Here is a 57,671-nt window from a genome sequence, read left to right on the forward strand (position 1 = left end):
ACTCCCTCCAGATCCACAATTGAAAAGCCATCTTGCATGTACTGGAAAGACAGTTGTCTCAAATCATGCTTTGAAATGTTGTGCTCCTCCGTCCCATCCTGCGGTGGAAACTGACTGCCCTTGACAATGCAAGGGTCACAGACGGTTGCTCGTTTATCGCCATTATCTTCCCGGCAGGCGACAAAATCCATGAGGTGTGGCAATCCATCCTTTTCTATTGTATACCTTAAAACATCACGCAAAAGTGGTATTTTTGGTGGGCTGGCCGATACCGATAGACCGCTTTATCGCGATAATCCAGCTATATCTCGTCGCAGTCCCTGTCATCAGGCTTCTCAGCGCCCGGCGGCGGACGCAACTGTTGTGGAGGTACGGCGGGACAGCGTACATTGCCGTAAACATGTTTTTGAAATTGACTGAAAGTCCCGGAGAAGATCATGCCCTACAAACGAATTTCGATTGACGAAGCGAAAGTACTGATGGACTCAGGTACAGTTACCATTGCCGATGTGCGGGCAGCGGATGCTTACAGTGCGGGATGCATAGAGAGCGCCATACACATCCAGCAGGATACGCTGGAGGCGTTTGTGGCCGACACAGACAAAGATACGCCGCTGATTCTCTATTGTTACCACGGTAATTCCAGCCAGAGTGCGGCGGATTACTTTTCCGAGCAGGGGTTTATGGACGTGTACAGCGTCGATGGCGGTTACGAGGCCTGGCGACAGAAATACTGAAACCCGGTGGCCATTCGGGGCTCCACTGTCAGTGGCTACCCCGGTTTGCCGTCCACTCTGGAGCGCACCAGTACAGGCGTATAACGCACCATGAAGAGCGTAAACGCGATAATCCACAGTACTGCAGACAGCTGCCATGCTTGTAGCGTTAGCGCGATATCCAGCAACGGCAGTGTCGCGCGTATCACGGCGGCGAGAAACACCAGCGCGAATGCAAATGCAAGATACGTCGGCACTTTCAGTGGCCGGCCCGTATGCCCCAGTGACACCCGCGACATCATCGCCAGGATCATTCCGCCAATACTGCCGATGGCCAGCAGGTGCATGACACTTTTACTCGCGACGGCTTGTGCGCCGACCAGCGCCAGCCCGAACATCGCCAGCGGGATACACAGGTAGCTCAGATGCATGGACCACAGCAGGGGTACGCCCAGCGTTTTCCAACCCTGCCAGTGTGCCAGCCGAATCATGTGGATAATGCCCGCCCCGAGGCAGAAAATCGCCAGCATTGGACTTCCCTGCTGCAGCGGCGAAAACACCATCATCAGTGCTATCAGCGCAGTGCTGCCGATAGCCAGGCTTTCGAACCATACTGGCAGCGGTGAAATCTTCAACCCCAACCGGTTGCCGGTGAACAGCGGCGTAACCCGGCCGCCAATTATCACGATCAGTACAGTGATCATCCACACTGCGCCGTAGTGCAGGCGCACACTGAGCAGTGGGTCGTCCGCGCTCCAGTAACTGGCGCTGCTCAGTACTGCCAGCGCCAACAGTACGGGCGTAAACAGTATATTGCGCCACTGCCTGCGGGCCCATACACGGCTGGTCAGCTCATAGGTCAACAGCCCGATAAAAAGCATCTCTGCCAGCCACGCTAGCAGCAGCTGCTGCGGTAGTAGCCACAGCACCGCGCGAGCGAGAAGCCACAAGCCAAACAGTAATTGCAGGCGCCAACCTTTGGTGCCGGGAATGCCGGTCCAGGTCGCCACCGCTGATAGTAGAAAACCGGCGACCACCGGCATCGCAAAACCGAACACCATCTCGTGCGCGTGCCACCAGCCGGGAAACAAGCTGAAATCCCAGCTCTGGGGTTGCCACATCCAGTACAGCCAGCGCGACATCGCGAGTACGGCGAAGGCGCCTGCCAGCAGGAAGCCGGCACGAAATGCCAGTTGCCACAGCGGCATGGCCGCAGGCGTTGTATCGGGCGTACTGTGCTTCATATGACGGTCGACCGATTTGATAGGGTGTGCCGAGAGTACATCATGTCGCCATTTGCTAACAACTGTCGGCGGACGCTGCTCGTGAGTGATAGCAGGCTGTCACCGTTGCCCAACTCGATGGCGCACTTGCGCATGCACTCAAGGGCACTCTCCATTAGTATGGATGCCCGAAAATCATGCACCGTTGCGAGAACAAGCTATGGCACTGGACTTTGACAGCGCACGTCTTCCTAACCCCAATCTGCGCGAAGAGCATCACGAGTGGCGCAGGCAACTGCGCAAGTTTATCGATGCGGAAATCATGCCCTACGCCGATGACTGGGATGAAGACTGCCATATCCCCATTGAACTGTGGCCCAAGGCAGCCGCTGTCGGTTTGCTTGGTCTGGGCTATCCGGAGGAGTTTGGCGGTATCAGCGAGGGTATTGATTCCTGGCATATGTGGGTTGCCAATGAGGAGTTGGCGCGCATTGGTGCCGGGGGTATACCCGCCAGCCTGATGGTGCACGGTATTGGTCTGCCACCGGTTCTAAACTGGGGTTCACAGGCGCTAAAAGAGATGGTGGCGCCGCCGGTTCTGGCCGGCACCAAACACATCGCGTTGGGTATCACCGAGCCCGGGGGCGGTTCGGATGTGGCGCAATTGGCCACCACAGCCGTGCGCGACGGCGATCACTACATCGTCAATGGCTCCAAGACGTATATCACCGGCGGCATGCGCGCCAACTGGGTGTCCACGGCGGTACGCACCGGCGGGGAAGGTGCCAGAGGGGTTTCGATGTTGTTGATTCCCACCGATGCCGAGGGTTTCAGCCGCACGCAGCTGGATAAAAAGCAGGGTTGGTGGGCGTCTGATACAGCCACACTGTATTTTGATAATGTGCGTGTGCCGGTAAGCAATCTGATCGGCGAGGAAAACCAGGGCTTTCTCGTGATCATGACGAACTTCAATGCCGAGCGCATGGCGATGGCTGCGGGCATGGAGGCGCTGGGCCGGGTTTGCCTGGAAGAGGCCGTCGATTGGGCGCGAGAGCGCAAGACCTTCGGCAAGCGGCTCGCCGACCACCAGGTGATCCGCCACAAAATCGCGCAGATGAAGCAAAAACTGAATGCCACCCAGGCCTATATCCGTATATGCTTTGAAGCCATTGAAGCGGGCACTGCAAACCCGGGAGACATTGCGCTGCTCAAAGTGCAGGCCAGCGAGACGATGGAATTTTGCGCGCGCGAGGCGATGCAGATACTGGGCGGCATCGGCTATATGCGCGGCAGCAGGGTGGAGCGGATATATCGTGAGGTGCGGGTCAACGCGATCGGCGGCGGCTCGGAGGAAATCATGCGTGATCTGGCCGCGCGCCAGTACGGGGTATAGAGATGAAATTATGGCATTGCAACAGCGCGCGCTCACTTCGGCCGCTGTGGGCGCTTGAGGAAATGGAACTGGATTACGAGGTGGAGATCCTACCGTTCCCGCCGCGCCTGTTCCAACGCGAGTATCTGGATGTTAATAGTCTCGGTACCGTGCCCTATTTTGTCGATGGTGATACCCATATGACGGAATCGGTAGGCATCTGCCAGTATCTGGTGGATCGCTACCAGCGCTATGACTTTGGCCTGGAACCGTCTCACCCGGAGTATGGCGCTTACCTTAACTGGCTGCACCATGCTGATGCGACACTGACGTTTCCGCAAACCATTTCCATGCGTTACTACTATCTCGAGCCGACACCCGAGAAACAGGCCGTCGCTGACGATTACGCCAAGTGGTATATCTCGCGCCTGCGGCGTCTGGATGCCCACCTCGAATCAAACGACTACCTCGTCGACAACCGTTTCACGATTGCGGATATTGCGGTGAGTTATGCGCTCTACCTCGGCCGGCAGATACAGTTGGATAAGCGCTATAAACCGCAGACAGCGGCCTACCTCGATCGCCTGATGGAGCGACCCGCGTTTAAACGTGCCAATGAACAGGGTGAGCCCATGGCGCTCCCCAGCAGGGATTAACGAATATGACGACCAGTGAAAAAGAACTACAGGAGTTCCGGGCAGAGGTTGGCGCCTGGATGAAAGAGAACAACCCGCCCGATCCCGGGTTTCTGTTGCCGCAGACATTTATGGAAGTCGGTGATGAGCGGCAACTGGAGTTTCTGCGCGAGTGGCAGCACAAAGTGTGGGCAGCGGGTTACCTGGGCATGGCGTGGCCGAAGGAGTACGGCGGTGGCGGGGTGGACCCGGCTTTCCAGAGCATTGCCGACCAGGAGATGCGTCGCAACCGTGTGCCGATCTGCTTCAACGTGATCGGTTTGGGTTGGGCCGGACCGCTGATCAACGATATCGGTACCGAGCAGGAGAAGGCCAGGTACCTCAAGGGGATCCTCACCGCAGAAGATGTCTGGTGCCAGGGCTTTTCCGAGCCGGAGCACGGTTCGGATCTGGGTAATGCGCAGACGCGCGCAGTGCGCGATGGTGATGAGTACATTATCAACGGCCAGAAAATCTGGACTACGATGGGTAACTTCGCCAAGTATATGATCCTGCTGGCGCGCACCAATCCGGATGCCCCGCGCAAATACGATGGCCTCTCCTTCTTCCTGTCACCCATGCAGTTACCCGGCATTGAGACGCGCCCCATTCGAAAGATCACCGGCGAATTTGGCTTTACCGAAACGTTCTTCACCGATGCGCGCATACCCGCGGATTGCCTGATGGGTGAAGAGGGGCAGGGCTGGAAAATTGCGATGCAGACGCTGCAGTATGAGCGCGGTGCAGCTGCTGGCGCCGCTGGTGGACAAGCCATGGTGCGGGTGACGGTAGATGACATGATCGACCAGCTCGACGGCGTAAACCGTGATGGTGAACCGGTTCTGAAGGACCCTGTGGTACGCGACCAGTTAGTGCAGGCCATCATGGAGGAAAAAGCGATGATACTCGGTGACAGGCGCGCGCGTATTGCTGCTCTTACCACCGACTATCCCGGTTCACTACCGCTGTCGAACAAGCTCAGGCTCACCGAGTTGACGCGGCGTATGCGTCAGTTGGCTATTAATCTGCAGGGCGCTGAAGGTGCCCTGTATGTGGGTGATGATGAGGCGCGCCAGGGCGGATTCTGGCAGCGCGCGTACTTCAATAGTTTTTCCGCGACCATAGGCGGCGGCACGAGTCAGGTGCAGGCCAATATTGTTGCCGAGCACATTCTCGGTTTGCCGAAGTAGGGAGTCATTATGTCTGTTGTGGGAAATACTGCACTGCAGTTCAGTGAAGAGCAGGCCATGCTGCTGGATGTGGCGCGGCAGTTTTGTCAGGATAAATCGCCGATCGCCAGTGTGCGTGCGCAGTTGGATACCGAAACCGGGTTCGATGCGGCCCTGTGGGATGAGATGGTGTCATTGGGTTGGGCCGGTATCGCACTGCCCGAATCCTGTGGCGGCTCGGCAATGGGTGTTGCGACACTGGTGCCGGTGGTCGAGGCGATGGGGCGCGCGATGCTGGGTACGCCGCTGATCAGCACGTCACTCGCCGCACAGTTGCTGTTACGCAGTGGCAACACGGAACAGAAAGAGCGGCTGTTGCCGGCCATTGCAGCGGGTGAGCCTGCGACCCTGGCGTTGCTGGAAGATGGCGACTGGGGGAATGAGGCGGTTGCGCTGACGCTGGATGACACGGGCGTGTTGCAGGGGAGCAAGAAGTACGTGCCCGATGCCACCGTTGCCAGCCTGTTTGTTGTTTCTGTGCTGTACAAGGGGGAGGGGGCACTGGCGGTCGTGCGTGCAGATCAATTGCCGGCGGGCGCGCTGCGAGCCAATACCCTGATAGACCAGACCAAGCGTTCTGCCAATGTGGATTTCAGCGGTGTTCAGGTCGATGAGAACAATATCATTGCCGGTGTAGGGGTGGCCGCTGCGCTGCGCGACGTTCGCTTGCTGGGCGCGCTGCTGGTGGCGGCCGAGGCGACAGGCTCAGCCGCCGCATGTCTGGATACCATTGTTGAGTATCTTAAAACCCGCAAACAGTTCGGTAAGTTGATCGGCTCCTATCAGGCCTTGAAGCACCCGACAGTGGATATCCTGACAGACACGGATTCTGCGCGCTCGTTTGTTTACCACGCAGCTACGCTGGTAGGTGATGGCGCGCTGGACACCGATACTGAAATCGCCTGTCGTATGGCCAAGGCGCAGGCCTGTCAGACGCTGTTGTATGCTGGTGACCGAGCTGTGCAGTTCCACGGCGGTATGGGGTTTACCTACGAGTGTGATGCGCAACTGTATGTCCGCCGTGCGCAGTGGAGCCAGCAACAGTTTGGCGACGCTCAGCATCACCGCAAGCGCCTGGCTCGCCTGCTGTTGGACTAAACGTCTTGTTCGGTGCCAGTGGCGAGAAATCTTGATTTCCCTCGCTGCCGATGCACTCTGCAATCGTATATAATGCCGACATACTTTCTCTCATAGCAGAAAAGCATCGTCCATGGCAAAAAAACACAGGGGCTTGAAAAACAGCGCTCTGCCCCGCACCCTCGCCGTCTCGCTTGCCGGGTTGCGCGCAGGCAGTGCGCTGGCCGTGGATGGTGTCGTCCAGCGCGTCATGGGGCGCGGCCCAGAGGAGGACGACTCCGAATTCGCGCGCCGAGAAGCGCGACGATTTGTCCAGGAACTGGGCAAACTCAAGGGCACCTATATCAAGATTGGCCAGATGCTGGCGCTGTTCGGCGCGCAGTTTCTGCCTCGAGTGTTGGTCACTGCGCTGCGCGATCTGTCTGACCAGACCGAGCCACTGCATTGGGACGCGCTTGAATCTTCAGTGCGGGACAGCCTGGGCGAGCGCTATGACGAGCTGGATATCGACCCGCAGGCGATAGCCGCTGCATCACTGGCGCAGGTCCATCTCGCCAGGATTCGCTCGACCGGAGAATGGATCTGCCTGAAGTTGCAGTATCCTGGGCTGGCACAGGTGATCGATTCGGACTTTGACGCTGTCGTGCGTATGTTGCTGCTGGCGCGCTGGGTGAAAGCGGGGCGTGAGCTGGATGACTGGCTGGAGTCCATGCGTGCCCACCTGCACCATGAAATCGATTATCGTCGGGAAGCATCCAACACCCTGAAGATGAGTGGACTGGTCGATAAAGTGCAGGACACAAGCGTCCGCTACCACGTGCCACAGTTATATCCGCAATACAGCACCGACTCTGTACTCGCGATGGAATACATCGAGGGTTTCTCTGTGGCTGACCCGGACATGGCGAGGTTGTCGTTGGATAGGCGCAATGCGCTGGCCAAGGGCATGCTGGAACTGTTCTTTTACGAGTTGTACGACTGGGGCCTGTTGCAGACAGATCCCAATTTCGGCAACTATCTGCTGCGCGTGGACGATCGGCGCAAGAAGGTCGCACAGGATGAGCTGGTGTTGCTGGATTTTGGCTCCGTGCTGGAATGCCCGGAGGATTTCCTCTACCACCTGCGCAGTACGATCGATGCCGGTCAGCGCAGGAACAAGCCGGAAATGGTAGAAGGCCTGATCGGGCTGGGATGTCTGCAGCCGGATGCCAGTGACGAGGGGCGGAAACTGTTTGCACAGTTCTGCCAGCATCTGCTCGAACCACTGCGCTCACCGGAGCGATTGCCTGAGCAATACCTCAACGACAAGGGCGAGTACTGCTGGGGCAAGTCGCAATTGATGCGAAGGGCGGCCGCACTGGCGGCGCAGTCAACAGTGAGTCGTCACTTTACCACCCCTTCCCGCGATTTTGCGCTGATCGCCAGAAAACTGACAGGTGTGTTCAATTTTATCGTGGCACTGGATGCAGAATTCAACGCCTATGATATTGTCCAGCCTCATATTCTTCGTTGGCGGGAAAGAGAAAAGCGTGGCGCGAAAAAATAAGGATAAAGACGACGACTCCAAAGCCATTCCCACTTCCCGGGCCAGCCGTTTTGCGCGCATGGCTCGCATGGCCGGTGGTGTCGCAGGCGGTATGCTGGCGGAGGGCTCCCGACAGTTGCGGTCGGGTAAGCTGCCCAGTGCAAAGGATATGCTGCTGACACCAGGCAATGCTCGCCGCGTGGCAGAGCAACTGGCGACTATGCGCGGCGCCGCGATGAAGGTCGGGCAGATTCTTTCGATGGATACCGGTGAATTCCTGCCGCGAGAGCTGGCCGATATTCTGGCGCGTCTGCGCGATGATGCCCGTTATATGCCAGTGGACCAGTTGCACGCGGCAATGCGCGAGGCCTATGGCACGAACTGGGAAGAACTGTTTTACGATTTTGACACCAAGCCGCTGGCGGCGGCCTCTATCGGTCAGGTGCACAGAACGATCTCGCCCGACGGCCGCGATATTGTGCTGAAAGTACAGTACCCGGGCGTCGCTGACAGTATCGATAGCGATGTAGACAATATCGCCGGTCTGCTGCGCCTGTCGGGACTGTTGCCGGAGGGCCTGGATATTCAGCCCTTGCTGGACGATGCCAAGAGCCAGCTCAAGGACGAGGCGGACTATCTCAAAGAGGCGAGGTTCCTCCAGTCGTTCGGGGAGCTGCTGGTCGACGACGAGCGTTTCCTGCTGCCCGAAGTCCTGCCGGAGCTAACCCATCGCAATGTGCTGGCGATGACATACGTCGCGGGCAGCCCTATAGACTCCATCATCGATTTGCCGCAGTCCGAGCGTGACAGGGTAATGAGCGCCCTGATCGAACTGATGCTGTTCGAGCTGTTTGAGTTGCGAATGGTGCAAACTGACCCGAACTTTGCCAATTACCAGTACCGCCGCCAATCCGGTGAGATCGTACTGCTGGATTTCGGTGCTACGCGCCGCTTTAAGGCGGGGTTTGTAAACAATTACAAAAAGCTTGCACGCGCAGCGATTGCCGGCGATAAAGCCAAAGTTGCAACTGCGGCTGAGCGGCTCGGGTTTTCCATGGGCGAGCCCGGTACACAGTACCGCGAGTTGGTGCTGGATGTGCTGATGCTGGTGCTGGAGCCTCTGCGCAGCGATGTCGATTACGATTTCGCGCGCTCAACGATGGCACGGGATTTATCGGCGCTGGCAGAAGATGTGCGTGGTTACCGCGATTTCTGGCGGGCCCCCCCCATAGATGCCGTCTATTTTCACCGCAAGGTGGCCGGTATGTATCTTCTGGCCACGCGACTAAAAACCCGCGTTAATGTGCACCAACTGGTACAACGCTGGCTGGGTTGAACAGGCCCCTGGTGTTATCAGGCCCGTGATTTTCTGCTGGTTTTTTTGCCGGGCAAGGTGGCGTCGCGTAATTCTTCAAACGATGCCTGCAGGCAGTCGGCGTAGAATGCCGGGTCCGGCAACATATCGCGACATGCCGTGAACGACAGCGTAACGGTGCCTTTTTTATCCTGCACAGAACTATAGACAATATGGAACAGCCCGACGTTGGGCAACAGTGGCCCCAGGCTGATTGAGTCGATCAACTCGGCGCCGCACATATACAGCTGAAATGGCGCGCCCGGGACATTGGTGACAATGGTGTTGAATACGGTGCTCGCCTCTGCCAGACCGGTAGCGCTGGCAGTGCGGATGGCCAGAGAAAGTACATTCCCAGGCATCACATCTGTAAGGTCTACCGCAAATCGTGGCCCCAGCGCTTCAGCATAGGCCTTGGAGGATAGGGACTCCTCGTGTACTGCAGCCAGCCGTTCGCAGGGGTCGACAATATCCGTGCGTAAGCCCACGTTCATAAAGCCCACCATATTGCCGCCGGCAGCGCGTTCCTCGGGGGTGCGCACATCAATCGGGCAGCCTGTCACCAGCGACTTCTCCGGTAGTTCGCCCTTGCTGTACAGGTATTTACGCATGCCGCCGCCGACGATGGTGAGCATCACATCGTTCACGGTGGTGCCCGGCTGGGTGTTCTTGATGGCGCGAATTGTCTCGAAATCAAATTTGCGCGCCTCAACCACACGGTGCCGTGAAATGCGGCCCTGAAAGCGGGTCTTCGGTTTATCCTCCAGATTATGAAACTGCTTGGCCTGCTTGCCGCGGCGCAATCGCATAAACGTGGGGCCGGAATCCTTGAGCATGTCAACCACCTGACCAGGTTTGCGCCACGCATCCATATAGGCCTTGCCCAGCATTCGGGGTGTGGAAAGCCTCTCCACAATCCACGGTGGCGCCTCACCAACGTCGCGGGTTTCCGGTGTCAGGTCGTGCACAATATTCATAAACTGTGTGCCCGTGGCACCGTCCATTGCGCAGTGGTGAACTTTCATCAGCAAGGCGAAACAACCGGGTGGATAGCCTTCAATATTGTTGAGGCCCTCTATCACATAGATTTCCCACAACGGCTTGTCGCGGCGCAATGGCTGCGAGTGAATACGTGCAGTTAAAATGCACAGCTGCCGCCAGTCGCCTGGTTTGGGGAGAGCGATATGACGCACATGGTATTCCATGTCAAAGTCAGGATCTTCTACCCAGTAGGGGCGGCCCAGGTTAAAGGGCACAAACGCCAGTTTGCGGCGGAAGATCGGTGAGAGGTGGGCACGGCTTTGCAGCATTTCGAGGATTTGCTTGAAGCGCACCTTACCACCGGGAACCGTGGACTGGTCGTAGACGCTGACGCCGCCAATATGCTGCGGCAGTGCATCCAGTTCGGCGTGCAAGAACATGGCATCCTGGCCAGATAACTGTTGCATCCACTAACCTCACTATAATCGTTATTGTTACCGCCAGCATACTGCGATCATTTCTGGCGTCAACTGGTCAGCCAGGTGTCAGGTCATTTAGTGGCAAGTTGGGTGTTTGCGATACAGCAGGGGGCTGTGCGCCACATTCGAATGTCGCTACTCGTTCAGCTGCTTGAGGTACTCGGTATAGGTAGCGGCGGAGAATGGTCTGCCGAGAAAATCCTCCACCAGTTGCGCGGCGGGTTTGCTGCCGCCTGCCTCCAGCACTTTCTCGCGGTATGCGTGGGCCGTAGCTGTATCGCGTAAACCCTCGCGCTGAAAGCGGCTGAAAAGATCTCTGGATATCGCCTGTGACCACTGGTAGGTGTAATAGTTGGAGGAGTAGCCGTTGAGGTGGCGGAAGTTGTTGTAAAAATGTGTGTCCTGCACATAGGGCAGGGGAGAGTAGAGTGTTTGAAGCTCTATCAATAGCGGAAGCAGCTCGAACTCGTCGGGGTCGCGGTTGTGGTAGTTCAGAGCGAGATTGGCATAGAAGATCTGCGCTGCGGTATTTGTTGCCTCGCCGAACTGCCGCGCGGCGTTCATTTTTTCCACCTGTTCGGGGGGGAGGGTTCGACCCTTTTCATCGATGGCAAATTCCCGCAATGTCTCGTAGTTCCACGCCCATTCCTCCAGCATCTGCGAAGGCGCCTCGACGAAGTCCCGCTCCATGGACATGCCTGAGATGTCAAACCAATGTTGACTGCCAGAAAACATATTGTGCAGCAGGTGCCCGAATTCATGTAGAAAGGACTCAAGCTGTTTGTGCTCCATCAAGCCTTTGGAAAAATTGGTGGCCAGGCCGGATAGCGGGACCTGCCTGTCCTTGAGTCCCCGGCGCAGGGTCCAGTGTGCGGCGTGTCCGTACTTGTTGTCGCGGGGGTGCATGTCGAGGTAGAAGCGCCCAATGACTTTGCCCTGTTCGCGAATTTCCCAGGCGGTGACGTCCGCATGCCAGGTCGAGGTGCGCCACGGCACGATCTCAACGCCAAACAGATTCTCTGTCAGCAAAAATATACCTGCCTGCACCTTCTCGAAGTGGAAGTAGTTGCGTATCTCGCGCACATCCAGATCGAACGTTTCCTGCTGGACGAGGTGCTCCAGCCAGTCGATCTGCCATGCCTGTACCTGCTCCGCGAGAGGGTACTCCTGTCGGAGTCGCGCCAGCAGATCTGCCATATCCCTAGCAGCAGGTTTTTTCACGGCATCGTTTAATTGTGAAAGAAAACGTTCAACGGTGTCCGGCCCGCTGGCCATAAGTCCATCCATGGCCAGCTCAGCGTAGTTCTCGTAGCCCAGCAGCAGGGCTAACTCGTGCCTGTGTGCGATGAGCGATTTCAGGGTATAGCTGTTGGCAGGGCTGGCGATATTCTTGGCAGCCTTGAACATTTGATACCGCAGCGTGTCATCTACCGCGTATTTCATGACGGGTAGGTAGTCGGGGTAATCTGTCGACAGGATTACAACACCCTGTTCGTCAGCCGGATGTGAATCGAGATAATCCTGTGGCAATCCCTCCAGCTCCGCTGTTGTTGTCTTTACATAGCGTTTATCCAGGCGAATCGCTTTCTCGAATGCACTGCCCAGTCGGGTGATTTTCGTTATCAGGGTGCGCACTTTGTCGCGCGTTGCAGTATCGCGATCCACTCCTGCCTGTCGAAAGGCTTTGAGTTTTTTCTCGACCATGAAGCGCTCCGATGCGCTGGCCTGTATCAGGTCGATATGTGCTATGCGCTGATAGAAAGCAGGGGAGAGACTCACGGCAGTCATAAAGTCGGTGTAGCGCGCGACACAGGACTCGGCAGCGCTTTGCACCTCAGGGTCGGGGTGAACCGCTTTCATATACCAGACATGTTCGATGGCCTGCAGGTCGATCATCATGGCATCGTACGCGCCAAAGACACTTTGCAGAGAGGCGGGACCTTCCGCGTGTTCGATTGCAGTGAAAGCCACCGTGGCATTCGCCAGCACCTCGTCGCACTGCGCGGTGAACTGAGCGGCTGATACATTGAAATCCCAGCCATCAGCTGCGTTGGAATAGTTGCCTGCGGCAATTGCGGTTTTATCAACGGCAAGGCAGAGGATGAGTATCAAGTGCGGCCCGTATCTGAGTACTGCCAATGCGTTGCCCCCGTTAAAAAAAATTATCACACGGCACCGTTAACAGGTGGCGGGTCGCGCGACTGTAACAATGCTCCTATCGAGCATTCTACCTGAATAAAAAAGCACTGCCGCACCCCGAGGAAGGGGGCGACAGTGCTGCAGAGTCCCCGCGTCAGGCTGCGGGAACGACCTGGGGATTATCGTCGGCAGCCTCGCGGCGTATGCGTGCGATCAGCGGAAACAGCACCACTGCCATAATCGGCGCAAAAACGGCCAGCAGGATCCACAGTGTTGAGGTCACGCCAAACCTGTCCAGCGCGTAACCCAGCAGCGGTCCAGTGCCGATGAAAACGGCCCTCACCGCGAGGCTGACCAGTGAGTTGACCGTGGCGCGATAGCTGCCTGGCACGCGTCGATTCAGTGCTTCGTAAAACAGGCTCATACTGAGTCCGCGGCTGATCTGCAGTGCAAAGCCGAACATCACACCGATCCAGCCTGTGCCCAGTGCCATACCGAGCAACCCCAGAACTGGCAGTGCACCGATCAGGCACAGCACCCCGGGAGTGCCCAGGCGTCGCTCCAGCGCACCGGCAAAATTGGCAGACAGGCTCACGGTGAGTGCAAAAGCCGCCCAGATATAGCCGTTCCACGCGATAGGCACGCCCTGGAATTCCCAATACTTCTGGTAAATCCAAAACACATAGACTGCCAGCAAGCCGAACGCGGCGATCGCAAAGGCTGTCCACAACACCACTGGCTTGCCGAACAGCAGCAACCCCATAATGGACTTGGCATTGTTGCGATGGTTGACATCCAGAACAGGCCTGGGAACTTCTACCAGTGTCAGCGCCAATAACAGCGGCATGAGACCGATAATTGCCTGTGCGATGACGACGGCATCGAGAGACCACAGCAGCAGTACGCTGGCTGAGATACCCGCGATACCGGATGCGGCCGCTTCAATAGAAATCAATCGGCTGAGTGATTTACTGGCGCCGGCACCGGCTGTCTCCCCCTGCTCGTGCAGGTATACTTCCGTGTCATACAGCAATGCCAGATCCGCACCCGAGACGAGGCTGACGCCCACACCCAGCACGACTTCAAAAATCAGGAAGTCGACAAAGCTGTCCGCGCGCAGCAGGCACAGGAAACCGATGGCAAAAAACACGCCGCCCAGCACAATAGCGCGGCGCCTTCCCCACATATCGGCGATATACCCGGACGGAACCTCAAACAACGCGATAGTCAGTGCGAACAACGCTTGTGTCTGCAGTACCTGGTTCATGGACAGCTCGTGTCCTTGCAACAGCGGCACGATCACAGGATTGATTACCGTGAAGCTGTTGAAGAAGCCCAGCAGGTAGATGTTTCGAATATTGTTGTGCAGTGACCTTTTCACTTTCCTTGTCCCTTTCTATTCCGGGGACCCTGAAGGTGGAGGCAATTCTTGCAGAAATAAAAAAAGGCCTCCGGAATCAGGGTTCTCGGAGGCCTTTTTTTAAAGAGTAGTTACTTCAAGTGCTTCCAAAAACCTCGCGCTCTGCCCACAGACAGGCCGCCGGCATCACGACAATCGAGTCGTGGCGCTTACGAGTGCTTGTATGTGTGTAAGAGGTGCTCATGAAGTTCACTTCAACGTTAAAAAATAGTCAGTGCCAAATGGCAGGGGGCGTATAATGCGCCTGCTCACTAACCACGTCAATTAAAGAATGTCAAACAGGGAAAAGTTCACAATTCAAGAGGGGCTCCCCAACTGACTCTGTTCGCGGTATTCTCTGGTGGACGATATTAAGGAGAAGCCTCATGTTGAAGAATTTTTGCGGTTCGGTTTTATTGGGTTTTGCTGTGTGTATTCCTGCAGTGCACGCAGATGAGCTTGGCGATGCGGCCGAAGCATTGTGCGAGAAGGTAAAATCGTGTGCGCTGGCCCAGATGGAAGGGCAGAATATCCCGGCTGAAACGCGTCAGATGATGCAACCTATGTTAGACAATATGTGCACGCAGGTCCGTGGCAGGATTGGCGAAGTGCCCACTGGACATCCGCTATACCAGCCCGCCGTGGCCTGTATGGAAAGTATGAATTCACTCACCTGCGAGGCCATGCAGGACGGCGGCGACATGGCAACGCCCGAGTGCGAAGAGTATGAAAAACTGGCGCGCGAAGCCGGCGAGTAACTTTTGAGAAATCCTGTGGTCCAACAGGACAACAGGAATAATTTCCTGAAACTGAACTCTCTTCAGCTACCAGCAGCTGAAAGGGAGTTTTTGTATACGTTTGTCAACCTAATAAACCGAACAATAATGGTATGAGTATGCGACATGTAATTGCTACATTGATTTGCTCCGGAATATTTGCGGTGTCAATGACCGGCTGCAGCAACAGCAGCGATAGCGACAACAATTCCACCACCACTACTCCGGTAGCCGTTCCGCCGGATGAAAACTCGGTGTTTGAGGTGGCCAATGGTTGTTATGCCGTTTCACCGGACGGCGGGGAGAGCTTTCTCTCGGCACTCGATTTCAGCGTAGGTACACCGGGCGCAGGCTGGCAGTCAGATATCGATGCTGTATTGGATGCCACGCCCGGTGACAGTCGCTTTTTATTCAGGCCCTCCGATCTGGGTAAATACCTGTTGTACGATCACCGCAAACTCTATCTGACATCGGACGGCCAACGCTTGTTGTCGCAAGCCTTTTTGGCGCCGGACATCAGCGAGGTGGATGGTGAAGTCGTGGTTGAAGATCGGAAGCAATCCGAGGGTGAGTGGCAACTGATCGCCGCACCGGATGGCCAGTTCATGATGCAACATATTCTCACAGGCACTTATATAGGTACTGAAGGTGAGATGGTGGCAGAGACTGATGCGGCCATGTTGTCACTTGAGATGCAGACAGATTGCGCCGAATTTCCCGAGCTGTCCGTTGACGCCACCGGTGAGGTGGCTATGACGGAGTTCGAAGACGGTTCCCTGTTTGGTTTTGTTGAAACGCACTCTCATATGTTCACCAATCTTGGCTTTGGCGGCGGTGGTGTATTTCATGGCGCACCTTATCACCCGCTGGGCGTGGAGCATGCACTGCCCAGTTGTGAGTTGAATCACGGTGTAGATGGGCGCAGGGATTTCATGGGCGCTACCTTCAATGAAGGCGTAGGTGATTTCAATGACCTGCTGCCGGCAGTCGCAGTAGGCCAACTGCCGCAGAAAGATCACGATACCGACGGCTACCCAACGTTTACCTCATGGCCGGCTGCACCGCACAGTGCAACCCATCAGGTACAGTATTACAAATGGCTGGAACGCGCGTATCTGTCTGGCCTGCGCCTGTTGGTACAACACGCAACAACCAATCAGGTATTGTGCCAATTGGTCACCGGTATCGGGGCCAACCCCAAGCGCTACGATTGTAATGACATGATTGCTGTGGACAGAATCATCGAGGCGACCTACGCGCTTGAGCGCTATATCGATGCACTGGCAGGTGGCCCCGGCAAAGGCTGGTTCCGCATTGTGTTCAGCCCGGCAGAGGCCCGCGAGCAGATCAAGGCGGGCAATCTCGCGGTGGTCCTCGGTATCGAGACCTCCGATTTGTTTGATTGCTATCTGGTGCCGTTCGGTGATTTCAGCAAGTGCACGGAGGAAGACGTCTTGGCCAAGCTGGATGACTACCACGCCAGAGGCGTACGTGTGATCTTCCCGGTACACAAATTCGACAATGCATTTTCCGCCGGCGATGGTGACAGGCGTGTAAGCGATGTGGGTAACTTCGGGCACACCGGGCACTATTCGAACTTCGTGGAATGTCCGGAGGAGCTGCTGACCTTTCCCGGTGGTTTCGACAAGGGCGGGCTAAACTTTGCCAATCTCAATCAGCCGCGTGACGTGTACGATTCGCCGCCGCCATTTGATGTGAGTGCGTTCGATACCAACCCCGTAGGCGTATTGCTGCCCAGGCTCGATCTGCTCGCTGGCGGACCGTTGGTTGGCGAGTACTGCCAGAATCATGGATTTACCGACCTGGGTGAATTCCTGATGACGCAGCTAATGAACCGGGGCATGATCATCGAAGTCGACCACTTGCCGAGAAAGAGCTACAAACGTGCATATGAGATTCTCGAAGAGAACGATTATCCCGCTGTTGGCAGCCACGGGCGCCATAACAATGGGCGGCTGTACGCATTGGGCGGTATGTCAAAGTTCAATTTCGGTCGCTGTCGCTCCGCCGATACACCGGCGACCATGGACGACGGTCTGCAACAACGCGTGGCGTTAATGCGCGATGCAGGTGCCTTTGAAGCAGAGGGTTTTGGCTTTGACCTCAACGGCTTTGCGGGTGCACCCGGGCCCCGATTCGGTGAAAAAAGCGGCTGTTCTGATCCGCAGTCGGACCCTGTCACTTACCCCTTTAAATCCTATGCCGGCGATGTGACGCTTGAACAACCGGTGGTGGGCAACCGCACGCTGGATTTTAATACCGAGGGTATGGTTCACCTGGGTCTGGTCGCTGAGCTGATTGAAGATGTGCGCCGCGATGGTGTGACCGACGAGGAACTGGAGCCGTTGTTCAAATCGGCCGAAGGCTATATACGGCTGTGGGAAAAGTCGGAGCGCCGCGCTGCAGAAATGGGGCTGTAGCTTCTAGAGGTGCCCCCTGCGTTGGCTAATTTAATCTAGTGTCGGGTATGATGCCCGCTGCTAATCAGCGGGTGATTTCCCGCATTCGCCCGATAAATAATAGTGGTATAACTATGCGAACTCTTTTGTCCAGATTTACCTGTCTAACACTTCTGGCACTGCCGATGATCGGTTGCAGCAATGGCAGCAATAACAATAACGGCGCGCAGGGAGATACGGTGGAGCCCGTCGCGCCCAATGAGCAATCGGTTTTCGCAGCCGCCAACGGGTGTTTTGCAATCTCCACGGATGGCGGCGAGACTTTTCTGGCAGCGTCACCTGAAGGAGGTTCGACAGTCGCTGATGGTGAGGTTGTGGTTGTTGGTACATTCAGTCCCGATGCGACCTCAGCCACTGATGCCGCGCGTTTCCTGCTGCGTCCGTCCGATCTGGGAAAATACCTGCTGTTTGACGCTGGCGAACGCTACATGGTGTCCGACGGTCAGTCTCTGCAGCGGCAGAGCGCGCTGATGTCCGATGTGACCGAGGTCGACGGCAAGGTCGTGATAGACAGTGATATGCAGTCCGAGGGCGAGTGGCAATTACTCGCCGCACCCGATGCGCGTTTTATGCTACAGCACATAAAGTCGGGCAATTATATCGGCGCAGCTGGCACCATGGTCGCTGAGGCGGAAGCGGCCGACCTGATGCTGGTGGAAGTGGAGGCGTGTGCCGAGTTTCCCGAGCTATCGCTCGATGCAACCGGCGAAATAGCCGTCACCGAATTTGATGATGGCTCGGTGTTCGGCTTTGTAGAGACACACTCCCATCTGTTCACCAACCTCGCATTTGGGGGCGGCGGAGTGTTTCACGGCGCACCCTTCCACCCACTCGGCGTGGAGCACGCCCTGCACGACTGCGATATTACACACGGTATCGATGGTCGCAAGGATGTGATGGGAGCGGGCTTCTCAGATGGTGATATCGAAGCGCTACTACCGGCGGTCTTTACCGGTCAACTACCTGAGAAAAACCACAACACAGAAGGCTACCCTGTATTTCGGGACTGGCCGAATGCGCCCTCCAGTTCCACCCACCAAACTCAGTACTACAGATGGCTGGAACGGGCCTACCTTTCCGGTCTGCGTTTGCTGGTGCAGCACGCAACCACCAATGAATTTTTGTGCAAACTGACGGCTGGTATCGGCTCTCAGGTTAAGCGCCATGATTGCAATGACATGGTCAACGTCGATGCCATTCTGGATGCCACGTTCGCGATGGAGCGATATATAGATGCACTGTCGGGAGGTCCCGGTGAGGGCTGGTTCCGCATTGTGTACAGCCCGGAGGAGGCGCGCGAGGAGATCATTGCCGGTAATCTGGCCGTTGTTCTCGGAATAGAGACGTCTATCCTGTTCGATTGCTATCTGGTCCCGCCCGAGGGGTTCAGCAGATGTACCGAAGCAGATGTGATCGCCAAACTGGATGAATACCATGACAAGGGGGTGCGTGTACTGTTCCCGGTCCACAAGTACGACAACGGGTTTTCCGCCGGCGATGGCCATCGTGGAATTATCGATATAGGCAATTTTGGCCACACAGGGCATTTCAACAACTACATTGAATGCCCTGCTGAACTCCTTACATTCCCCGGTGGCTTCGACAATGGCGGTCTGGCATTCGCTGACCTCAATCAACCGCGAGAGGTGTATGACTCCACACCGCCTGTCGACACCAGCGGTTTTGAGGAAAATGTTGTTGGAACGCTGCTCCCCCATCTGGACAAGATTACCAGTGGTCCCCTGGCCGGGGAGTACTGCCAGAATCACGGCCTGACTGATCTCGGTGAGTTTCTGATGGCGGAAATGATGAAGCGCGGCATGATAATCGAAGTCGACCACATGCCGAGGAAAAGCTACAAGCGCGCCTACGAAATTCTCGAGGAAAACGACTACCCTGCGATGGGTACACATGGTCGCCACAATAATGGCAGGTTGTACAAGTTAGGCGGGATGTCGAAATTCAACTTCGGCCGCTGCCGCTCGGCCGACGAAACTGCCACCATGGATGATGGCTTCCAGGAACGCATCCAACTGATGCGTGATATGGGCACCTTCCCTGCCGAAGGGTTTGGTTTCGATTTCAATGGTTTCGCTGGAGCGCCCCGGGCCCGGTTTGGAGACAATGCAAGGTGCTCCAGTCCGCAGACCGATGAGGGTATTTCGTATCCCTTTAAGTCCTATGCGGGAGACGTGACACTGCAACAGCCTGTAGTGGGTGAGCGTACGCTGGATTTCAATACCGAGGGCATGGTGCACCTGGGCCTGGTAGCGGAACTCATCGAGGATGTACGGCGCGATGGCGTGACCGATGAGGAACTGGAGCCGCTGTTCAAGTCGGCTGAAGGGTATATCAGGGTGTGGGAGAAATCCGAGCGCCGTGCAGCAGAGATAGGCCAACAATCGCCCTAGGCGAACGGATGGTATGGGTCGGCGCATTGTCTGCGTCGGCCTTTATTGAATGCGGCCATATGGCCCGAGCCATCGCAGCTACTGTTTATCGCGTAGATCACCTACACTTCCAGATCTATGAGCGATAAAACCCCGAATCATCACCTCAGCCCCATGGCCTGTCCCAGGCAGTTGGCCGATGTCGATTTGTTTGGTGCCGGTGCACAGGAACACTGGTACGAGGCCTATCCGATATTGCATAAGGAAGCTCCCGTACAAGTACTTTCGGGCGCAGGTCCGGACGGCGCCAGCGATGTGTTCGTATTGAGCCGCTATGAAGATATTGAACGCGTGGTCAAGGATCCGCAGCGCTTCACGCCCGTGATGAGCCAACTGGTTGAGGGTTTGCAGGCTACACTCGACCGTGGCGAGGAGCCGCCGCCGGATGCCTCGCGCTTTGATCTTGCGCTGGATTCCGTGCGCACACTGCGCCCGACCCTAGAGTTGTGGCGCGCGCACCGACAGGAGCTGACCGATCCCTGGGTTGGTCCGGGCGCCAAGCGCCACGCGCAGATGATTACCGAAGTCACCGACACTTTGATCGACCGCTGGATCGACCGAGACAGGGAAACCGGTGAGGGCACAGTCGAATTTATTGACGAGTTCGCCCGGCCGCTGCCACAAATTGTGATGGCCAGAGTGTTGGGCTTTCCTGTTGAAGATGTGCCGCAACTCGCGCAGTGGGGTGCGGCGCAGGTCATGCAATACGTCTACGGCCAGGGCCCTCTCAACCAGCTGAGTGAAGAGCAAAGCACATTGCAGGCGCAGCGCCTCGAGGGTTTTGCGGAGTATCTCGCCGACCAGGTGGCCAGCAAACGCCGCCGGCCACAGGACGATATGATCAGTGCGTTGACACAAACGCATTATCGGGCACTGGATCGCAAACTGACCGACGAGGAAGTCTACGGTATCGTTTACTTTATGGTGCTCGGCGGGCTTGAAACCACTCAGTACGCACTGGAGGAAGAGGCTCAGCTACTGTGCGAGAACCTCACCCTGTTTGCTACGCTCAAGGCGTCGCCGGATAAGATCCGTGCGTTCACCGAAGAGGCCATGCGCCTGCGCGCGCCCACGCAGGGGTTGTCCACCCGTGTCACGACGCGAGAGGAAGAGTTTCAGGGGGTTCGTATCCCCGCCGGTTCGATTCTTCATATACGCTTCGGTGCCGGCAATGTCGATCCACAGCAGTATGCCTGTCCCTACCAGCTCGATCTGCAGCGTAAATCATTGGGCAACCATCTGACTTTCTCCCAGGGGCCGCGCACCTGTCCGGGGGCGGGGATCTCCCGTCTTGAGCAGGTCATCGCCTGGGAGCGGTTGTGTAAGCGGCTCGGCCGCCTGGAGTATGCGCCGGGAAACACTTTCGAACACCAACCCGGTGTTATGCTCGGTACAGTGTCCCTTAAACTGCGTTTTGCCCGCGCGCTCAGGTGAAGGGTTTAGAGCGCGCCCAGACATGTGCGCCCTCGCTGCTTACCCAGCGTACAGCATTGCACACCATTTTTTGAAAAAACGGGTTGCCCATGGCGCTGGCATCATCGCCGCCCTGCAGATAAACAATTGGACTATTGCCCCAACTTTTTACCCAGCCGACAAGGTTACTCCCCGGTGGGTGTGACCAGCCCTTGCGTGAGTTCATCTGCCCGGCTACGGCACTGGCCGCCGAATAGAAATGCTGTTGCTCAAAGGTGTAATCGCTGCGCAGCAGCGGGATAACATCCTCTTCAAATACCGGGCACAGGTAGAGTTCATCGGTGATCTCGAAGTGCTGCGGAAGACCTTCAAGTATCGGGTGTGAACCGACGGTACTCACCCGATGTGTAACCTGGTGACAGTAGCCGGAATCAGGCCATTGCTGTCCGCGCAGTGTCGCCGGGCGATAGTGAAAACGTCCGCCCACAACTTCCGCGTACTCTGGCCACGCCGGCCAGGCGGCAAGCGCGTGATGCATAAACACCATGCCGACACCGGCGTCTAGCATCGCGAGGTAGTCACGTACAAAACCGGGGTTGGGTGGTATCAGCTGCGGTGGTTGGGCCGCAGTGAAATCCACGCCTGGCATGTCATAGCACAGGATGGCATCGAAATTATCAGCCGCGCCTGGTCCCAGGTGTTGCTGAGCCAACGGTTGCTCAACGTGGCAGGTATCGAACTCATCCAGCGGGCTGACCAGTGCGGCGAAGGCCTCACGATCATAGGGATGGCCGCGGGCGATGGTGAGCAGTCTGCGCTGGGCGCTGTAGTTGATGATGCTCATGCTCTCGCCTCAGGCCCGCGAAATGTCGTGGGCCGGACATGATGCGGTTGATCGCAAGGTATTAGCCTACTGCTCAAAGGTATCGGTATCTACACGAAAGAACTCGAAGGGCAACTGCAGTGGCAGCATGAGCACAAAATTCACTACTTCGCTCTTGATGACGTAGAGTTGGGATTCGGCAACAGTCGCTGTCGATAGGCCGCTGATCTGCGGCATGTTTACGACCTCTGCTGAAGTGAAATCCGCATTGGGGCGCGCACGACTCACGGTGTTGTCGGAGACGCTGTAGAGGTCACCCTGCAGTACTGCAAGACCATCCGGTGCGGGCAGGGCGTCACCGCTGAGTGTCACGGTATCGATGGATTCGGCACTGGGCAGGCTAACGCGAAACAGTGTCGCCGGTGCAAATTTGGCAACGATTAGCGCGTTGCCATCGGGGCTGATTGCGATCCCGTTCAGGCCGAGGTCAAAACCGGTAATATCGGCAAATCGCGGATCCGTGGCAAATATCGCACCGCTGCCGGTGCCGGCATCAAGCCGGTAGATATTTGGGTTGGCGGGATCGGTGACGTAAGCGATGCCCTCGTCGTCAAGTACCAAATCATTGCAGGATCCGTTGGGCGAAATGGCGCCGAGGAAGAACTCCATTGTCATTTCGGCGGTAGCGAGATCAAACACCCACACCCGGTTGTCACCGCCATCCATCTGCTGCGCACACGCCCATAGCAGTCTGCGCTCGGCGTCGACTTTTGTACCCCCCACCTCTGCCCGGTTGTCCGCCGGGTAAAACACGGATTCCGCACCCCCAGCATCAATGCGCGTGATGCCTCCACCCTGCAAGCTGGTTGTGTAAAACATGCGTTCCACGGGGTCGAACGCAATGCCCTCCGGTACGCTGTCCGGACTGCTGAGTTCATAGCGTTCGGCCAGCGGTGTCGCCGGGCTGTCGGACGGTTTGGAGTCGTTGGAATCGCTGCAGGCCGCCGTGAGCGCCAACGAGCAGGCGAGAAGAAGAAAGTGTCTTTGCATATCGAGGCGTTCCTGTTTCTAATTGTTCGGTGTGGAACAGCATTACAGTTTGTCAGAGGCTACCAAGCTTTCTCTGCCAGCACAAAGGCGGCGCGCTCACATTGCTCGCCCGGCGGCTTGTGCAGTTTATGTATTCGCGGCATCTTCCGCCATAAGATCATAGCCCCATGCCTGAATGGTCGCCTCGTGCTGTGTAAATACTGCGTTCATCGTGGCGATGTCGGTGGCGCTGAGTGCGGCGATTTTTTTGCCGTTTAAATCGGTGATAGGTCGGTTGAGCGTGCCGTCGATGGAGTGAATCTCAAAGCTTGCCTGTGGATTTATATCGCCAAGTTCAGGTGCGAAGCTTGCCAATTCACCACAAGCCCGCGCCGGATACTGCACCAGCGATTCATAGGTCATCACCAGTGCATCGTCCAGTTCCCGCGCATTGGCAAGTTGTGTACGCAGACACATTGCGGCGAAGTTTGCAGCGCGCTTTGCTGTCCAATTGTTGTGTCGCATCAGCCCCTCCGCCTGCGCATAAGGGTTTCTTACCATGACAATGAATCGCACCGGCTCGAAGTGTTGCAGAATCTGAGCCGTTCGAATCATGTTGGGTGGACTCTTCTCCAGCAGCAGTGGTTTAGTGTTATCCCAGTATGTTTCCCAGACGCGTTTTATCTCATCCCAGGGCAGCGGGGCCTCGGCTTTCCAGGGGCTCGCCCGCATTATGTCCTTGAGTTCGGGAAGGAATTGGCCCTCATGTGGTAGTGAAGACACATTAGCGGAGGTAGACAGCAGCTTCCACAGAAGCGTAGAACCGGAGTAGGGTGGACAAAGCAGGAATAAGTAGGACGACATGGACGTGTGGTGCCATCGGTGATTTGAGCACAAACTTGCTGTAGGCTGCACACTAGCAGAGCATGGCAGCATGTTCCAGAGCCCGATGTATTCGGGTTTTCAACTAGGGAGAAGGTTATGGTAGGCGGATTCGGTATAGGCGCGATTTCATTTCTGGCACTGGCAATTATTACCGTACTGGCGGGGGCCAAAATGGTTCCGCAGGGTGCGGCCTGGACGGTCGAGCGGTTTGGCCGATATACCAAAACCCTGAAACCGGGGTTGAATATTATCGTGCCCTATATCGACAGGGTCGGGCACAAGGTCAATATGATGGAGACAGTGCTGGATATTATCCCGCAGGATGTGATCTCCAGTGACAATGCCATGGTCACCACCGATGCCGTGTGTTTCTACCAGGTGCAGTATGCAGAAAAGGCCGCCTATGAGGTCAACGATCGCGATCGTGCGATGCAGAATCTGGTGATGACCAATATCCGCGCGGTGATCGGCTCGATGGAACTGGATGCCATGTTATCCAACCGCGACCAGATCAATGCGCAATTGCTATCCAAGGTGGACGAGGCCACAACGCCCTGGGGTATCAAAGTCACACGCATCGAGATCAAGGATATTGCGCCGCAACAGGATCTGGTGGAATCCATGGCCCGGCAAATGAAAGCGGAGCGTGAGAAGCGCGCTACTATTCTGGAAGCCGAGGGTCAGCGCCAGGCGGCTATCCAGGTGGCGGAGGGACGCAAGCAAGCACAGATTCTGGCCGCCGAGGGCGAGCTTGAGGCCGCTATGCGCGAGGCAGAAGGGCGGGAGCGACTGGCAGAGGCCGAGGCGAAGGCGACCCAGATGGTGAGTACCGCGATTGACGAGGGCAATGGACAGGCGATCAACTACTTTATTGCGACTAAATATACCGAGGCGCTGGGGCAACTGGCGGCCTCATCCAACAATAAAGTGATGATGATTCCGCTGGAAGCGTCCAGCCTGATAGGGTCTCTGGGTGGTATTGCAGAGTTGGTCAAGCAGACCAGTACCACGGATGAAACAGCGGCCTGAGTGAGGGTATTACGTGGAACTTTTTGATCAGATTCACGCCTGGCACTGGTTTGTACTGGCGGTTATTTTGGTCGTACTTGAGCTGACTACCACCACGGGCTTTTTGCTCGGAATCGCTTTTGCGGCGTTGGCACTGTCGGGTATCCTGCTGATAGTAACCGGCCTGTCCTGGGATTGGCAGTTCCTGATCTTTGGCGTGCTCTCTGTGGCGTTGACTTTGTGCTACCGGGCCTATTTCAGGCCAGACAACGATGCCAGCGACAACCCACTGTTAAACGATCGCGCGGCGCAGATGCTGGGGAAATCCTTCGTACTGGGCATTGATCTGGACGGCAGTGGCGCCGATATGATCGGTGACACTCGCTGGGCGTTGCGTACTGCCGGTAGGATAGAGCGAGGTACCCGAGTGCGGGTTGTCAGTGTCGAAGGTATGGTGCTCAGCGTAGAGGAGCAATAGTACTGCGCTTTTCACGCGCGTAATAACTTCCGCGTCAAAAGGTGGTTGGTAGGGCAGTGCCTTCGGCATGGCGTATTCCAATACAGGTGCGATCTCGCCGAGTGCACATTACACTATCGAGAATAGAGGCAGGTGCATCTCGCGATGCTATGCCTGTAAGACGGGCTCATCATTGAGTGCTACTGTGTGACCATCGTTAACCGGCATTACAACTACATTTTCATTCATGTACCAAAGGCCGCAGGTAAAAGTGTCAAGCAACACCTTACCCGGCACACCTATGGCTTCGCTGATCGCCATCGAGTGAATTTGGGTTTTGCGTTCGACGCCGTTGGTTCCTATGCAGCCCAACGCCCGAGTATCAGTCGTTTAATGCCGCGCTTTGCCGGAATTGGTTCAGACGCGCGGCTACGCGCTTACTGCCTGCAGCACAAGCTTCCCTCTGGTGCTCATTTGAGTGCGCAGCAAGTGTGTGAGCTGTTGGGCGATGAGGGGTTCGCGGAGATGTTTTCATTTGGCGTTGTACGCAATCCCTGGGACCGCTGTCTCTCGGCGTACTATTATTTGCGCGACAAACCGCTTCACCCGTTGCACAAGATTGCGGTATCGCTGTCATTTGAGTCATTTATGGAGGCGATGGAGAGCGGGCAAATACCGCACATAGGACAGCAGGCGCTGTGGTTGTGTGACAAGCAAGGCAAGCTGCAGGTGAACTTTTGTGCGCGCGTCGAGAGCATCAATCGGGATATGGCGCATGTGAACGATGCAATCGGGCTGCATGATTGTCCGTTTCAGGCACATACCAATGTCAGTGAGAAACGCGATCGCAGTTACCGCAACCACTATACTGAGAAAGCCGCCAGTATAGTTTCCAACATCATGCAGCTGGATATTGAACTATTTGACTATGAATATTGATACCGGGCCCAAGAGGTGAGAATAAACAGCCGGTAGTCAGGTACACCCAACTCCATCGGAATCCAATGGAGTTGGGTACTGACAGTACTCAGAAAGCTCGCCTATAAAGAGGCGCCGGCATTGTGCATTCAGGCTTAATCGGGGTCTCGCTGAATTCCCTGATCGATCCAGTGCCCTATTGCCTGGCACTCCTCCAGTGTGGCATCGGTGGGATGCGCACTGCCGAAATCAATGTCAGTGCTGTATTGGCCGTCTGTTCTACCGTCCATGCGCTCTCCCATACACTTCCAGTACAGCAGTGAATTAAGCGCGAGTTTCCCCACCCATTTACTGGTGTAGGGGCGAGGCAGGTTATAAGTGCCATTACCGACGGGTTGTCTGTCCATCCACGCCCAGTCAATCTGCTCGTAGTCCCAGGCAAGGCGCGAGTCCAGTAAGCCGTCATCGTTCTTCATATCGGTGTGGCAGCTGCTACATCGCCGTTCGAAGATGGGTTCAATGTCAGCCCATGTTGTGCGAAAGCCATTGTCTGGCGCAGGCTTGGTGCTTGCCGCGGCCTGGGTCCATGCAAAGCGTGCTTCAGGAGATTCACCAAGTTCAGCCGCGCGCTCCTCCGAGTGACCATCGTGGCAGCCATGACAGGTACGTGTTTCTCCCCTGCGCAGAGAGTGCACCTTGTCATCGTGGGCGAGCGTCATCTTGTTCTCGTCCTGGCCGAGAATCTGTATCGGTGTTTCACAGGGCACTTCCATACGTACAGAACCATCGTCCTCAATCTCTTGGTAACCCCACGTGGACACGCTTTTGAAACCGTGGTTGTTAGTGGTTTTACCGAAGGTGTCCTGATTACCATTTGAGTAGGTGACATCCCACATTTCAACTTCGTAAACGGTGAGGTACTTCAACTGGTCGGCGAGGAAGGACGGCTCCTCACTGTTCACAGCACACCCTTGAGAGGAGCACTGCTTGGACAGCGTGGTGTTCCAGTCGTAGGGGCTGACCGGTTGTAGCTCCGCCGCTCTGGCATCCACCACCTGCAAGAAACAGCTATTGCCCTGCAACCTTGTCGTCCGGGTGGGTATGGGTTGATCCCACAGTGACTGGTAGTTGGTGATGGCATCTGCATCGTAGATCTGCCATTCATCGCCGCCGGCGAGCAAGGTCATCTGTTTCGGATCAAAGGGGTTAGTGACCTGATCCACATGAACGCGGTATATACCTTTCTGGCACAGCGGCTCCCCGCCGGTCCACTGCAGGTTCGAGTTCTCTACGCGTGCGGACTCGTAGCAATTCCCTCGAGCGTGGGTCAGCATATAGTCATCTGTACCGGGTAGCGCGCTGGCATAGCCTGCTTTGCCCAACGCTTCGCCTGCGCCGTTGCGACGAACAGCGGTGTCCTGATCGTTGCCATAAGGTGTCAGCGCGACAAAGTCACTGGGAATGTAGGCGCCCGATCCCTCAGCATTATTGTTATGCAAATTGTGTTCAAAGTTATTGAGAACGGACACGCCTTCAATGCCGGGCCCCTTGTAACTCCAGCCGTAGATTATCCCCATGCTGCCAGTGTGATTGGCGCGGTAGTAATTGGAGACAGCCAGGTAGTTCTTGCGTATCTCAGCGGCAGAGCGCACCGAGCGCAGCTCCGAACTGCCTTCACCGCCGGTCACGTCATCGCTAAGCCAGCCACGGGTTTTCAGCAGGGGTGAATGGTGACCATTGAGTATGACATGGCCGCCGGCGCCATTGCCGTCGGTCTGGCATAGCCACCATTTGTTGATCTCGGTGCCCGGATTGTTGGTATTGCGAAACTTGGCGTCAAACGCTTCGTTAGCGTGCCCGTTCCAGCAGGAGTAGATGATGTCTCCGTTTGTCATAACCATGGGTGACAAGGCCATAGTCTCGTGCGGGCTGATATTGCGGGCGTTAGTACCATCGATATCGATAGTCCATATCTGCATCGACTTACCTTCGTTGCCATAGCCATAATACTGCGATACACCATACTCGGCGTTGAACCAGCGTTTGCGGCCATCGGGATAGGTGCCGCGATGCTGGCTGTATTGGCTTTTGTGCGGGTAGGTGTTGCCGCGATTGCTGGCAAACACAAGGGTATCGTTATCCAGCCACTCCGGCTGCCGGTCAATGGCGTTGCCGGGGTGATTGGGCAGAGGGCTGCTGACGCCGGATTCAATGTCATAGATGAAGATCTGTGCGTGGGTCAGGGCATGTATGTCGTAAATACCAAGCAAAGCACTGCCGAAGCGTACCTCTTCAAGATAGTCTCCGTAGCCAACGGAGTAGGCGATCATTTTGCCGTTGGGACTAACACGCGCTTCCTGCGCAACACAAACCTCATCAGATGTGGTGCAGTCGTGAATAACACGCCGGTTGCCGTTCAGGTCGTCAATGACAATATCTGCCTCGGCAATTCCCTTGTTGATACGACCGACGTCAGAGACATGCTGCCAGTTTGAGGCATCCGCGATTGAAGTACCGGGTACTGGCATTCTCGCTCTGGGCTGGCGGGTGTAGACAATACCGTCAAAAATGCCGCTGGCCTCCGGGTCGGGCTCGGGCTCCGGTTCTGTGACAGGATCAGGATCGGGCTCGGGCTCTGGTTCGGGCTCTGGTTCGGGCTCAGGCTCGGGCTCGGGCTCAGGCTCAGGCTCAGGCTCAGGCTCAGGCTCAGGCTCAGGCTCAGGCTCAGGCTCAGGCTCAGGCTCAGGCTCAGGCTCAGGCTCAGGCTCAGGCTCAGGCTCGGGCTCTGGTTCGGGCTCTGGTTCGGGCTCGGGTTCGGGCTCGGGTTCGGGTTCGGGCTCTGGTTCGGGCTCGGGCTCGGGTTCGGGTTCGGGCTCTGGTTCGGGCTCAGGCTCGGGTTCAGGCTTTGGCTCAGGTTGGGGCTCGGGTTTTGGTTCGGGCTCGGTCTGGGGGTTCTCCGGTTCCGGTTCCGGATCCGGTGTTTCTACCTGAGGTGGCGTGGGTTCTGGTGTGCTCGGCACGTCCTTAGCATTGCCGGTATCCACCGGCTCTTGCTGAACGTTATTGGATGAGCCATTGAACGAGGACGTTCCGTCCTCGCCGCCACCTCCACCACCGCCGCAGCTGGCGAGAGCGAGTGTCAGTGCAATGTACGTCGATTGAAAAATAAGTGTGCGCATAAGTGTTCTTCTTTACTGAATAAAATAAGTGGCCTGCTTCATGGCCGGCAGTGTTGTAGACAAAAGGCCTGCTTTGTTGCGCACCGAACGTTGAGCCTTTATAAATCGTGAGAAAGACCTGGGGGTGTCACAGCTATTGCGTTGATACAGGTTATGGGGACTAGTGAATGCGAACTGCGTCACGTTCGTTGGCATTGTTGAGTGCGTACTTTTTCCAGATGTGCGTGCCATGATTCTCGTTGCCCCGTGATTCGTCTGCTAAAAAATGTGGAACGATGTTTCCTTGGTTCGCGTGACTTCAATCCTGTGAAGCCATAAGCAAGAACATGCTTTTCGCGTCGTTCGTTGTGCGCTTCTGTGTATCGCTTTAGAGGTCATGCTATGTGCTTGGTGGAGAGGAGCGAAAGGAAAAACCCTACATTTCTCCAGTTTTTTGGTTATATGACGAAACAATCACGAGGCATATCGCATGCAAAAATTGTTTGGCAGGTGGGTATATTCCTGCCGAACAGGGAGTGCCCAGCGCTAGTTTTTCATTGCTGATAAAGATCGATTTTTAGAAGAGCGAACGTTGCATTTTCGACGTTCTTAGAGGGCGTTGAATGTGCAATAGTCTTGTCGCTGGAGAAAAAGGTAATCTTCGGAAAGTATGATTTACGAATTGCACACCGCACACCGCACACCGCACACCGCACATCGCACACCAAGGAATATGGATTACTGATCAAAGGTTGTTGATAGGAGATTGAGATCAGGCTCAGCGACAGCATACTTTTAGCTTGTGGTCGAAAACCCGAAATTTGGAAATTGGTACTACCTGGTAATGAGTGGAACCGGTCGCTGATTGCGGGAGATGCTCTCGCGCTATATGAATGTGTTTTCCAAGGTGCCCAGCGATACAATCCGCGAGGTCAACGTTTCGCCTTGACGAAGAAATTGCTGTGTTTAGCGGGACATACCAACGCCTTCCCGAGCCCCGTGAAAATAGTGTCACCGGGAAGGCGTTCGCAGATGGAAGAGAGATAGACAATCGCGGCAGACAGCTTTAGGTCAGCGAGTAGCAATGCACGATCCACGGTAAGAGGACGTTTCTGGTGGCAGCGGCGAGTTACTCCTCGGTAAATGCCGGCATACTGCGTACGTTTCCACCGGCTGCCGCCATGGCCAACTCGCGAAAGCGTTGGTTGGTGATTGGCCCGCCTTCCTCGGAGAGCTGCCGCACGACATCGTCAAGACTGTGTTTGCCGTCACTGGATGCACGAATCTCTGCGTCAATTGCACGCAATACGCCAACGGCCCTGGCCGTTGTTGCCCCTGACGAGCGTATGGAATTCAACGGCCCACTGCGCTCTCCCCAGGCAACCAGATCGGCGTGTGCCTTCTCAAAACGCCTCTCACTGATGGTGCCTGATCGCAGCAGAGTCTCAAGCGAATAGTATTCTGCCAGTCCCTCAACTATCCAGTCGGCGCCAGGTGCGCTCCTTGCCCCCATCGCAACGTGCACGATCTCGTGCAGCAGTGTGCTGGTGGCATTTTCACTGAGCAGCGGACGATCACTGTGTACGTAGAGCGAATTCGGAGCAGACAGCGCGCCGCGCCACATGGGGTCATCGGCGCCCACAATCAATAAACGCTCGGGAAACTGTGCAAACAGTTCCTGCAGCGTGGGTAGCGTCCAACGCAGGAACGCGAGCATATCCATGCGCCGCATATTCTGGCCTTTGGGTGCAGCAACCTTTACGAATGTGTCACCAATGGTTCCAGTGCGTGTACCGATATCGCCCATGACGATCCAGCCTGTGGGGCGATCAAACAGGCGATCGGGATTGTCGATTCGGAAACGTCCGCTGGTATATCGTGGGAAGGGCGTTGCCACGGACCACTGTGCCGGCAGGTTTAACTGCAACTTGGCGCGCGACTGTGTGCCATCCTCCATGTTTACCCGTGCTGGCGGAATCAGATCGTCGGCGCGGAAGATTGCCCAGTTATCGGTGACCAAACCGTCAAATCGACCCGATGCGCGGCGGCTCTCCAAATTGACGCTAAACTGCAGATAGGCGTCCTCCTTTGGCGGAACCCAATGCACACCCTCATCGCTTACCTCAATCGACCCGGTGCCTTTAAAATCAGTGTAGCGCTCTGGATCGGCCTTGAACGTCATCCACTGCACCCACTCGGGGTGGCGAGTGAGCCTCACCCGCACTGTTGCAACCGGGTTTCCGGGTTTGATCCACGCGGTATACAGCACACTATAGTGGGGGCGCTCAGCCTCCTGTGCCACGCCGTGTTGTGCCAGTGGCAATGCAAATAGAAAAGTAAGCAGTAAGTAGGACTTCAGTCTCATCAATAATGTCTCAGCGAAGAGCACCCGCTGTGGCCAAAGTCTGCCATCCGGGTGCGGTTATGTATTCAGCATCCATTGCCAGTTGCAGAACAATTTCTCAGAGCGGTTTCAGGGCGATACGCAAGCCATTCTTCGGCATCTCCATCGGCACCGCCCGGATTTGCGGGTTGTGGCCAGGGTCCAGCGCGACGCTGTATTGATGCAGCAACTGGAACAGGAATATTTTCGTTTGCATCTCGGCGAAGTGCAGGCCGAGACATTTGTGTGCACCACCGCCGAACGGCAACCACTGGAAACTGTTGCGTTTGTGTTCGGCGCGCGCCTCTGAGAAGCGCTCCGGATCGAAGGTCTCCGGCGCAGTCCAATGCTCCGGCAGGTAGTGCATCAGGCGTATCGACACGAACACCGAGGTATTGGCGGGCAGGGTATAGCCGCCATACTCCAGTTCCTTGATCGAGCGCCGCGTAATGCCCGGTACCGGCGGATGCATGCGCAGTACCTCGCGGAAGAAGCTGTCCAGTTCCGGCAGGGCGGCGAAATCGTCCATCGACAAATGCTCGCCCTGTACAGCGCTGAACTCATCCCGCAGCCGCACCTGCCACTCGGGGTGTTCGCACAGAATGCGCGTCGCGGAGCTCAGTGTGCTGGTGGTGGTGTCATGGGCGGCGAACAGCAGGAAAATCATATGGTCTATGATCTCCTCATCCGACAGCTGGCCCTCCTCGTCCGAGGCCAGGCACAGCGATGAAAGGAAGTCATGCCCCGGGTTGGCCTTGCGCAACTGTATCTGGCTCAACAGGTACGTTTTGATGACCTCCCGTCCCGCCATGCCACGGCGCCATTTGCTGCCGGGCAAGGGTTTGCGCAGCAGTGTCAGTGTGGCATCGAGCATTGCAATAAACGCGCGCGACAGTGCCTGCGTGTCGCAGTCCGGGTCCTCGCCGAAAAAGGACTGGATCGCATTCTCCAGCAGCAGCCCCTTGAGGTAGGGAAACAGGTCAAAGTAAGTGCCCTGCGGCCAGGTATGAATGCCTTCATTGAGACAGTGATTGAGTGAGGTGCAGTAGGCTTCGAGCACCGGCCGCTTGAAGGCCTGCTGCAGCGCCCGCCGGTGCGCGCGGTGCTCGGAAAAATCCTTGAGCAGCAACCCACCCTCGAACAGCCCGCCGATGATGCGATTCCAGGCGGGTTCGGCGGCAAAGCTCTGCGCGCCGTCGAGCAGTACAAAGCGCGCCGCATCCGGCCCCACCAATCCCACACTGCGCTGAAACAGCGCCGAGGTGCGAAACACCGGCCCGTAGGTATCCAGCATCTGTTTGCCCGCTTTGTGGGAGTTGTACAGCAGATCGAAGGTGCGCCCGATCACGGGCAGGCCGTAGTCACCGGGAATATGGTCAAGGTTGGGGTTGGGGCGTCGTGGAAGCTCGTGTATGTGCACTGCTTTCTCTCCCTGTGGGATGTAACTGTGCGATAGAAATGCGCGCCGGTGAGTAGGTAACCCGACCATACCGGCGACAGCCAATACTACAGCGGGTGGAGCCCGGTTTGTAGTGCCCTAATTCTAGCCACCTGCTGGCGGTGTTGGCGCATTCACCGCACAACTGGCCGCCACGACAGGCAGGTTATGCGGAAAGTTGTTGCTGCATTTGGCATTCGCAGCAGGTGGTGCACAAGCGGGCGCTGGCGGGGTTGAGGTGGTGGTGCAGAAAAAGGTGCCTTCATTATTAGGGACGGGGGTGATAGCCGCGCTGTCCAGTACCGTACCGTCCATCCTCGCTAACTTGTGCGGTGTCCAGCTGACCGTGTCGTTCGGTGGATAGGTCTGCGTATAGTTTCTGCCCTGGGTGGTACTATAAACGTCATCGCAGCTGGTCGCACCATAGTCATTACCGACTAGTGTCGGCGCATAACCGATTGGCGATTGCCCCCCATCTACTGCACGCACGGTGTATAGCACACAACCGGTCTCCGGGCAGGGGTAGAACTCATTGGCCAGATCACAGGCTGCTCCACCTGTGCCACTGGGGCCGCACGTTGCCAGGGGGGTGCCGCCCGATAAGTTGGGCTCTTTTTGTTCCATGTACAGGAAGAGCATGCCTTTATCACCATCCCACCAGTAATAATCATCGTCATTGGTCGCCGCAGTAAACGCCTCCCACGTCGGTGCCTGAGAAAGCGTTTTCACCGGATCGTTGATCGCATCCAGCGTGCCTGGACAGCCGGTTTGTATCTTTTCTGGATCAGTCCCGCCGGCGGTGTCAAAGTTGCTGGCAACGGTAAACGCAAAATTGTTACAACCGGGCACCTGCTTCCAGTTTGGATCTGTCGGCCCGGTGGGCCCGCCATAACTCTTTCGCCCCTTTTGCACACTGAAGAAGTCAGCGGGATCGATCGTAGACACATCGGGACCTTTCTCCGTTTTGTAGCACAACCCGACACGTACTCTTACCGGTCGCTTCCAATTGCCCTGCATATCCAGCTCCGTGGATGAGGTGGCGTCAGTAAAGCCCATGGACACGTAGCGAGGAAATGCGGCAGGTGGAGCGATCAGTGGCACACCCACACCGTCGACCGTCTGCGCGCCTACCTCGGTGCATTGCTGGGTGGAGTGCAGCGTGTAGCCCATGCCGCTCATAACCTTGGGCTCACGTACCTGGGTATTATTGCGCCCCACCAGCGTCATTGCGTAGTGACTGTCGGCAGGGGCATAACGGCTTGTCGAGCCGATATAATCCTGCGCATCCTTGATAAACGTGATGGGCGCCTTTTTCTTCAGGTTTTCCAGCGCATCGGGTCCGGTGATCGCAAACGTGGGGTTCCAGGCCGTCAACTCCAGCGTCGCGTAGCTTTGTGGGCTCATCAGCGCGGTAGCACGGTTCTCAATTTTTTTATCCTGGGCCCCCGTAGAGAGGCATTCATCCACTGAATACGGTGAGCCATTGAACGCCAGGTTATTCAGCGAGATAGGGAATTTACCGGGTACATCGACACCATTGTCATCAACGACTTTATACCCGGACAGTGTGCCGTCCCGATCGAGTATCACAGTGTTTTTGTCGCCATCCACGAACAGTGACAGATTTACCTCTTCGGTATAGACCTGATGGCGCAGGTCGACATTTTCAAAGATACTCGCCAGGCTGTACTGCGTCGGCGGGTAGTTATTCACATTGGACTGGAACCACCCCATTGCCGCATCACCCTCGTAGGGCGGCAGGGTTTGCCCTGGCGCATTACTGAGATAGCCTTTCATGAAGGTACTGTCAGACGTTGTCAGCAGGGGCGCCGGGTCTACCAGGAAATTCACGAAGCGGTTGTTTTCCAGGCGGGCAGGCCCGTCGTAGAACATAAAACCGGCAAAATTCCACGCAGGCGACGGAATGGCGTTACCGCCTTTAGCCTGCATGCCGTAGCAACTTCCATCCGCAACATTCTGTGGACACGGACCAAATCGCTCTGGGTTATTATTGGAAACGCCAACGATCACGGAATCTGTCAACAGCGACCACTCGCCGGGCGGCGAACCCTCGGAGCCACCTGCAGACACCAACGAAACACTGTCTCTATTAGTGGCTAAACGGGCGTTGCTCACGTGATACCAGTTGGGCCGCAACCAGATACCCCGGTTGCGGTTTCTGGTGGCGGTGACAGTGTCGAACACCGCCACTGCATTCTGGCCATGCAGGTACGGCGTAAAGTTTTGTCCAATAGAGCCCAGGTCTGCGGCTGTATCCAGTCCGTTGTAACAGCTGTGGACGCGGTTATTCTCGAAGCTGGTGATAGGCGTATGCAACACATCGGCCGTTTCGGGTAACACCCAGAATCCTCTGCCCTGTAGCTGGCAGCCAGCCACCAGGTTATTGTCAAATGTATTGCCGGGGCTGGAAATCCAGAAACCCGTGGGGTTGCTGGCTTCTACCTTGTTCAGATTGACAAAATTACTCGAGCCTGAAGGCACGGCGACAGGTGTCGTGCCATTCGTGGTCGTTGCGACGTCGATACCATCATAGTGAATACCCGCTGCCAGGTAATCCCCCGCCCAGAATTTGCTGGCGTCGATGCTCGGTGTAAATTCCGTGGCCATGGCACCGGCGGCGAGATTGTACTTGAAGGTATTACCCAGTTCATCGCCCTCTTCCAGATAGAAGCTATGACCAACGGCGCGGGCGCATACGTTGTGCTCGATAAGCGCATTGTTGCTCATATGCACCGTGACGCATTTGTTATAGCTGTGATGGATGGTATTGCTATTGATCAAGGTATCGGCGCTCACATCACCGACCATATGAAAATGTATTGGGTAGGCGCTCATCAGTTTGATATCGGTCACACCCGAGGGCGCATTAGTCACGTCCTGTCCGAACTTTTCGATTTCCACCCCTTGAATTTCCGCAATGCTGTAGCCCGGCAGTATCTTGATCTGCCCGCCGAAATGCGCACTGCTGCCGGTAGCGGGGGCATCGCTGGTGAGTTTTATACTGCGGCTGACCAGAGCGATAACGGCGCGCTCATCGACCCCATAGTTGCGATCCGGGCCGTCACAAAAGCTGGCGGGCAGGCCCACAATTCTGGCTTCGCCCTCAGGTGTTACGTCATTACAACTGAGGGTTCCCGCTGCTACCTTGCCCGCGCTGGGTGCCAGACTGCCGTAGTGATAGTGTAAAAGCGGCGTGGTAGGTATCAAGCTGATGACGCTCACACCGCTGCTGTTATCGATGCTGTGGATCTGTACGAACTCGGTTTGGTCTGAGGCAAAGCCCGTGCCGGTTACGGCTATCCAGTCGCCGGCGGACCAGTCAACGGTACGCGCCAATGTGAGTGTGGTATCTGGCGCGGTGCTGGGCACAGGCGCGGCAATCCCATTGGTACTACTGTATGTTGAGGGTCCCGCAGGAACCGTCAGGTAAGTCCAACTTAAGCTGCCATTGCTATCGACCGGATCGGCGGTGACGACACCCTTGCCGCCATGCAGCAACATCTCACCCTTATTCCCCAGGAAAATGCCTTTCTCATCGAGAATATTGGCGCTGCCGTCTGCCGGCCTCGTGCCTTTAAATTCCAGCGTCAGTTGCGAGCTGGTGCCGACGATGGGACAGTGCTGGCTGCCAATAACCAATTGACCCGCTGGCAGTACATCGCCGCTATCGCTACCGCCACTGATTTGAATGCGTTCAGCAGAAAGGTTCTGGCCCTTGTCGAGAAACACCAGACGCCCGCCCGCTCCAATATTCACGCGACCCAACGCAAAGCCCTTATTACTGTCGTCAACATAGGCGTACTGACAGTGCTCGCCTTTGGCGATGTTGATCACACCACTGTCGTCAGCAGGGCAGTTGCTAATGTTTTGCCAGGCCAGGGTGCTCGCGTTGGCACAGGCCGCAGTGTTAATCTGGAATTGATTTTCAAGGCAGCATGGCCCACCCGCCGGAACCGCTGTCAACGTAACGAGATGGTCTGCCGAGGACTTGTTCGCTGACTCGGTGCTGGCAAATGACGGAGCCGCCGGTGCTGTGTCTGGCGATCCACTGCTGCTGACCTGACCATCGTGTACGACCAATTCGAACTGATAGCTTCCAACCTGATCCGGGGTAAACAGCGGCTGAACCGATCGCTCATCAGACAGCGTAGCCGTACTGCCATCGGGCTGGGAAACCAGCGTCCAGGAGTAGCTCAGATCATCGCCATCAATGTCTGACGACAGGCTCCCGTCAAGCCTTACCTTGTGATCGACCAAAATCTGTGTGTCGCTGCCGGCATGGGCGGCGGGCGCGTTATTCACCGCACCCGGGGATTGCCCACCCACGTTGTTGTCGCTATTTCCGTTGCCGCCACTGCAGGCACTCAGGCCGCCGGCCACAGTCAGGAGCAGGGTAATCAATGCCGATGGTTTATTCACAGTGACGTCCTTATAGTTGTATTGGCGGCCAGGTGCGCTGTAAAGGCAATCCGGAACTACGGCCAGTTCGTAGCGAAACAACGATCCCGCCATGTGATAATGAATAAAGGCGCCTCACTATCGCCCCCATAGCAAAGGACACCCTAAATACTGCCATAAAGTTAGCGCGGACTGTTCGTCGTAGTACAAAAATTGTTGCAAAAAACCACGATTCAATAGCAATCGCAGTTACCACCTCAGTAGGTTATATCGGTGGTTCGCGGTGCACCTTGCCCGGCGCAGGCAGTGATCAGGGCGATGGCTTGCCCTTGCGGTATTCACCGGGTGACATTGCCAGCCAGCGCCGGAACGCGCGATTAAAGCTGGCGGTATCGGTGTAGCCGAGGTGAATCGCCAGTTCGTCCAGTTTCATATCACTGCCGCGGAGCATGGCGGTGGCAGTGTCTCGCCGCTCGTCCTCTACCAGCGTGCGAAAACTGGTGCCCTCCTTTTCGAGCTTGCGGCGCAGGCTGCGCGGTGACATGGCCAGTGCGGTTGCCACCTCTTCCAATGTTGCCACCAGCCCCAGCGGCCCCAGTAACTGCTGCCTTACCAGGCCGGCGGTGGCGCCGGTCTGGCGCTGTTGCAGTTGGGCCCGGCACTGGTCTTCCAGCATATGCACGAGGCGGGCATTGAAGGTGGGGAGCGGGCTGTCGACGGCATCAATGGGTATCAGTATGGCATTGCGGTCACAGTGGTAACGCGGTGTCACGCCCAGGTACTCAGTGATAACGTCACTGTAAGGCGGTGGCGGACCCTGAAATTCAATGCTGATGATGGACACGCCCCGCAGGCTGATCTCCTGCAGCAGATTGACACTGGTCGCCAGATCGCGTTCCAGCAGAAACTGGCGCAGGTGGCCGGGGATCGATTGTGGGTCCAGGCCGATGCCGAAGCAGTCGTCTTCTTCAAACGCATACATGCGGCAATACGCCGTGCTCAGTGGCAGGTAGCGGTACGCGGTCGTGACTGCGTGCCGCAATGTACGGCAGGTGCGTAGCGCAAACCCCCAGATGCCGAAGGTGGCCACGTCGTAACGTGTACCCAGTTTGAAACCCAATGCCGGGGTGTCGGGGAGTGCCAGTATCAGGTTTTCAACCAGGCGCATATTCTGCTCACGGCTGATGAGCGCCTCGCCGTCCAGCAGCGCCTCGTCAGAGATACCAGTGCCTTGCAGTGTGGTATCCCTGTCCACACCCAGGCTGGCGGCGAAGTTCACCATGACCTGGCTGATGACTATGGGCTGAAGAGTGGGCTCGGCATCGGGCATGAACAAATACTAACGGTTTGTCTGGAATCGGGATAGCTGGCCACAAAGGTCTGTCGATTGGCCATAGCTGCCCTGTGGCGCAATGGCTCGGCGCAGTACAGTGTTGCCATACCTGCACCATCCATATAAAAGAGAGAGGATGACCATGACACAGGACTTGAATGCACTCAATCGCGAGGCCCTGACTGCCGCGAAGCAGTATATGGGTGAGGTGAGCTGGCCGACCATCGGGCTGACCCTGTTCGTGTTGCTGGCTTACTGCGTCAACCTCGCACTGTTTGCCAGCGGCGCAATGAACCCCTGGGTTGCCACCGCTATTATGGCCGCGCTGACTCATATGTCCTATACCCCGGTACACGAGGCCGTTCATGGCAACATCAGCGGCAAGCACGACAATCTACGCTGGCTAAATAACGCCTGTGGGTACCTGATGGCGCCGCTGATTGGAAACTCTTACTCCTCCCACCATCTGGAGCATTTTACGCATCACCGCTACACCAACCAGCCGGGCAAAGACCCTGACTTTATTGTTCACGCAATGCGCGGGGGACTGCTGGCTGTGGTGATTACGCTGTTCAAATTTTTCTGGATGCAAAACAGTTTTTTCGTTGTCCACCACTGGGCCAAAGCGTCAATAAAGGAACGGGCAGTATATTGTGTGGAAGTTGCGTTCTCGCTGGGCTGGCGGATCGTGTTCCTGTCACTGGTGACAGTCCCTGGCACGGCATGGGTGATTCTGTTTGGCTACTTGCTCGGTGGCCTGTTTTCCACCTACTGGTTTGCGTATCGGCCGCACGCGCCGTACCGCGAATCCGCCCGCTACCGCAATACCAACAGCCTGATCATGCCCGGCTGGACAAAGCCTGTGGCGTGGTTCTGGCTGGGGCAGGACCTGCACTCGATTCACCATCTGTTTCCCCGGGTGCCGTTCTACCATTACGCGGCGCTGCACCGTGACATCGAGCCGATACTTCGCGCACAGGGTACCCCTATCATCGGTATGTTCAGCCGCAAGCCGGTGCCGGCCCGATAGCGGTGGCTGAGAGGGTTGGCGATGATTGAAGGGACGGTTCGGTTTGTGCGATACCGTGTGCGTAGCCCTGATCAATATCACTGGAGATGAGAGGTGCGAGTGCTATTATCTTGCGCACCGGGCTCTTCACTTTCGCTGGAGTCTTTCTGTAAGGAGTAATGTCTATGAGTAAGTTGTATCAGCTCGCTACACACCTGGTGCTGGTTGTACTGTTGACCACAGCCAGTCTCACCTCAGCGGTCGCCGCCGATGCCGGCAATCCCGACCTGGAAGAATTGCGCAATGTCGCGGAAGAGGGTTTTATCTACGGCCTGCCGATTGTGATGAACTACGCGGTGATGTACGAGTTTGCGGTGGACAGGAACTCAAGCCAGTTCAAGGCACCCTTCAACCAGATTCTCAACCTGGCGCAGGTGGCCACCTACAAGGATACGGCGGTGGTAACGCCGAACAGCGATACCCCTTACTCCTTCCTGTGGTTGGATCTGCGCGCCGAACCGATGGTGATCTCGGTGCCTGAGGTGGCCGATAACCGTTACTACGTGGTGCAACTGGTTGATGGCAATACCTACAATTATGGTTACATCGGCACCCGCGCCACCGGGACCAAGGCAGGTCATTACCTGGTGGTCGGGCCGGGTTGGACGGGTGAAAAGCCGGACGGCATCGATCAGGTGTTCGAGTCCACAACGCCCTTCAGCTTTGCGGTTATCCGCACGCAGCTCTACAACCCGCAGGATATCGACAACGTGAAGAAGGTGCAGGCCGGTTACAAGGCGCAGCCATTGTCGGCCTACCTGAACAAGCCGGCGCCACCGGCTGCGCCCGAGATTGATTTTTTACCGGCGAATACCGCTGGCATCAAGGACAACTTCTGGCCGTACCTGGATGCGGCCCTGGCGTTTGTGCCTGAATCAACAGCGAGCAAGGAGATCCGCAGCAAGCTCGCCAGCCTGGGTGTCGGTACCGGCCATGCTGAACAGCCCAAGGTCTTCAGCGAGGAGGAAAAACAGGCTATCGTCGCGGGTATGAAAGCTGGGGAGGCCAGGATTGCCAGTTATCTGGCGTCTGGCTTGCATGACCTGAACGGCTGGCCCACTGGCTCGCTGTTTGGCAGCAAAGCCGACTACAACGGCGACTGGCTGAAACGGGCCGCTGCCGCCAAGGCCGGGCTGTACGGCAACGATGCGATAGAAGCGGTGTACCCGCTGACTCGCCTGGATACCACCGGTACGCCGCTCGATGGCAGCAAACACAACTACACGTTGACCTTTGCCGCCGGTGAATACCCGCCGGTGAAAGCATTCTGGTCTGTCACTATGTACGATGGTGTCAGCCAATTGCTGATTGAGAACCCCATCAACCGTTACCTGATCAACTCGCCGATGCTGCCTGAGCTGAATAAGAATGCCGATGGCTCGCTGACGATTTACATCCAGCATGAATCACCCGGTAAGGAGAAGGAATCGAACTGGTTGCCCGCGCCAAACGGCCCGATCTACATGGTACTGCGCCTATACTGGCCCGAGCCAGCCACGGCCGACCTGTCCATCCTGCCGCTTGGCAAGGGCTCCTGGACACCTCCCGGTGTCACTGTGGCAAACCCATAATAACAGCGCGAAGGAGCGTGAACTGTATGAAACACCAAACCCTGAAACTTGCCGCCGCGTTGCTGGCGAATACCTTTATCGCCGTTGCGACAGCGGCCGCTGCGCAATTGGTGGGAACGGTAGAGGCGGGGGGCGGCCCCATCGTCGGGGCTGAAGTCAGCCTATGGCAGGCTACGTCGGATGCACCGCGCAAACTTGCACAGGCGCAGACGGGTACAAACGGCGGCTTTGATCTGACTGTCGCCGACGAACAGGAAAACGATGGCGTGTTATACCTGATCGCCAAGGGCGGCGTGGCGCAAGCGGGTGCCGGGGCGCAAGCCAACCCCGCGACCACCTTGCTGACCACGCTGGGCAGTGAGACACCCCAGCGTGTGACGATCAATGAACTGACCACCGTGGCTTCTGTCTGGGCCAGTGCACAGTTTCTGCAGGGTGATTCCTTGAGTGGCAACGCGTTGGGACTGAACATCGCCGCTGGCAACGTGCCGAATCTGGTGGATGTTGAATCGGGCGGGTTAGGTCCGGTGGTCACCAATGCGTTAAACGGCCCACAGACCACCACGCTGGCGAAACTGAACACACTGGGTATCCTGCTGTCGGGCTGTGTTACGGCGCTACCGGATGCCTGCGACAAGCTCTTTGCGGCAGCCACACCGCCGGGTGGTGTCGCGCCCACCGATACCTTGCAGGCGGCGCAGAATATTGCCCGTCACCCGGTTCACAATGCAGGCAAACTGTTCGCGCTGCTGGATGAGTTCTATCCCGTCCCACAGGGCAAGCGCTACCGCAATGTGGCACTGATTCCCTATCTCTACTATGCCCCCAGTGCATGGACGCTGTCGCTGGTGTATTCCGGTGGCGGCTTTTACGGGGTCGGTGGTGCCGCCATCGACAGCGAGGGTAACTTCTGGTCCAACAACAACTGGCTGGTCGGTTCGCAGACCACTATCTACCAGCAGTTTGGTGGCGGTAACGGCAAGTTCGCACCGAACGGCCAGCCGCTGTCGCCGATGATCACCGGCTTTGGCGGTGGTGGCATCGACAGCCCCGGCTGGGGTATCGCATTTTCCGCCGATGACAAGGTCTGGGTGACCAACCTGATTGGCCGCACGATCTCTGTACTGGATCGCAAGACCGGCCAGCCGCTGTCGCCGGAAACCGGCTACAACTTCGACGGCAAGCTCGGGCAGATGCAGGGTGTTCTCGTCGCCCCGAACGGTGATGTCTGGACGGTCGATAACGAGAATAACCAGATCGTACACTTGCCGGGCGGCGATGTGGCCAAGGGCAGAATCCTCGGTCGCACTGTCGACGGCAAGCCGGTGGATGGCACCCTGCAGGTGAAAGCGCCCTTCGGCATCGCTATCGACCAACAGGACCGCATCTGGATTACCAACAGCGGTTCCAACACCGTGACCCGCTTTCCGGCGGATGACCCCGGCAACGCCGAGGAGTTCGAGGTGGGCTTCAGCCCCCATGCAGTGGCAATCGACAGCCGTGGCAACGCCTGGGTCGGCAACCTGATCGGCCACCCGGATGCGATGGAAAAACTGGCGCTGGTCAAGCAGAAACTGGACGGCAAGCTTGAGGCGCTGGAAGGGTCGATGTCGGCTGACGAACTGGCCGCCAATATGTGGATCAATCTGTGGGACATTATCAGCGAGAACCCCGGTGGCGATATCTCGATGATCACGCCCGATGGCACGGTGCACGGGCCGTTCAATGCAGACGGCGCGATCACCGGCCCCTGGGGTGTGGCTGTCGATGGCAATGACAATATCTGGGTGGCGAGTTCCACCAGCCATTCCGTGACGCAGCTGTGTGGCGTGCGCGTTGAGACCTGTCCCCCGGGCTCGAAAACCGGTGACCCGATTACCCCCTCCGAGGGCTATATCGGCGGTTTGCAGGTCGTCGCGCCCATCGCTATCGACCCGGCGGGTAATACCTGGGTGGGCAACGGCTGGAATGACACCGCCGCGGGTTTCAGTCAAGATCCCCCCGAAGCACAATCCACACGCTTCCCCGCCCACACCATCGTGGTGTTCCTCGGTGTCGCCAAACCGGTGCGTACGCCGTTAATCGGGCCGGTTCAGGCGTGGTAGATTCGCGCTAGAGTGCCTGCGGCAACACCGCTTGTTTCGGTGTTGCTGCTGATGGTACTGTCGATGCATGGCGCTGCCGTAGCACAGGTGCAGCAGGTTTACCCTGCGTAGAACCCGGTGTTTGAACGGTTCGCGCGGCGATTGTTGCAGGATCTGATATGACAGCTACCGCGACAGTACACATCATTGATGCCGATGGCCGTCTGGGCGCTGCGCTGCAGTGCCTGCTTTATCATTATGAAATTCAGGTAAATGCGTACGCCGATTCAGCGGAATTCCTGAGCAGCACGACCACTGCCGTTGAGGAGAGCAGTTGCCTACTACTCGCGTTGACCTCGGCGTGCGAACAAGGCCTGGCAATCGTCGAAGAGATAAACCGCGCCAGGCCGGAACTGCCCATCATTGTGTTGTGTGACAGCACTGATGAGAGCCTGCGCGAGAAATATATAGCGCTCGGCACCATTGATATCGTCAGTAAAACGATGGTGGATGCCTATATATTCACCCGTCTCTCAAAAATACTGCCCGGCGCGGATGCGCTACCCAGCACACAACCGTCAACGATGCAGTTGCACAACGGCACCGCAGTGACCTTCCGAATGATCAGCCCCGAAGACGCCGCGATCGAACACGATTTCGTTATCGCACTCTCGGAACGTTCGCGTTATCTGCGCTTCTTCTCGGGGTTGAAAGAGCTCCCCGACTATATGACAAGGGAGTTGGTCGATACCCATTTCCCGATCAGCTACGCGCTGATCGCGACCGTGCCGGCAGCACAGGGTGAGCGGCAGATCGGTGTAGCCAGATACTCGCCCACAGAAACCCCGCGCGTCGCAGAGTTTGCCGTCGTCGTCGCCGACGAATTCCAGGGGTTTGGCATCGGCAGCAAGTTGCTGCAGTATATCGTCGCCGCGGCAACCGTGGCCGGTATGAGTCGCTTGGAAGGGCTTATTCTGCGTGAGAACACGGCGATGCTGATGCTGTCGAAAAAGCTGGGGTTTACGTTATCTGATGACCCTGAAGTGGATGCCTCGATCGTCAAGGTGGTGAAGAAGTTGCGTTGAGGGGGTTGGCCGCTGCCGGCGGAGCCTGACGCAGTGGAGCACCGCATACAATCCGCTTGATCTAGACGGGCCTGCTGATCCTCTATACGCTTGCGACATGAAAAGTACCCGCTACTACGACAACCATGCGGCTGCGCTGGCAGCGCAATACGATGCAATAGAGCCCGGCGATATCCACGATGTTTGGAAAAAGCATCTGCCCGAGAAAGTTGGCCTCGCCTGCGACATAGGCGCAGGTACTGGCCGCGATGCGAACTGGCTGGCTGCAAAGGGCTGGGACGTCATAGCGGTAGAGCCCAGCAGGGCCATGCGCGAATACGGAAAAATAAAGAGCGCGCCTAACGTCACCTGGCTGGATGACGCACTCCCCCATCTGGATAAGCTGCGGACGCTAGGGCACCGGTTTGATCTGATACTACTGAGTGCGGTGTGGATGCATATTCCAGCGAGCCAGCGCGAGCGGGCCTTCCGGATACTCTCCGAGATGCTGGGGCCTTCGGGCGTTCTGGTGATTAGTCTGCGTTATGGGACAGACGAAGAGGAGAACGCCGAACGCTATTTTCATACGGTAACTGCCGATGAACTGCGGTTGTATGCACAGAGGCGTTCAGTGGCCGTTGTCGGGCAGTACCAGCACGCGGACTTGAATCGGGCGCATGTCAGCTGGGAGACGGTGGTATTGCAGAATGCCACCTGTTGATTGGAACGAATCGGAGTAGGATTAAGAAAAGAACATCCTATGTCGAAACAGGTTCCATCAGTTCCACCTTGCCGCAATACTCTGGAGGCTCATTAACATGCAAACAACAATCACAGTCGGTAACACAGAGGTTTACATCGAAGGCACTGGGCAACACACAATCGTGATGCTGCACGGTTGGCCCGACACACATGAATCATGGCGGCAACAGATCGACTACTTCAAGGGAGAGTATGTTTGCGTAAGCTTCACGATGCCGGGCTTTTCCCGAGATGACCGCAACGATTATTCGGTGGGCGATGTGGTGGAGCGCATCAGGGCAATTGTCGATGCAGTGAGCCCCAATGATAAAGTGATACTTCTCGTGCACGATTGGGGGTGCGTGTTCGGGTATGAATATGCGATGCGGTATCCCGAGCGGATTGAGAAAATGATCGGCATGGATGTTGGTGATGCGGATTCACAGGAACTGCAGCAATCGCTGTCTGTTGCCGGGAAGTTAATGGTCTTCAGTTATCAGATTATCCTCGCAATCAGTTTTGTCCTGCCCAGATTGATCGGCAATCCTATCGCCAAAATGATGGCGGCTGGTTTGCAGGCTAAATGCAACAGAGACAATGTGCACGCGGGCATGAGCATGCCCTATGCGATGCGCTGGTTTGGGATGAATGGCGGACTCACCAACCTGTTGCCGGTGGAGCCGCCCTTTCCATTTTTCTATGCCTATGCAATGCAGAAGCCGATGATGTTTCATTCGCCCCAGTGGTTGCAGCACCTGCTGCAGAACCCCGCCAATAAGGTGCAGGCGTTTGATTGTGGCCACTGGATTTTGGTCGACAAGGCCGATGAGCTTAACGCCTCGGTGGCGCAGTGGTTGAAGGCGCCGCAAGCACCTGCGCCCTGACTCTGAGCGTAGCGTTGCTTGCGAGGTTACTCCCGGGGCAGGCGGATGCTGATGATCACGCCCGAATCATCTTCGAGGTTATCGACACTGACCTTGCCGTGATGAAAATCGACAATCAGGCGAACAATGTGCAAGCCGAGCCCCAGATGCACACTGCCGGTCTGTTGCTCGCGCAGGGACACCATTGGCTCGAATAAGCGATCGCGTATGCCTGCCGGTAGCGCGGGGCCTTCATTGGCGATTGCAAGAATCCAGTTATCGGTCTCCACGTCCAGACGTAATGTGATCTCGCCGTGCTCCGGGCAGAAGGACGCAGCATTCTCAATCAGCTTGTCCAGGGCCTGGATAATCAGGTCGGCAACGGCGGCCACCGGTGCACTGGTTACCTGAATATCCAGCGACAATTTATGGCTCGGGTAAACCGCGCGGTATGCATCCATCAATTCGGTTAGCAGCGGCACGAGATCCAGTTCAGCCCGTTGATTATTCTGGATGCTCTCCTCAAGGCGGTTCGCCTCGCTCATGGCTTTGAGGATGCGCTGCAGCCGCGACAGCCCTTCACGGGCACGCTGTACATAAATATCGGACTCCGACGCATCCGGTGTGGACTGTTCCAGATTGTCCAGCGAGCTTTGTATCACGGCAATAGGGGTGCGCAGTTCATGGGACAGTTTGCGGCTCAGGCTGCGCAGGTAATCGTTGTACTCCCGCACACGCTCAAGCAGTCGGGCGTAGTGTCTGGACAGTTCCCCGATCTCATCCCGGGCTGTGCTGCGCGGGAAACTGTTTGTCACCTGTCCGTCGGCGCTGATCGCATTGCTGGCGGCGCGGGACAGTTTGCGAATACGCCACGACAGTACGCTGGCATATCCCAATAGTCCGAGCGCGGCGATAGCCATGGCCGACAGGCTGTATGCCAGTAAACGGCTGAACGCCCTGTCGGTCAGGGACAGGTAGGTCTCGCCGCTCTGGCGCACAATGACCGCGCCCAGCACGCCATTGTTGTCAGTGATGGGTGCCGCGACCGATTGCACCGTACTGCCACTGGCGTTGGGGTCGTCGTAGCGCGTGCTTGCCAGTTTGCCTGAGAGCGCACTCAGAATCTCCTCACCTTCCAGCTTTCCGGCGCGAGCGCTGTCGTGCGGTGCGGGTAGCGCATCGGGCGCGAGGATGCTGCGATAGATCAACTGCATTAACCAGAAGGTGCTGTCGTTCGACGACCGGGGAGGCTCGTTGGACGCCACATCCGCGATCTGCCAGCCGTATCTGTCCACTACCTGTATGCGATTCCCCTGCCGATGAAAGGGGGCGAGCAGTGCCTGCAAATCCGCTGGGCTGAAGATCAGCCAGGGCGGCGCGGTGTTGTCCAGTGGGCTGATATTGCCGACAGTCTGCTGCGCTGTTCGCGTCCTTTCCCGCTTCGCGTCAGCGACATACAGGCCCAGCCTGCCGCCGGTGTAGGCCAGCGGAATCTGCAGTTCCACGGTATAGCCGCCAACCGCATCCTGCCAGTACCCTTGAATATCGGCAGGGTCGATGTCGCGTTCGCGGCGATTGCTCGCAATAGCCCTGACCCGGCCGGGCGCGGTGGTGGAGATGACGTAGTCCTGGCGCCGACCCTCCCGCCACAGGCGAATGACCAGCCGGTCGCCATTGGGTTCCCGCGATAACCGGGGGTTGTGATAGCTCACTTCCGGGTCTTTCACTTTCAGCATCAGGTAGAGATACTCGTCGTCCGTCTGCGCCTGGCAACTGATCGACAGGCCGGCATTCGAGTTGAGGCCGCACGGGCTGCTTCTGACACCTTCCCAGCCGTCTGCGTAACCATCGATATAGATGGTCTGGTGAGCGGGGTAGGCATACACCGACTCGCGTTCGTCCACCGGTGCATACCGGCGCGCTTCAATGGGGTAGAGCAGCGCTTCCTGCGTGCCCAGTACGGTAGCAATGGCCAGTGCCGTGGCGCGCAGCGATTGCTCCTGCCCGTTGCGCATCGCGCCTTCCATCTCACGGATAAACTGACAGCCCGCCCACGGCAGCGATAACAGCAACAGGCTCACTACCAGTAACTGGCGACGCAGGTTCACGGTCTACTTTCCCGACCAGCGATAGCCGACACCGTACACCGCTTCGATCTTGTCGAAGTTTTGATCGATATCCATGAATTTGCGGCGGATGCGCTTGATATGGGAGGTGATGGTGTTGTCATCCTGCACGACTTCCGCCGCGTCCATTAGTTGCTGGCGCGACTTGATCTGCCCGGGGCGCCTGGCCAACTCACGCACGATCCGAAACTCGGTGAGCGTCATATCGATGGCCTCATTTTTCCAGGTGACGGTCATGCGTTCCACATTCAGTGTGAGTGCACCCTGCTGCAGGGTGTCCTCCTGCTGTTCCGGTGCGCGCAACGCCTTGGTGCGACGCAGCAGCGCCGCTATGCGTGCCAGCATGTATTCCTGGCTGATGTCCTTGGTCCAGTAATCATCTGCGCCGAGGCGCAGCCCGGAAATCATATCCAGCTCCGAGTCCCGCGCAGTAAGGAACACAATCGGCAACTCCGGGCAGCGGCTGCGTAGATCCCGGCACAGCTCAAAACCGCCATCCATGTCATCGCCCAACCCAATATCAATGATCGCGAAATCGGGAAGCTGTTGCCGAAATGCGGCGCTGGCACTGGCCTGATCACTGTACAGGGACACCTGAAAGCCCCTGCGCTGCAATGCGTCGCGATAGTTGGCGGCGATGGCGGCTTCATCCTCAACGATGGCGATACGGTGGGGCATTACTGGTCCTGGCTCTCATAGTGCGGGTGCCCATAGTTCCAAATACGGGGGGCGATCTCAAGGGGCTGCCATAATTCGCCATTATTCATCAGCAAAAAGCCATAGTCAGTCCCGCGTTTAGCCATATCGATCTTTTTAAATGGCGGAAACACAAGGAGAGATCGTATGGCTTACAAACGTTACATCTGGTACCGCCGCGCGCAGGCTGCACGCCCGCCCGGCAGCACAGCACTGCGGTTGGCAGTGCGTAGTTTTCCCGCAGTAGTCGTGGGCAGCCTGTGGCTGCTGCTACTGGCGATTGCCCCGGCCAGGGCAGTCGCCAGTGAAACAGTGGAAGGCGCGAACCCCAATGGCGTAGGCAGCGGCCATCTGTTGCTGCGCGAGGACGCCAGTGGCCGCTACATCCCGGCGGTGATGCATGCCAGCAAGGTGCACTTCGATATCAATGGCATGATCGCCGTTGTTCAGGTGGAGCAGACCTTCCGCAACGATACGGATCACTATCTGGAGGGGGTGTATGTGTTCCCCCTGCCGGGCAGTGCCGCCGTGCGCGCGATGGAGATGCAACTGGCTGATCGTCGCATCGTCGGCGTGATCAAGGAAAAGGCGCAGGCTGAGAAAATCTATCAGGCCGCGAAGGTGGCGGGGAAGAAGGCGAGCCTGGTGGAGCAGCAACGCCCCAACCTGTTCACCAATCGGGTTGCGAATATTGGCCCCGGTGAGGAGATTACCGTGCGCCTGGAATATGTACAGGCGGTAGAGTATGAGGCCGATGTGTTCTCCCTGCGCTTCCCGATGACTATCACGCCACGGTATATGCCGGGTTCGCCGACCGACGTTGCAGAAAGGGAGGGAGCGCAAAGGCAGCGGCATGGACAGCAAGAGGACTCATCGGAAGAAGCGGGGGTGGTGCGTAGTGAACCGCTGAGGGTGAACAGCGCACTCGGCTGGGCCACACCGACAGACCGTGTGCCCGACGCCGATGAAATCTCGCCCTATCTGTACCCGGCGATGGGCAGCGATCACGCACCGCTCAATCCGATAGAGATAACGGCCGAAGTCGATATGGGCATGCCACTGGCGCGTATCGAATCCCTGTACCATGAGATTGCGCTGTCGCGCCGGGCCGGTGTTTACAGCTTTGACCTGGTGAATGGTGTCAGCGAAATGGACAGGGATTTTGTCCTGAACTGGCAGCCGGTGAGCGGCAGTGCACCGCAGGCAGCGCTGTTCACGGAGAAGTTCGGCGAAGAATATTACGCGCTGCTGATGGTCGTGCCGCCCACCGCCAAGCGCATGCCCGCCAGTATGCCGCGCGAGTTGATCTTTGTTGTGGATACCTCCGGTTCGATGGGCGGCGTCTCCATTGAGCAGGCACGCTCCAGTGTCTCCAGAGCGTTGGAACAGCTGCGCCCGCAGGATTATTTCAACATCATCGAGTTCAATTCTTCCTATACAGCGCTGTACCGGGAACCGATGCCTGCCAATAGGCACTTCACGCAGAAGGCGCAGGAGTTTGTTCGCATGCTGAACGCCTCCGGCGGCACTGAAATGTTGCCGGCCCTGCGCCAGGCGCTGTCACACTCTGGCGACGAGGAAGAAGCCCGACGCTTGCGACAGGTGATCTTCATCACCGATGGTGCGGTAGGTAACGAGACAGAATTACTGGAGGAACTGGAGGCCAACCTCGGCGACAGCCGGTTGTTCACAGTGGGCATCGGTTCAGCGCCCAATAGCTGGTTTATGCGCAAGGCCGCCGAGTTCGGGCGCGGCACCCACACCCATATCGGAGACATCAACGAAGTTGAAAACAGCATGGCAGCGCTGTTTGAGCAACTTGCCCGCCCGGCAGCCGTGGATTTCAGGATCGACTGGAGTGCGCCTGTAGATGCCTGGCCCCAGCGCATGCCGGATCTCTACCAGGGCCAGGTGCTCTCGGCGGTGGCGAATTTTGGTACGGCAATGCCCACCGGGGATGTCATCGTGAGTGGTCTGGTAAATGGGCAGGCATGGACGCAGAAACTGCAGCTGACAGATAGCACGCAGCTAGAAAATGCCGGCACCCATGACGGTGTGGCCAGCGTATGGGCCAGACGCAAAATCGCTGGGCTGATGGATCAAAAAATAGCCGGCCGCGCCGAAACAGAAGTACGCGCTGAGGTGCTGCCTCTGGCACTCGCCCACCATTTGCTGAGCCCCTACACCAGCTTTGTGGCTGTGGAGGAAGTTGTGTCCCGCCCGGCAGGGGAGCCGATCGCCACTTCGCCTGTGCCCAATACGCGACCCAAGGGGCAGAGCCCGCAGCATTTTGCGTATCCCGCTACGGCGACTTCTGGCCCCGCCAAGATCTGGTTTGGTACGTTCAGTCTATTTCTGGCCATGGTTGTGCGGGTGCTGTCGATGCAGGAGGCGGATCATGTTTCGTCAGATGAGGAGTAATACGGTGGTTAGCAGCTTGGGTAGTAAGATGAGAAAAAAATGGAGCAACGGTCTCATACTGTGTCTGTTGTCAGTAGGGATACAGCAATTCGGTGGTGCAGCTATCATCCAGGCGAAGGCACAACTTGCGCCTATCCTAATCGAGGTGGCCTGGATCGAAACGCTGCAACTTAACGGGCAAGTGGTAAAACCTTGGCCCTGGGCGGATACTTGGCCGGTAGGGCGGCTAGAGGTGCCGGAGCTGGATGTGGATCTGTTTATTCTGGAGGGGGATTCGGGGAACAGCCTTGCGTTTGGTCCGGGGCGTGCGCTGCCGTCTGCTGAACTGGGGGGTGGTGGTACGGCGGTTATTGGTGGGCATCGGGATACACATTTTGCATTTTTGAAGGAGCTTCGTAAAGGGCATCGGCTGCAAGTGCAGGTGCCTACGGGGGAAAGGCGTGAGTATCAGGTTGATGAGGTGCGTGTTGTGGATTCGAGTAGGGAGTTATTGTCCGTTGATACTGAGGATAATGTATTGGTGTTGGTTACTTGTTATCCGTTTGATGCGCTGCAGGCAGGTGGGTCGTTGAGGTATGTTGTTAAGGCATTGCCGGGGGAGAGGAATTTGATGTCTAAACTATCCTCGGCAGGGGTATGGGAACTTTAGGTTTGTTGTTAGTTATTGGTAGTTACTGAGGAAGTGCCATGAAAGTATATCCCAGTTTAGTTCACACCCCGTGGCCAAAGAACGAATACAGGCATCTCTTTTCTACCTCGTACAAATTGGGGTATTCTGAATCTATGTCGAAAAACCCTAGCCCAGATTTGGATGTCATAATACATGAGCTTTGAACAATGGCTTGTCTCGATAGGAAAGTCCCGCAAAACAGCCAAGAATTATTCGAGAGCTATTGCCGGAAGCCTATCAAAATGGGCAGCTGAGGCAGGACTGATCAACCAGTCTTTGCATGAGTTCACCAGCGTGAATGAGTTTCGACAGGCCTGTGATGGCATCCGTCAGTTGGCTATGTATGAGGCCCGTAACGCTGTCGGTAAAGGTATGTATAACGCAGCTCTAAATACTTATGCTGATTTTTTGGCTGATGTCACCCAAACCGATCTTGAGCAAGATCTGAGCCAGATTGTCGAAGACTCAACTCTTTCCGTTACTGACAAAGCCTCTTTGGTAAATACGCGTGTAGGGCAGGGCCAGTTTCGAAAACAGTTGATTCTTGAATGGGGCGGTTGCGCTGTCACAGGCTACCCCGATACTCGATTCCTCGTTGCTTCGCATATCAAGCCTTGGTCAAAAGCCGATAATCGGGAGCGGCTTGATCCATTCAATGGGCTCCTACTCTTGCCCAATCTAGATAAGGTGTTCGATTTGGGATATATAAGCTTCGAAGAATCAGGTGTTATTTGTGTTTCAGATCAGCTGGAGGACTCAGGGGTTTTGGGTATTAACTCGTCTATGGCGATTACTTTGACCGATAAGCATCAGGACTACATGAGTTATCATCGAAGGGCGGTGTTTAAACAGTAGTTTCCTTAAGTTTGGCTAGAGTGAGTTAGAGAGTACAGCTCTCGCAGTGTGTATTGGGCATGGATGAGCATCCTCTCAATCTCAAGCTGAAGGCAGCATGAATTTCTCCGAATAGCTGCTGCATAAAATGGGGGGATTACACTAAACATGGAAGGGTATAATTCATAAAGGACCTTAAATGTAAAAAATTAATAAATCATCAAACAGCATTCAGAGACTTGAAAGGAAGTCGTTTTCATCACTTGGATTTCGGGAGCGCGATCATCTTCAAGAGTGGATTGCTAAACAGCCGGATGTGTTGGGAGAAGATCTTCTTATTATTCAAAAGGAGTTCAGTGGCTGGGAAGATACACATGAGCGCCTTGATCTATTGGCAATAGATAAACAGGGCGCTCTAGTTATCATCGAAAACAAGCTTGATGACTCTGGCAGAGATGTAACGTGGCAAGCATTAAAATACGCTTCGTATTGTTCCGGATTATCTAAAACCAATATTTCCAAAATTTATCAACAGTATCTTGATATTAATGAGCCGGGTGCAGCTGCCGAAGACCGTATATCAGAATTCATGGATGGTCAGGATTTCGAAGAGCTGGCACTAAACAAAGGTGTAAGCCAGCGGATCATATTGATCGCTGCGAGATTTCGCAAGGAAGTCACCAGTACCGTACTTTGGCTGATGAACTTTAAAGTTCGCCTTCAGTGCTTCCATGCAACCCCTTTTGCTATGGGTGACGAATTATTCTTAAACGTAGAACAAATCATTCCTACACCAGATGCTGAAGAGTACATGATTGGAATGGCTGAAAAAGCGCAGGATGACATTGAATCGCAAACCGAGTTGAAAACCCGGCATGTACTACGCCGCGATTTTTGGTCCCAGTTGATCCCCGCGATGAATGCCTCGCCCTCACATCTGTACCAAAATATTAGCCCTAGCGTTTACCATTGGATTGGTGCCGGGTCGGGTGTGCGTGGCGTGGGTTTCAATTTTGTCATCACAAAAAACTACGCGCGTACGGAATTGTATATTGACCGGGGTGACAAGGATGAAAATGAGTTTATATTTGAACAGCTTTGTGCGCTGAAGGAAAAGCTCGAAGCCAGTTTTGGGGGGGCACTAGAGTGGGAGCGATTAGAAACCAAGCGGGCTTGCCGTATTAAGTCTGAAACTACGGGGAACGTGTTTGACCGTGAACAGTGGGAACAGATGATTGCTTTCATGGTTGACTCTATGTGTCGCTTAGAAAAAGCAATCAAAGTACCATTAAGTGATATCAGCCAGAAATTGAAAGGCAATGTGAAATCTTAAAGAGCGAGTGGCAGCAAGGAAGCAAGGCATGGCGCGAAAAAATGAAGGCATACTGGACATTTTGATGGTCTTGCCATGGTGGGTAAGCGTGATCATATCCTCGCTGGCTTACTGGGTACTGGCAATCTTACTGCCCTCAGTGGAGTTTCAAAGTCCGCTCTTCAAAGGTATCCAAACTGGATTGCCCCATCTTGCCCCTGTTCTGGCATTGATCCTTCTAGTACCAGCCCCCATATCGGCATTCAACGCGTGGCGAAAACGGAAATTGCTGGACTCTCAAAGGAGTGTAGCAACCATTCGTGACCTATCCTGGCGTGAATTTGAGAAACTTGTAGCCGAATCATATAGAAGACAGGGCTATCAAGTATTAGAAAATCATCGGGGTGGTGCTGATGGTGGAGTTGATATACGACTTAGAAAGGATGGTGCGCTTCACCTGATCCAGTGCAAACATTGGAAGTCTCAGAAAATTGGTGTAGGGGTTGTTCGGGAATTGTATGGGGTTATGGCTGCGGAAGGTGCTGCCAGTGCCAGTGTAGTATGTAGTGGAATGTACACACAGGAAGCCCGAAATTTTTCTTCAGGCAAGAATATTGACCTTGTAGATGGTCCCACACTGGACTTGATGATTCGGCAAGTTCAGCCAGAAAATCCCGTAACTAACGTTCCACGGCAATCAAGACAATCAACCAGATCAATGTGTCCAAAGTGTGGTAATTCAATGGTGCTCCGAAGGGCACGAAAAGGGAAGAATGCGGGGAGTGAATTCTACGGTTGTTCTACTTTTCCAAAGTGTCGGTACACTCGGGAGCTATAGTAGCCTCCGCGGAAAATGCACGCGGAAAATAAATCTGTCCCCAATGTTAGTGCCGGGGTTCGTAAAAGCCAGGCACCGGGAAAGCGCGATACAGTTTCGGGCGCATTTAATGTGATAGATGATAAGCCACTTTAGGCGCACTCTGGCATGCCGATTGGCACTTACCCGTTGGAAAAGCAGACTGTCTCCCGCTTATACTTGCACTACCCTGTACACTCTCGCGACTGTAAAAAAAACGCTCAAAGACAGTTACTTTATGAACTTTGTCTCACCTATCCAAGGTCTTTGTGATGTGAAACGTCAGTATCAGGTTCACTCGGTTCAATTTGTGGATGCGAGTACCAAGCCGCTCCCGGTTGATATGGGCTCCAATACGCTGTTTCTGGTTACCTGCAATCTCATTTGTGGACTGCCTCTGCGGCCATTTTTTTCAGCGTCACTCTATCCAGTTTGCCGGTTGCGTTGAGTGGCATTTCAGCGAGAACAATAATCTCCTCGGGCGATTTGTAGCCAACCCGCGCGCGGGCAAACTTGATGAGCTCCTGTGTGCCCGGTTTAGGGGCGCCTGCCTTGAGTGTGATATAGGCGCGTACATTCTCGCCGTGGCGTGGATCATGCACACCAACCACGCCGGCACTGGACACGGCATCATGCTCAAGCAGCGCTGCCTCTACTTCCTGCGGACAGATGTTTGAGCCGTCATGGATGATGATCTGCTTTTTACGGCCGTGAAACCAGAGATAGCCTGTGGAATCTATACTCATTATATCGCCGGTATCCAGCCACCCATCGACGATGGTAGCGGCTGTCGCCTCGGGATTGTTCCAGTAGCCAACCATATTGCCTGGAAATTTGATCCAGAGTTGACCGGGTTCCCCCGTCGGTACCTCCAGGCCACTGCTGTCGCGCAACGACGCTTGGTATCCTGGCGCCAAAGGCCCCACTGAACCAACCTTGAGTGCAGCCGGTGGCGTCACTGTCGGGATGCCAATCTCGGTCATGCCGTAGTCTTCATCAATGGCAATGCCGGCGAGCCGGGTGAATTCCAACTCAAGCGCCTCGGAGACTTTGTCACCCCCGGAGAAGCACGCCTTTACAGAGGAAAAATCCTCGCGATGTGCCTTGTGCTCCTGAGTCAGCACATACAGCGCTGTCGGCAGCATCCAGAGCTTTGTGGGGCGTTCTTCCCGCAGCAGCGGCAGTATTTCATCGCCATCAGAGGTGTGTGGCACCACCACGCATCCCGCCGACGCCAGTGTCATCATAGACAGGTGGTGTCCTCCGACGTGGGATGCCGATCCGCCAGGCAGCATAATGTCGTCGGGCCCCATATCGAAACTCTTCACCGCACTCGCGCAAATCCAGCCGAGGGTTTCAAAGCTGTGGCATACGCCCTTGGGTTTGCCGGTGCTCCCTGAAGTGAAAAAGATAATGGCAGGGTCGTCGGGTTGGGGCGATACAAAATCGCGGGCCTGAGTGTTCTTCACGATGGTGCTGAAGCTGCGATCACCAGAGCTTTCGGTGTCGCTGTAATACATCTGCCCCAGTGGCAGATTGTTGGCGTACTTGCTGGCTAGCAAGTCGCTTCTGCGCTCTTCGTGTGTCAGTAATAGCCGGGCGCCCCCAATCTCCAGCGCGTGATCAATCTCCGCAGCCATGTAGCGATAGTTAAGCGGCATGGCGACCAGGCCGCATTTCATGCATGCCACGTAGTGTATGAGAAGCTCTGAACGATTCGGCATCAGCGATGCGATTCTGTCACCCGGCTTGAGTCCGATATTCAGGTAGGCAGTGGCAAGCCGGTTACTCTCGTCATCCAGCTCCCGCCAGTTCCAACGCTTACGCCGCGAGACCAGCGCATCCGCTTCGGGCTTCGTATCGAGGCCGACTTTCAGAATATCGTGAAGAGCAATAGGCTCCTCTAATGGTGGCCCTGCCACTGGCATCGTGATTCCTCCCTCTGAATCTCATCTCTATGCGATCAGCGTTTTAACCGGTACAGGAATAGTAAACGAACAAAGCGAGATGCGCATTTTCCGGCAGAAAATACTTGTAGAAGCGTGCTGGGATTGAGTCTGGTGCTACAGAAGCAATTTTCATAGAGGGCATATATGCGCTAATGTATTCCCTTCATTGTATGGCTGATGCACCTACAAGCATAAAACTAGTGCCGCAAAAACTCTTCTACTGTCTCAGGGGTTACATGTGAAACCAAGTCATCTAGGTCTGTTGCTACTGCTAGTT

General features: G+C 56.2%; 42 protein-coding genes (2 of these 42 cut by a window edge). 26 read left to right on the forward strand and 16 right to left on the reverse strand.

Annotation, left to right across the window (positions count from 1 at the left end):
• On the reverse strand, positions 1-191 hold the 5' end (the start) of the coding sequence (locus AC0L6S_RS21920) for a PAS domain-containing sensor histidine kinase (RefSeq protein WP_473426230.1). Its footprint begins 1,495 nt before the window's first position; the window shows 191 of its 1,686 coding nt (coding positions 1-191); it begins with the start codon at positions 189-191; its stop codon lies off the left edge, out of view.
• Between the two features lie 246 nt (positions 192-437).
• Here AC0L6S_RS21920 and glpE point away from each other — a divergent pair, with 246 nt between their 5' ends.
• Positions 438-737 carry a thiosulfate sulfurtransferase GlpE gene (glpE, locus tag AC0L6S_RS21925; protein WP_473426231.1) on the forward strand — a complete coding sequence of 100 codons (300 nt, stop codon included), beginning with the start codon at positions 438-440 and terminating at the stop codon, positions 735-737.
• A gap of 35 nt (positions 738-772) precedes the next feature.
• Here glpE and AC0L6S_RS21930 read toward each other — a convergent pair whose 3' ends face one another.
• Entirely contained in the window at positions 773-1,960 is a 1,188-nt protein-coding gene (locus AC0L6S_RS21930; protein ID WP_473426232.1) for an NnrS family protein, read from the reverse strand.
• Between the two features lie 199 nt (positions 1,961-2,159).
• On the opposite strand from AC0L6S_RS21930, the gene AC0L6S_RS21935 reads away from it, so the two are divergent.
• The 6 genes from AC0L6S_RS21935 to AC0L6S_RS21960 all read left to right on the forward strand — a co-directional run bounded on the left by AC0L6S_RS21935 (position 2,160) and on the right by AC0L6S_RS21960 (position 9,152).
• On the forward strand, positions 2,160-3,332 hold the full coding sequence (locus tag AC0L6S_RS21935; protein WP_473426233.1) for an acyl-CoA dehydrogenase family protein: 1,173 nt from the start codon (positions 2,160-2,162) through the stop codon (positions 3,330-3,332).
• 2 nt (positions 3,333-3,334) lie between these two features.
• Complete coding sequence (locus tag AC0L6S_RS21940; protein WP_473426234.1) at positions 3,335-3,967, forward strand: glutathione S-transferase family protein; 633 nt, start codon at positions 3,335-3,337, stop codon at positions 3,965-3,967.
• A 5-nt stretch (positions 3,968-3,972) separates the two neighbouring features.
• The gene (locus AC0L6S_RS21945) at positions 3,973-5,175 is read left to right on the forward strand and encodes an acyl-CoA dehydrogenase family protein (RefSeq protein WP_473426235.1); all 1,203 of its coding nucleotides are present in this window, start codon (positions 3,973-3,975) and stop codon (positions 5,173-5,175) included.
• A gap of 9 nt (positions 5,176-5,184) precedes the next feature.
• Complete coding sequence (locus tag AC0L6S_RS21950) at positions 5,185-6,312, forward strand: acyl-CoA dehydrogenase family protein (RefSeq protein WP_473426236.1); 1,128 nt, start codon at positions 5,185-5,187, stop codon at positions 6,310-6,312.
• A 112-nt stretch (positions 6,313-6,424) separates the two neighbouring features.
• On the forward strand, positions 6,425-7,837 hold the full coding sequence (locus AC0L6S_RS21955; RefSeq protein ID WP_473426237.1) for an ABC1 kinase family protein: 1,413 nt from the start codon (positions 6,425-6,427) through the stop codon (positions 7,835-7,837).
• Positions 7,821-9,152, forward strand: coding sequence for an ABC1 kinase family protein (locus tag AC0L6S_RS21960; RefSeq protein WP_473426238.1), 1,332 nt, complete (start codon positions 7,821-7,823; stop codon positions 9,150-9,152). The genes AC0L6S_RS21955 and AC0L6S_RS21960 overlap by 17 nt, the downstream gene beginning before the upstream one ends.
• A gap of 17 nt (positions 9,153-9,169) precedes the next feature.
• Here AC0L6S_RS21960 and AC0L6S_RS21965 read toward each other — a convergent pair whose 3' ends face one another.
• The 3 genes from AC0L6S_RS21965 to AC0L6S_RS21975 form a co-directional block, all read right to left on the reverse strand.
• Positions 9,170-10,618, reverse strand: coding sequence for a WS/DGAT/MGAT family O-acyltransferase (locus AC0L6S_RS21965; RefSeq protein ID WP_473426239.1), 1,449 nt, complete (start codon positions 10,616-10,618; stop codon positions 9,170-9,172).
• Positions 10,619-10,765: 147 nt separating this feature from the next.
• A complete protein-coding gene (locus tag AC0L6S_RS21970) occupies positions 10,766-12,769 on the reverse strand; it encodes a M3 family metallopeptidase (RefSeq protein ID WP_473426240.1) in 2,004 nt (667 codons plus the stop codon).
• A 154-nt stretch (positions 12,770-12,923) separates the two neighbouring features.
• Positions 12,924-14,150 (reverse strand): MFS transporter, encoded by a 1,227-nt coding sequence (locus tag AC0L6S_RS21975; RefSeq protein WP_473426241.1) that lies wholly within the window; start codon positions 14,148-14,150, stop codon positions 12,924-12,926.
• A gap of 404 nt (positions 14,151-14,554) precedes the next feature.
• Between AC0L6S_RS21975 and AC0L6S_RS21980 the strand changes: the two genes are divergently transcribed.
• The 4 genes from AC0L6S_RS21980 to AC0L6S_RS21995 all read left to right on the forward strand — a co-directional run bounded on the left by AC0L6S_RS21980 (position 14,555) and on the right by AC0L6S_RS21995 (position 21,308).
• Positions 14,555-14,926: a hypothetical protein gene (locus tag AC0L6S_RS21980; protein ID WP_473426243.1), complete on the forward strand. Its 372-nt coding sequence runs from the start codon at positions 14,555-14,557 to the stop codon at positions 14,924-14,926.
• 137 nt (positions 14,927-15,063) lie between these two features.
• A complete protein-coding gene (locus tag AC0L6S_RS21985) occupies positions 15,064-17,385 on the forward strand; it encodes a hypothetical protein (protein WP_473426244.1) in 2,322 nt (773 codons plus the stop codon).
• A 113-nt stretch (positions 17,386-17,498) separates the two neighbouring features.
• Complete coding sequence (locus AC0L6S_RS21990) at positions 17,499-19,835, forward strand: amidohydrolase family protein (RefSeq protein ID WP_473426245.1); 2,337 nt, start codon at positions 17,499-17,501, stop codon at positions 19,833-19,835.
• Positions 19,836-19,952: 117 nt separating this feature from the next.
• Positions 19,953-21,308 carry a cytochrome P450 gene (locus tag AC0L6S_RS21995; RefSeq protein WP_473426246.1) on the forward strand — a complete coding sequence of 452 codons (1,356 nt, stop codon included), beginning with the start codon at positions 19,953-19,955 and terminating at the stop codon, positions 21,306-21,308.
• Here the strand turns inward: AC0L6S_RS21995 and AC0L6S_RS22000 are convergent.
• The 3 genes from AC0L6S_RS22000 to AC0L6S_RS22010 all read right to left on the reverse strand — a co-directional run bounded on the left by AC0L6S_RS22000 (position 21,301) and on the right by AC0L6S_RS22010 (position 24,003).
• Positions 21,301-22,131, reverse strand: coding sequence for a ThuA domain-containing protein (locus AC0L6S_RS22000; RefSeq protein ID WP_473426247.1), 831 nt, complete (start codon positions 22,129-22,131; stop codon positions 21,301-21,303). The two genes, AC0L6S_RS21995 and AC0L6S_RS22000, sit on opposite strands and share 8 nt — an antisense overlap.
• A gap of 66 nt (positions 22,132-22,197) precedes the next feature.
• On the reverse strand, positions 22,198-23,160 hold the full coding sequence (locus tag AC0L6S_RS22005; RefSeq protein WP_473426248.1) for an SMP-30/gluconolactonase/LRE family protein: 963 nt from the start codon (positions 23,158-23,160) through the stop codon (positions 22,198-22,200).
• A gap of 126 nt (positions 23,161-23,286) precedes the next feature.
• Positions 23,287-24,003 (reverse strand): sulfotransferase, encoded by a 717-nt coding sequence (locus tag AC0L6S_RS22010; RefSeq protein ID WP_473426249.1) that lies wholly within the window; start codon positions 24,001-24,003, stop codon positions 23,287-23,289.
• A gap of 117 nt (positions 24,004-24,120) precedes the next feature.
• Between AC0L6S_RS22010 and AC0L6S_RS22015 the strand changes: the two genes are divergently transcribed.
• From AC0L6S_RS22015 to AC0L6S_RS22025, 3 genes are all read left to right on the forward strand, one after another.
• Positions 24,121-25,053, forward strand: coding sequence for an SPFH domain-containing protein (locus AC0L6S_RS22015; RefSeq protein ID WP_473426250.1), 933 nt, complete (start codon positions 24,121-24,123; stop codon positions 25,051-25,053).
• A 13-nt stretch (positions 25,054-25,066) separates the two neighbouring features.
• Complete coding sequence (locus AC0L6S_RS22020; RefSeq protein WP_473426251.1) at positions 25,067-25,510, forward strand: NfeD family protein; 444 nt, start codon at positions 25,067-25,069, stop codon at positions 25,508-25,510.
• Positions 25,511-25,696: 186 nt separating this feature from the next.
• Positions 25,697-26,428, forward strand: coding sequence for a sulfotransferase family 2 domain-containing protein (locus AC0L6S_RS22025; protein WP_473426252.1), 732 nt, complete (start codon positions 25,697-25,699; stop codon positions 26,426-26,428).
• Positions 26,429-26,562: 134 nt separating this feature from the next.
• On the opposite strand, the gene AC0L6S_RS22030 is transcribed toward AC0L6S_RS22025, so the two are convergent.
• The 5 genes from AC0L6S_RS22030 to AC0L6S_RS22050 form a co-directional block, all read right to left on the reverse strand.
• A complete protein-coding gene (locus AC0L6S_RS22030) occupies positions 26,563-29,586 on the reverse strand; it encodes an HzsA-related protein (RefSeq protein WP_473426253.1) in 3,024 nt (1,007 codons plus the stop codon).
• Positions 29,587-30,694: 1,108 nt separating this feature from the next.
• Positions 30,695-31,930 carry a M61 metallopeptidase family protein gene (locus tag AC0L6S_RS22035; RefSeq protein ID WP_473426254.1) on the reverse strand — a complete coding sequence of 412 codons (1,236 nt, stop codon included), beginning with the start codon at positions 31,928-31,930 and terminating at the stop codon, positions 30,695-30,697.
• A gap of 97 nt (positions 31,931-32,027) precedes the next feature.
• Complete coding sequence (locus AC0L6S_RS22040; RefSeq protein ID WP_473426255.1) at positions 32,028-33,368, reverse strand: cytochrome P450; 1,341 nt, start codon at positions 33,366-33,368, stop codon at positions 32,028-32,030.
• A 123-nt stretch (positions 33,369-33,491) separates the two neighbouring features.
• Entirely contained in the window at positions 33,492-37,826 is a 4,335-nt protein-coding gene (locus AC0L6S_RS22045; RefSeq protein ID WP_473426256.1) for a PKD domain-containing protein, read from the reverse strand.
• Positions 37,827-38,115: 289 nt separating this feature from the next.
• Positions 38,116-39,135 (reverse strand): AraC family transcriptional regulator, encoded by a 1,020-nt coding sequence (locus AC0L6S_RS22050; RefSeq protein ID WP_473426258.1) that lies wholly within the window; start codon positions 39,133-39,135, stop codon positions 38,116-38,118.
• A gap of 145 nt (positions 39,136-39,280) precedes the next feature.
• Between AC0L6S_RS22050 and AC0L6S_RS22055 the strand changes: the two genes are divergently transcribed.
• The 6 genes from AC0L6S_RS22055 to AC0L6S_RS22080 all read left to right on the forward strand — a co-directional run bounded on the left by AC0L6S_RS22055 (position 39,281) and on the right by AC0L6S_RS22080 (position 46,551).
• The gene (locus AC0L6S_RS22055) at positions 39,281-40,168 is read left to right on the forward strand and encodes a fatty acid desaturase family protein (protein WP_473426259.1); all 888 of its coding nucleotides are present in this window, start codon (positions 39,281-39,283) and stop codon (positions 40,166-40,168) included.
• Positions 40,169-40,332: 164 nt separating this feature from the next.
• Positions 40,333-41,778 carry a DUF1254 domain-containing protein gene (locus AC0L6S_RS22060; RefSeq protein WP_473426260.1) on the forward strand — a complete coding sequence of 482 codons (1,446 nt, stop codon included), beginning with the start codon at positions 40,333-40,335 and terminating at the stop codon, positions 41,776-41,778.
• Positions 41,779-41,804: 26 nt separating this feature from the next.
• Positions 41,805-43,883: a Vgb family protein gene (locus AC0L6S_RS22065; protein ID WP_473426261.1), complete on the forward strand. Its 2,079-nt coding sequence runs from the start codon at positions 41,805-41,807 to the stop codon at positions 43,881-43,883.
• 158 nt (positions 43,884-44,041) lie between these two features.
• Entirely contained in the window at positions 44,042-44,947 is a 906-nt protein-coding gene (locus tag AC0L6S_RS22070; protein ID WP_473426262.1) for a GNAT family N-acetyltransferase, read from the forward strand.
• Between the two features lie 97 nt (positions 44,948-45,044).
• Positions 45,045-45,647, forward strand: coding sequence for a class I SAM-dependent methyltransferase (locus AC0L6S_RS22075; protein ID WP_473426263.1), 603 nt, complete (start codon positions 45,045-45,047; stop codon positions 45,645-45,647).
• 97 nt (positions 45,648-45,744) lie between these two features.
• Positions 45,745-46,551 carry an alpha/beta hydrolase gene (locus AC0L6S_RS22080; RefSeq protein ID WP_473426264.1) on the forward strand — a complete coding sequence of 269 codons (807 nt, stop codon included), beginning with the start codon at positions 45,745-45,747 and terminating at the stop codon, positions 46,549-46,551.
• 26 nt (positions 46,552-46,577) lie between these two features.
• Here AC0L6S_RS22080 and pdsS read toward each other — a convergent pair whose 3' ends face one another.
• Both pdsS and pdsR read right to left on the reverse strand, forming a co-directional pair.
• On the reverse strand, positions 46,578-48,638 hold the full coding sequence (gene pdsS / locus AC0L6S_RS22085) for a proteobacterial dedicated sortase system histidine kinase (protein WP_473426266.1): 2,061 nt from the start codon (positions 48,636-48,638) through the stop codon (positions 46,578-46,580).
• A gap of 3 nt (positions 48,639-48,641) precedes the next feature.
• A complete protein-coding gene (gene pdsR / locus AC0L6S_RS22090; protein ID WP_473426267.1) occupies positions 48,642-49,334 on the reverse strand; it encodes a proteobacterial dedicated sortase system response regulator in 693 nt (230 codons plus the stop codon).
• 165 nt (positions 49,335-49,499) lie between these two features.
• Here pdsR and AC0L6S_RS22095 point away from each other — a divergent pair, with 165 nt between their 5' ends.
• From AC0L6S_RS22095 to AC0L6S_RS22115, 5 genes are all read left to right on the forward strand, one after another.
• Positions 49,500-51,773 carry a marine proteobacterial sortase target protein gene (locus AC0L6S_RS22095; RefSeq protein WP_473426268.1) on the forward strand — a complete coding sequence of 758 codons (2,274 nt, stop codon included), beginning with the start codon at positions 49,500-49,502 and terminating at the stop codon, positions 51,771-51,773.
• Entirely contained in the window at positions 51,751-52,422 is a 672-nt protein-coding gene (locus AC0L6S_RS22100) for a class GN sortase (RefSeq protein WP_473426269.1), read from the forward strand. The genes AC0L6S_RS22095 and AC0L6S_RS22100 overlap by 23 nt, the downstream gene beginning before the upstream one ends.
• 174 nt (positions 52,423-52,596) lie before the next feature.
• The gene (locus tag AC0L6S_RS22105) at positions 52,597-53,298 is read left to right on the forward strand and encodes an HNH endonuclease (protein ID WP_473426270.1); all 702 of its coding nucleotides are present in this window, start codon (positions 52,597-52,599) and stop codon (positions 53,296-53,298) included.
• 295 nt (positions 53,299-53,593) lie between these two features.
• Complete coding sequence (locus AC0L6S_RS22110; protein ID WP_473426271.1) at positions 53,594-54,610, forward strand: DUF4268 domain-containing protein; 1,017 nt, start codon at positions 53,594-53,596, stop codon at positions 54,608-54,610.
• A gap of 64 nt (positions 54,611-54,674) precedes the next feature.
• Positions 54,675-55,427, forward strand: coding sequence for a restriction endonuclease (locus AC0L6S_RS22115; RefSeq protein ID WP_473428676.1), 753 nt, complete (start codon positions 54,675-54,677; stop codon positions 55,425-55,427).
• Between the two features lie 398 nt (positions 55,428-55,825).
• On the opposite strand, the gene AC0L6S_RS22120 is transcribed toward AC0L6S_RS22115, so the two are convergent.
• A complete protein-coding gene (locus AC0L6S_RS22120; RefSeq protein ID WP_473426272.1) occupies positions 55,826-57,367 on the reverse strand; it encodes a class I adenylate-forming enzyme family protein in 1,542 nt (513 codons plus the stop codon).
• A 265-nt stretch (positions 57,368-57,632) separates the two neighbouring features.
• Between AC0L6S_RS22120 and AC0L6S_RS22125 the strand changes: the two genes are divergently transcribed.
• Positions 57,633-57,671, forward strand: the beginning of a protein-coding gene (locus AC0L6S_RS22125) for a DMT family transporter (RefSeq protein ID WP_473426273.1). Its footprint extends 882 nt past the window's final position; the window shows 39 of its 921 coding nt (coding positions 1-39); it begins with the start codon at positions 57,633-57,635; its stop codon lies off the right edge, out of view.

The sequence above is a fragment of the Halioglobus sp. D3-4 genome (assembly GCF_055809315.1).

What these genes read in the sequence shown, in the direction of transcription:
- glpE (WP_473426231.1), top strand. Translation starts at nt 438, where the DNA reads ATGCCCTACAAACGAATTTCGATTGACGAAGCGAAAGTACTGATGGAC.
- AC0L6S_RS21930 (WP_473426232.1), bottom strand. Translation starts at nt 1,960, where the DNA reads ATGAAGCACAGTACGCCCGATACAACGCCTGCGGCCATGCCGCTGTGG.
- AC0L6S_RS21935 (WP_473426233.1), top strand. Translation starts at nt 2,160, where the DNA reads ATGGCACTGGACTTTGACAGCGCACGTCTTCCTAACCCCAATCTGCGC.
- AC0L6S_RS21940 (WP_473426234.1), top strand. Translation starts at nt 3,335, where the DNA reads ATGAAATTATGGCATTGCAACAGCGCGCGCTCACTTCGGCCGCTGTGG.
- AC0L6S_RS21945 (WP_473426235.1), top strand. Translation starts at nt 3,973, where the DNA reads ATGACGACCAGTGAAAAAGAACTACAGGAGTTCCGGGCAGAGGTTGGC.
- AC0L6S_RS21950 (WP_473426236.1), top strand. Translation starts at nt 5,185, where the DNA reads ATGTCTGTTGTGGGAAATACTGCACTGCAGTTCAGTGAAGAGCAGGCC.
- AC0L6S_RS21955 (WP_473426237.1), top strand. Translation starts at nt 6,425, where the DNA reads ATGGCAAAAAAACACAGGGGCTTGAAAAACAGCGCTCTGCCCCGCACC.
- AC0L6S_RS21965 (WP_473426239.1), bottom strand. Translation starts at nt 10,618, where the DNA reads ATGCAACAGTTATCTGGCCAGGATGCCATGTTCTTGCACGCCGAACTG.
- AC0L6S_RS21980 (WP_473426243.1), top strand. Translation starts at nt 14,555, where the DNA reads ATGTTGAAGAATTTTTGCGGTTCGGTTTTATTGGGTTTTGCTGTGTGT.
- AC0L6S_RS21985 (WP_473426244.1), top strand. Translation starts at nt 15,064, where the DNA reads ATGCGACATGTAATTGCTACATTGATTTGCTCCGGAATATTTGCGGTG.
- AC0L6S_RS21990 (WP_473426245.1), top strand. Translation starts at nt 17,499, where the DNA reads ATGCGAACTCTTTTGTCCAGATTTACCTGTCTAACACTTCTGGCACTG.
- AC0L6S_RS21995 (WP_473426246.1), top strand. Translation starts at nt 19,953, where the DNA reads ATGAGCGATAAAACCCCGAATCATCACCTCAGCCCCATGGCCTGTCCC.
- AC0L6S_RS22000 (WP_473426247.1), bottom strand. Translation starts at nt 22,131, where the DNA reads ATGAGCATCATCAACTACAGCGCCCAGCGCAGACTGCTCACCATCGCC.
- AC0L6S_RS22005 (WP_473426248.1), bottom strand. Translation starts at nt 23,160, where the DNA reads ATGCAAAGACACTTTCTTCTTCTCGCCTGCTCGTTGGCGCTCACGGCG.
- AC0L6S_RS22010 (WP_473426249.1), bottom strand. Translation starts at nt 24,003, where the DNA reads ATGTCGTCCTACTTATTCCTGCTTTGTCCACCCTACTCCGGTTCTACG.
- AC0L6S_RS22015 (WP_473426250.1), top strand. Translation starts at nt 24,121, where the DNA reads ATGGTAGGCGGATTCGGTATAGGCGCGATTTCATTTCTGGCACTGGCA.
- AC0L6S_RS22030 (WP_473426253.1), bottom strand. Translation starts at nt 29,586, where the DNA reads ATGCGCACACTTATTTTTCAATCGACGTACATTGCACTGACACTCGCT.
- AC0L6S_RS22035 (WP_473426254.1), bottom strand. Translation starts at nt 31,930, where the DNA reads ATGAGACTGAAGTCCTACTTACTGCTTACTTTTCTATTTGCATTGCCA.
- AC0L6S_RS22050 (WP_473426258.1), bottom strand. Translation starts at nt 39,135, where the DNA reads ATGCCCGATGCCGAGCCCACTCTTCAGCCCATAGTCATCAGCCAGGTC.
- AC0L6S_RS22055 (WP_473426259.1), top strand. Translation starts at nt 39,281, where the DNA reads ATGACACAGGACTTGAATGCACTCAATCGCGAGGCCCTGACTGCCGCG.
- AC0L6S_RS22060 (WP_473426260.1), top strand. Translation starts at nt 40,333, where the DNA reads ATGAGTAAGTTGTATCAGCTCGCTACACACCTGGTGCTGGTTGTACTG.
- AC0L6S_RS22065 (WP_473426261.1), top strand. Translation starts at nt 41,805, where the DNA reads ATGAAACACCAAACCCTGAAACTTGCCGCCGCGTTGCTGGCGAATACC.
- AC0L6S_RS22070 (WP_473426262.1), top strand. Translation starts at nt 44,042, where the DNA reads ATGACAGCTACCGCGACAGTACACATCATTGATGCCGATGGCCGTCTG.
- AC0L6S_RS22075 (WP_473426263.1), top strand. Translation starts at nt 45,045, where the DNA reads ATGAAAAGTACCCGCTACTACGACAACCATGCGGCTGCGCTGGCAGCG.
- AC0L6S_RS22080 (WP_473426264.1), top strand. Translation starts at nt 45,745, where the DNA reads ATGCAAACAACAATCACAGTCGGTAACACAGAGGTTTACATCGAAGGC.
- pdsR (WP_473426267.1), bottom strand. Translation starts at nt 49,334, where the DNA reads ATGCCCCACCGTATCGCCATCGTTGAGGATGAAGCCGCCATCGCCGCC.
- AC0L6S_RS22095 (WP_473426268.1), top strand. Translation starts at nt 49,500, where the DNA reads ATGGCTTACAAACGTTACATCTGGTACCGCCGCGCGCAGGCTGCACGC.
- AC0L6S_RS22100 (WP_473426269.1), top strand. Translation starts at nt 51,751, where the DNA reads ATGTTTCGTCAGATGAGGAGTAATACGGTGGTTAGCAGCTTGGGTAGT.
- AC0L6S_RS22105 (WP_473426270.1), top strand. Translation starts at nt 52,597, where the DNA reads ATGAGCTTTGAACAATGGCTTGTCTCGATAGGAAAGTCCCGCAAAACA.
- AC0L6S_RS22115 (WP_473428676.1), top strand. Translation starts at nt 54,675, where the DNA reads ATGGTCTTGCCATGGTGGGTAAGCGTGATCATATCCTCGCTGGCTTAC.